General features: G+C 58.6%; 56 protein-coding genes (2 of these 56 only partly in view). 38 read left to right on the top strand and 18 right to left on the bottom strand.

What is annotated here, in order from left to right; all coding sequences use genetic code 11:
- From AC1DNI_RS14905 to AC1DNI_RS14870, 8 genes are all read left to right on the top strand, one after another.
- Nucleotides 1-870: the 3' portion of a 2-dehydro-3-deoxygalactonokinase gene (locus AC1DNI_RS14905; RefSeq protein ID WP_477692397.1), read on the top strand. It extends 42 nt beyond the left edge of the window; only the last 870 of its 912 coding nucleotides appear in the window; the start codon falls outside the window, past its left edge; the stop codon is at nt 868-870.
- Between the two features lie 13 nt (nt 871-883).
- Nucleotides 884-1,522 (top strand): 2-dehydro-3-deoxy-6-phosphogalactonate aldolase, encoded by a 639-nt coding sequence (locus tag AC1DNI_RS14900; protein WP_477692396.1) that lies wholly within the window; start codon nt 884-886, stop codon nt 1,520-1,522.
- 9 nt (nt 1,523-1,531) lie between these two features.
- Nucleotides 1,532-2,401 carry an SMP-30/gluconolactonase/LRE family protein gene (locus AC1DNI_RS14895; RefSeq protein WP_477692395.1) on the top strand — a complete coding sequence of 290 codons (870 nt, stop codon included), beginning with the start codon at nt 1,532-1,534 and terminating at the stop codon, nt 2,399-2,401.
- Between the two features lie 130 nt (nt 2,402-2,531).
- Nucleotides 2,532-3,038, top strand: coding sequence for a YciE/YciF ferroxidase family protein (locus tag AC1DNI_RS14890; RefSeq protein ID WP_027232259.1), 507 nt, complete (start codon nt 2,532-2,534; stop codon nt 3,036-3,038).
- A gap of 232 nt (nt 3,039-3,270) precedes the next feature.
- Complete coding sequence (locus AC1DNI_RS14885) at nt 3,271-4,116, top strand: transporter substrate-binding domain-containing protein (RefSeq protein ID WP_477692394.1); 846 nt, start codon at nt 3,271-3,273, stop codon at nt 4,114-4,116.
- Between the two features lie 85 nt (nt 4,117-4,201).
- Entirely contained in the window at nt 4,202-4,864 is a 663-nt protein-coding gene (locus tag AC1DNI_RS14880) for an amino acid ABC transporter permease (RefSeq protein ID WP_477692393.1), read from the top strand.
- Between the two features lie 4 nt (nt 4,865-4,868).
- A complete protein-coding gene (locus AC1DNI_RS14875) occupies nt 4,869-5,531 on the top strand; it encodes an amino acid ABC transporter permease (protein ID WP_091923429.1) in 663 nt (220 codons plus the stop codon).
- A 10-nt stretch (nt 5,532-5,541) separates the two neighbouring features.
- On the top strand, nt 5,542-6,309 hold the full coding sequence (locus AC1DNI_RS14870) for an amino acid ABC transporter ATP-binding protein (RefSeq protein WP_091951121.1): 768 nt from the start codon (nt 5,542-5,544) through the stop codon (nt 6,307-6,309).
- On the opposite strand, the gene AC1DNI_RS14865 is transcribed toward AC1DNI_RS14870, so the two are convergent.
- The 4 genes from AC1DNI_RS14865 to AC1DNI_RS14850 form a co-directional block, all read right to left on the bottom strand.
- Nucleotides 6,287-6,694, bottom strand: coding sequence for a DoxX family protein (locus AC1DNI_RS14865; RefSeq protein WP_091951119.1), 408 nt, complete (start codon nt 6,692-6,694; stop codon nt 6,287-6,289). The two genes, AC1DNI_RS14870 and AC1DNI_RS14865, sit on opposite strands and share 23 nt — an antisense overlap.
- 137 nt (nt 6,695-6,831) lie before the next feature.
- Nucleotides 6,832-7,008 carry a Flp family type IVb pilin gene (locus tag AC1DNI_RS14860; RefSeq protein WP_477692392.1) on the bottom strand — a complete coding sequence of 59 codons (177 nt, stop codon included), beginning with the start codon at nt 7,006-7,008 and terminating at the stop codon, nt 6,832-6,834.
- A gap of 352 nt (nt 7,009-7,360) precedes the next feature.
- Complete coding sequence (locus AC1DNI_RS14855) at nt 7,361-7,537, bottom strand: Flp family type IVb pilin (RefSeq protein ID WP_081815911.1); 177 nt, start codon at nt 7,535-7,537, stop codon at nt 7,361-7,363.
- A 226-nt stretch (nt 7,538-7,763) separates the two neighbouring features.
- Entirely contained in the window at nt 7,764-8,120 is a 357-nt protein-coding gene (locus tag AC1DNI_RS14850) for a hypothetical protein (protein WP_477692391.1), read from the bottom strand.
- A 225-nt stretch (nt 8,121-8,345) separates the two neighbouring features.
- On the opposite strand from AC1DNI_RS14850, the gene AC1DNI_RS14845 reads away from it, so the two are divergent.
- The 6 genes from AC1DNI_RS14845 to AC1DNI_RS14820 are packed head-to-tail and all read left to right on the top strand — an operon-like array spanning nt 8,346 to nt 14,225.
- Complete coding sequence (locus tag AC1DNI_RS14845) at nt 8,346-9,701, top strand: LLM class flavin-dependent oxidoreductase (RefSeq protein WP_477692390.1); 1,356 nt, start codon at nt 8,346-8,348, stop codon at nt 9,699-9,701.
- A gap of 28 nt (nt 9,702-9,729) precedes the next feature.
- Nucleotides 9,730-10,623 (top strand): ABC transporter ATP-binding protein, encoded by an 894-nt coding sequence (locus AC1DNI_RS14840; protein ID WP_477692389.1) that lies wholly within the window; start codon nt 9,730-9,732, stop codon nt 10,621-10,623.
- A 1-nt stretch (nt 10,624) separates the two neighbouring features.
- The gene (locus AC1DNI_RS14835) at nt 10,625-11,698 is read left to right on the top strand and encodes an ABC transporter substrate-binding protein (RefSeq protein WP_477692388.1); all 1,074 of its coding nucleotides are present in this window, start codon (nt 10,625-10,627) and stop codon (nt 11,696-11,698) included.
- 24 nt (nt 11,699-11,722) lie between these two features.
- The gene (locus AC1DNI_RS14830) at nt 11,723-12,568 is read left to right on the top strand and encodes an ABC transporter permease (protein ID WP_477692387.1); all 846 of its coding nucleotides are present in this window, start codon (nt 11,723-11,725) and stop codon (nt 12,566-12,568) included.
- On the top strand, nt 12,568-13,353 hold the full coding sequence (locus tag AC1DNI_RS14825; protein WP_477692386.1) for an ABC transporter permease: 786 nt from the start codon (nt 12,568-12,570) through the stop codon (nt 13,351-13,353). Before AC1DNI_RS14830 ends, AC1DNI_RS14825 begins: the two co-directional genes overlap by 1 nt.
- 11 nt (nt 13,354-13,364) lie before the next feature.
- On the top strand, nt 13,365-14,225 hold the full coding sequence (locus AC1DNI_RS14820; protein ID WP_477692385.1) for an NADPH-dependent oxidoreductase: 861 nt from the start codon (nt 13,365-13,367) through the stop codon (nt 14,223-14,225).
- A gap of 18 nt (nt 14,226-14,243) precedes the next feature.
- Here AC1DNI_RS14820 and AC1DNI_RS14815 read toward each other — a convergent pair whose 3' ends face one another.
- Complete coding sequence (locus AC1DNI_RS14815; RefSeq protein ID WP_477692384.1) at nt 14,244-15,068, bottom strand: SAM-dependent methyltransferase; 825 nt, start codon at nt 15,066-15,068, stop codon at nt 14,244-14,246.
- Between the two features lie 330 nt (nt 15,069-15,398).
- Here AC1DNI_RS14815 and AC1DNI_RS14810 point away from each other — a divergent pair, with 330 nt between their 5' ends.
- From AC1DNI_RS14810 to AC1DNI_RS14795, 4 genes are all read left to right on the top strand, one after another.
- Nucleotides 15,399-16,460, top strand: a complete 1,062-nt coding sequence (locus AC1DNI_RS14810) for a DUF2218 domain-containing protein (RefSeq protein ID WP_477692383.1) — start codon at nt 15,399-15,401, stop codon at nt 16,458-16,460.
- A gap of 9 nt (nt 16,461-16,469) precedes the next feature.
- Nucleotides 16,470-17,354 carry a helix-turn-helix domain-containing protein gene (locus AC1DNI_RS14805; RefSeq protein ID WP_477692382.1) on the top strand — a complete coding sequence of 295 codons (885 nt, stop codon included), beginning with the start codon at nt 16,470-16,472 and terminating at the stop codon, nt 17,352-17,354.
- 134 nt (nt 17,355-17,488) lie between these two features.
- The gene (locus AC1DNI_RS14800; RefSeq protein WP_477692381.1) at nt 17,489-19,636 is read left to right on the top strand and encodes a TonB-dependent siderophore receptor; all 2,148 of its coding nucleotides are present in this window, start codon (nt 17,489-17,491) and stop codon (nt 19,634-19,636) included.
- 146 nt (nt 19,637-19,782) lie between these two features.
- A complete protein-coding gene (locus AC1DNI_RS14795) occupies nt 19,783-21,228 on the top strand; it encodes a metal-dependent hydrolase family protein (RefSeq protein WP_477692380.1) in 1,446 nt (481 codons plus the stop codon).
- Nucleotides 21,229-21,233: 5 nt separating this feature from the next.
- On the opposite strand, the gene AC1DNI_RS14790 is transcribed toward AC1DNI_RS14795, so the two are convergent.
- The 3 genes from AC1DNI_RS14790 to AC1DNI_RS14780 all read right to left on the bottom strand — a co-directional run bounded on the left by AC1DNI_RS14790 (nt 21,234) and on the right by AC1DNI_RS14780 (nt 24,750).
- A complete protein-coding gene (locus AC1DNI_RS14790) occupies nt 21,234-22,283 on the bottom strand; it encodes an AI-2E family transporter (protein ID WP_477692379.1) in 1,050 nt (349 codons plus the stop codon).
- 148 nt (nt 22,284-22,431) lie between these two features.
- Entirely contained in the window at nt 22,432-22,923 is a 492-nt protein-coding gene (locus tag AC1DNI_RS14785; RefSeq protein ID WP_027232239.1) for a DUF1269 domain-containing protein, read from the bottom strand.
- A 150-nt stretch (nt 22,924-23,073) separates the two neighbouring features.
- Nucleotides 23,074-24,750 (bottom strand): alpha/beta hydrolase, encoded by a 1,677-nt coding sequence (locus AC1DNI_RS14780; protein WP_477692378.1) that lies wholly within the window; start codon nt 24,748-24,750, stop codon nt 23,074-23,076.
- 212 nt (nt 24,751-24,962) lie between these two features.
- Between AC1DNI_RS14780 and AC1DNI_RS14775 the strand changes: the two genes are divergently transcribed.
- On the top strand, nt 24,963-25,274 hold the full coding sequence (locus tag AC1DNI_RS14775) for a hypothetical protein (protein WP_477692377.1): 312 nt from the start codon (nt 24,963-24,965) through the stop codon (nt 25,272-25,274).
- Nucleotides 25,275-25,295: 21 nt separating this feature from the next.
- Here AC1DNI_RS14775 and gltS read toward each other — a convergent pair whose 3' ends face one another.
- Entirely contained in the window at nt 25,296-26,489 is a 1,194-nt protein-coding gene (gltS, locus tag AC1DNI_RS14770; RefSeq protein ID WP_477692376.1) for a sodium/glutamate symporter, read from the bottom strand.
- A 219-nt stretch (nt 26,490-26,708) separates the two neighbouring features.
- On the opposite strand from gltS, the gene AC1DNI_RS14765 reads away from it, so the two are divergent.
- From AC1DNI_RS14765 to AC1DNI_RS14745, 5 genes are all read left to right on the top strand, one after another.
- On the top strand, nt 26,709-28,634 hold the full coding sequence (locus AC1DNI_RS14765) for an adenylate/guanylate cyclase domain-containing protein (RefSeq protein WP_477692375.1): 1,926 nt from the start codon (nt 26,709-26,711) through the stop codon (nt 28,632-28,634).
- 248 nt (nt 28,635-28,882) lie between these two features.
- Entirely contained in the window at nt 28,883-30,166 is a 1,284-nt protein-coding gene (repA, locus tag AC1DNI_RS14760) for a plasmid partitioning protein RepA (protein WP_477692374.1), read from the top strand.
- Between the two features lie 10 nt (nt 30,167-30,176).
- Entirely contained in the window at nt 30,177-31,238 is a 1,062-nt protein-coding gene (repB, locus tag AC1DNI_RS14755; RefSeq protein ID WP_477692373.1) for a plasmid partitioning protein RepB, read from the top strand.
- 205 nt (nt 31,239-31,443) lie between these two features.
- A complete protein-coding gene (gene repC, locus AC1DNI_RS14750; protein ID WP_477692372.1) occupies nt 31,444-32,760 on the top strand; it encodes a plasmid replication protein RepC in 1,317 nt (438 codons plus the stop codon).
- Between the two features lie 258 nt (nt 32,761-33,018).
- A complete protein-coding gene (locus AC1DNI_RS14745; protein WP_477692371.1) occupies nt 33,019-35,526 on the top strand; it encodes an EAL domain-containing protein in 2,508 nt (835 codons plus the stop codon).
- Between the two features lie 35 nt (nt 35,527-35,561).
- On the opposite strand, the gene AC1DNI_RS14740 is transcribed toward AC1DNI_RS14745, so the two are convergent.
- The 4 genes from AC1DNI_RS14740 to AC1DNI_RS14725 are packed head-to-tail and all read right to left on the bottom strand — an operon-like array spanning nt 35,562 to nt 39,366.
- Complete coding sequence (locus AC1DNI_RS14740) at nt 35,562-36,635, bottom strand: D-TA family PLP-dependent enzyme (protein WP_477692370.1); 1,074 nt, start codon at nt 36,633-36,635, stop codon at nt 35,562-35,564.
- The gene (locus AC1DNI_RS14735) at nt 36,625-37,500 is read right to left on the bottom strand and encodes a MurR/RpiR family transcriptional regulator (protein WP_153669929.1); all 876 of its coding nucleotides are present in this window, start codon (nt 37,498-37,500) and stop codon (nt 36,625-36,627) included. Before AC1DNI_RS14735 ends, AC1DNI_RS14740 begins: the two co-directional genes overlap by 11 nt.
- A gap of 5 nt (nt 37,501-37,505) precedes the next feature.
- Nucleotides 37,506-38,573 (bottom strand): ABC transporter ATP-binding protein, encoded by a 1,068-nt coding sequence (locus AC1DNI_RS14730; protein WP_477692369.1) that lies wholly within the window; start codon nt 38,571-38,573, stop codon nt 37,506-37,508.
- A gap of 4 nt (nt 38,574-38,577) precedes the next feature.
- Nucleotides 38,578-39,366 (bottom strand): SDR family oxidoreductase, encoded by a 789-nt coding sequence (locus tag AC1DNI_RS14725; RefSeq protein WP_477692368.1) that lies wholly within the window; start codon nt 39,364-39,366, stop codon nt 38,578-38,580.
- Between the two features lie 243 nt (nt 39,367-39,609).
- Here AC1DNI_RS14725 and AC1DNI_RS14720 point away from each other — a divergent pair, with 243 nt between their 5' ends.
- From AC1DNI_RS14720 to AC1DNI_RS14700, 5 genes are all read left to right on the top strand, one after another.
- On the top strand, nt 39,610-40,839 hold the full coding sequence (locus AC1DNI_RS14720) for an ABC transporter substrate-binding protein (protein ID WP_477692367.1): 1,230 nt from the start codon (nt 39,610-39,612) through the stop codon (nt 40,837-40,839).
- Nucleotides 40,840-40,912: 73 nt separating this feature from the next.
- The gene (locus tag AC1DNI_RS14715) at nt 40,913-41,782 is read left to right on the top strand and encodes a carbohydrate ABC transporter permease (protein WP_477692366.1); all 870 of its coding nucleotides are present in this window, start codon (nt 40,913-40,915) and stop codon (nt 41,780-41,782) included.
- Nucleotides 41,776-42,603 carry a carbohydrate ABC transporter permease gene (locus AC1DNI_RS14710; protein ID WP_228020142.1) on the top strand — a complete coding sequence of 276 codons (828 nt, stop codon included), beginning with the start codon at nt 41,776-41,778 and terminating at the stop codon, nt 42,601-42,603. Before AC1DNI_RS14715 ends, AC1DNI_RS14710 begins: the two co-directional genes overlap by 7 nt.
- A gap of 14 nt (nt 42,604-42,617) precedes the next feature.
- Nucleotides 42,618-42,986 (top strand): RidA family protein, encoded by a 369-nt coding sequence (locus AC1DNI_RS14705; protein ID WP_477692365.1) that lies wholly within the window; start codon nt 42,618-42,620, stop codon nt 42,984-42,986.
- A 20-nt stretch (nt 42,987-43,006) separates the two neighbouring features.
- Nucleotides 43,007-44,476 (top strand): M81 family metallopeptidase, encoded by a 1,470-nt coding sequence (locus tag AC1DNI_RS14700; protein ID WP_477692364.1) that lies wholly within the window; start codon nt 43,007-43,009, stop codon nt 44,474-44,476.
- Here the strand turns inward: AC1DNI_RS14700 and AC1DNI_RS14695 are convergent.
- Nucleotides 44,473-44,724, bottom strand: coding sequence for a type II toxin-antitoxin system Phd/YefM family antitoxin (locus AC1DNI_RS14695; RefSeq protein WP_477692363.1), 252 nt, complete (start codon nt 44,722-44,724; stop codon nt 44,473-44,475). The two genes, AC1DNI_RS14700 and AC1DNI_RS14695, sit on opposite strands and share 4 nt — an antisense overlap.
- A 155-nt stretch (nt 44,725-44,879) precedes the next feature.
- Here AC1DNI_RS14695 and AC1DNI_RS14690 point away from each other — a divergent pair, with 155 nt between their 5' ends.
- From AC1DNI_RS14690 to AC1DNI_RS14650, 9 genes are all read left to right on the top strand, one after another.
- Nucleotides 44,880-45,623, top strand: coding sequence for a FadR/GntR family transcriptional regulator (locus AC1DNI_RS14690; protein WP_036814732.1), 744 nt, complete (start codon nt 44,880-44,882; stop codon nt 45,621-45,623).
- On the top strand, nt 45,620-46,807 hold the full coding sequence (locus AC1DNI_RS14685; protein ID WP_477692362.1) for a PLP-dependent transferase: 1,188 nt from the start codon (nt 45,620-45,622) through the stop codon (nt 46,805-46,807). Before AC1DNI_RS14690 ends, AC1DNI_RS14685 begins: the two co-directional genes overlap by 4 nt.
- A gap of 49 nt (nt 46,808-46,856) precedes the next feature.
- The gene (locus AC1DNI_RS14680; RefSeq protein WP_477692361.1) at nt 46,857-48,128 is read left to right on the top strand and encodes an ABC transporter substrate-binding protein; all 1,272 of its coding nucleotides are present in this window, start codon (nt 46,857-46,859) and stop codon (nt 48,126-48,128) included.
- A gap of 114 nt (nt 48,129-48,242) precedes the next feature.
- Entirely contained in the window at nt 48,243-49,175 is a 933-nt protein-coding gene (locus AC1DNI_RS14675) for a carbohydrate ABC transporter permease (protein WP_477692441.1), read from the top strand.
- Complete coding sequence (locus tag AC1DNI_RS14670; protein ID WP_153669907.1) at nt 49,175-50,023, top strand: carbohydrate ABC transporter permease; 849 nt, start codon at nt 49,175-49,177, stop codon at nt 50,021-50,023. Before AC1DNI_RS14675 ends, AC1DNI_RS14670 begins: the two co-directional genes overlap by 1 nt.
- Nucleotides 50,024-50,038: 15 nt before the next feature.
- A complete protein-coding gene (locus AC1DNI_RS14665) occupies nt 50,039-51,109 on the top strand; it encodes an ABC transporter ATP-binding protein (RefSeq protein WP_477692360.1) in 1,071 nt (356 codons plus the stop codon).
- Nucleotides 51,110-51,287: 178 nt separating this feature from the next.
- Nucleotides 51,288-52,058 carry an amino acid ABC transporter substrate-binding protein gene (locus AC1DNI_RS14660; RefSeq protein ID WP_027232215.1) on the top strand — a complete coding sequence of 257 codons (771 nt, stop codon included), beginning with the start codon at nt 51,288-51,290 and terminating at the stop codon, nt 52,056-52,058.
- A gap of 99 nt (nt 52,059-52,157) precedes the next feature.
- Nucleotides 52,158-52,838 carry an amino acid ABC transporter permease gene (locus AC1DNI_RS14655; RefSeq protein ID WP_477692359.1) on the top strand — a complete coding sequence of 227 codons (681 nt, stop codon included), beginning with the start codon at nt 52,158-52,160 and terminating at the stop codon, nt 52,836-52,838.
- 2 nt (nt 52,839-52,840) lie between these two features.
- Nucleotides 52,841-53,614, top strand: a complete 774-nt coding sequence (locus AC1DNI_RS14650; protein WP_027232213.1) for an amino acid ABC transporter ATP-binding protein — start codon at nt 52,841-52,843, stop codon at nt 53,612-53,614.
- A 129-nt stretch (nt 53,615-53,743) separates the two neighbouring features.
- Here AC1DNI_RS14650 and AC1DNI_RS14645 read toward each other — a convergent pair whose 3' ends face one another.
- The 4 genes from AC1DNI_RS14645 to AC1DNI_RS14630 form a co-directional block, all read right to left on the bottom strand.
- A complete protein-coding gene (locus AC1DNI_RS14645; RefSeq protein WP_477692358.1) occupies nt 53,744-54,910 on the bottom strand; it encodes a diphosphate--fructose-6-phosphate 1-phosphotransferase in 1,167 nt (388 codons plus the stop codon).
- Between the two features lie 65 nt (nt 54,911-54,975).
- Nucleotides 54,976-55,872 carry an NAD-dependent epimerase/dehydratase family protein gene (locus AC1DNI_RS14640; RefSeq protein ID WP_153669897.1) on the bottom strand — a complete coding sequence of 299 codons (897 nt, stop codon included), beginning with the start codon at nt 55,870-55,872 and terminating at the stop codon, nt 54,976-54,978.
- A 51-nt stretch (nt 55,873-55,923) separates the two neighbouring features.
- Nucleotides 55,924-56,925 carry an ABC transporter permease gene (locus AC1DNI_RS14635; protein ID WP_027232210.1) on the bottom strand — a complete coding sequence of 334 codons (1,002 nt, stop codon included), beginning with the start codon at nt 56,923-56,925 and terminating at the stop codon, nt 55,924-55,926.
- Nucleotides 56,926-56,966: 41 nt separating this feature from the next.
- Nucleotides 56,967-57,058 carry the end of an ATP-binding cassette domain-containing protein gene (locus AC1DNI_RS14630; protein ID WP_027232209.1) on the bottom strand. The gene runs 652 nt beyond the window's last position, so the window shows 92 of its 744 coding nt (coding positions 653-744); its start codon lies beyond the right edge, outside the window — the gene reads right to left on this strand; it ends in the stop codon at nt 56,967-56,969.

Here is a 57,058-nt window from a genome sequence, read left to right as displayed (position 1 = left end):
AGCCGTTTTCGCCTCTGGCTTGTGGATGGCACGGGGAACATCATTGCCGAGAAGCGTTCGGATGATGGGCTCGATGCGTCGCGGGAACGCGGATTCGGCACGACACTCGAAGCTCACCTAGCAGAGCTTGGTGCGCCCGAGCAGTTGCCGGTTATCGTCTGCGGCATGGCGGGCTCACGCCAGGGTTGGGTCGAGGCCAACTACGTTGCCGTCCCGGCGGATCTCAATGCGATTCTTTCTGGTGCCGTGAAAATTACAGGGATCGACCGTGATGTGCGGATCATCCCGGGTCTGTCGCAATCCGGGCGCTTTCCCAACGTCATGCGCGGCGAGGAAACCCAACTCCTTGGCGCCATGCTGGCTCGAAACATCACGGACGGTGTCGTCGCCATGCCCGGTACCCACTCGAAATGGGTCGAACTCCAGAGCGGCAGGGCAAAGACGTTTTCAACCTATTTGACGGGCGAACTCTATGCGCTCCTCGCCTCGCAGTCGATTCTGCGGCACTCCGTGCAAGGCGCTGTGAGTTCTGCCTCTGCCGAACATCCGCAATTTACCGCGGCAGTGGAGTTGATGCTGTCTGGAGAAGCGATGCTCGGCGAACTCTTTCCCATCCGCGCGGCGATGTTGCTCGAGAACCTCTCGCCTGAGGGGGCGGCCTCACGACTTTCTGGTCTGCTTATCGGCGCGGAAATTGCCGGCGCAAGATCGAAGCACCAGGGCCGGGTCGCGCTCGTTGCTTCCGGCAGCATGGCTACGCTCTACGGCAAGGCACTTTCGCTCGCGGGCATCGAATTCGGTGCGGTCGACGCCGATGAAGCCGTGCGCAAGGGCCTGTTTGTCGCCGCCTCGGCCATCTGGCCCCGTTGATAAGGACTATGCAATGACAAGCGCATCCACCCCATGGCCCAGGCTGCAACGCGATCTCATCGCCATTTTGCGCGGCGTGAAGCCGGATGAAGTTCTGGGCATCGCTGAGGAACTGGTGAGGGCCGGCATTGAAGCAATCGAAGTCCCACTGAATTCACCTGATCCGTTCCGGTCGATCGAGTTGCTCGCGACGAAATTGCCGTCCTCCGTTCTGGTTGGTGCCGGAACGGTGCTTGACGCCGCGGATGTCGCGCGTCTGGTGGAAGCGGGTGGACGTCTGATGATCAGCCCTAATGTCGATCTGGCCGTATTGAGTGCGGCGGTCGCGGCAGGCATGGTGACCATGCCTGGCGTTTTCACGCCTACCGAAGCCCTGGCGGCCTTGAGCGCTGGCGCATCCGGCTTGAAATTCTTTCCCGCAAGCGTCCTCGGACCTGACGGTATCAAGGCCATCAGCGCGATCTTGCCCAGGGGAACGGTCATCGGCGCCGTTGGCGGTGTCGACGAAAATGGCTTTGCTGCTTACTCGAAGGTCGGGGTGCGAACGTTCGGCCTAGGCTCCAGCCTTTACAAGGTGGGCGCATCGGCCGCCCTTGTCCGCGAACGCGCAAGGGTTACTGTGGCGGTCTATGACCGTGTGTTCGCCGCCTAAGGGCCATCGATGACGAAGATCAGCATATTTCATGACGAACCCTGCGAACTTGGAGAAGGGCCGGGATTTGATCCACTGACCAATACGGTGTGGTGGTTTGACATTCTTGCCGGTCGGCTCTTTGAAAAGCCGCTCGCCGGCGGCGAAGCGCGCATGCATAGCCTCGGCCAGATGGCGAGCGCGCTTGCAGTCGTCGACAAGGAGCGCCAACTTGTCCTGACGGAGACCGGGCTCTTCGTTCGCGATCGCTCGACAGGGCACACGATCATGCACCAGCCGATCGAAGCCGATAATCCGGCGACGCGGTCGAATGATGCGCGCGTCCATCCGGCCGGCGCGTTCTGGGTCAGTACAATGGGCAAGAAGGCCGAGCCGGGCGCGGGCGCCGTTTATTGGTATCGCGAGGGCGAGCTGCGCAAACTGTACGGCAATATTTCGATCGCCAATTCGATCTGTTTCGCACCTGATGGGCGGGCTGCCTATTTCGCGGATTTGGCGCTTAATATCGTCTGGCGGGTGAATACGGATCCTGGGACGGGACTGCCGAACGGCGAGCCCACCGAGTTTCTCAAGAATACCGGGAGCGGGGGCTTTGACGGTTCGGTGGTCGATGCTGACGGGAACCTTTGGAATGCCTCCTGGGGCGGCTCCCGTATCGATGTCTTTACTCCATCGGGAAATCGCCTCCGAACGATTGAACTGCCCATTCCGCAGCCGACCTGTCCCGCATTCATCGGCACGGATAGCGCGAGCCTGGTCGTGACCAGTGCCTATGCCGAGATGGATGAGGCTTCACGCTTGGCGTATCCCGATGCCGGCAAAACCTTCCGCATCGAGATCGCAGGGAAGGGCAGGCTGGACCCGCAAGTGAGAATTTAAAAACCTGAAAATTATCTCGGAACAATAAGCAATACCTCCCGTTTCCTCTGGGCAATCGAAACACACTGACTGCATGCCGACGCCTTTTGGGCGCCGAATGACGATGCATGTCCTAACAAGGGAGAATGACATGGGTTTCTTTTCTAAAGACATCAAAACGATGGACGATCTTTTCGTTCATACACTGCGCGACATTTATTATGCCGAGAACCAGATCGTGAAAGCCCTGCCTGAAATGATCGACAAGGCATCGGACCAAGAACTGAAGATGGGGTTTGAAAAACACCTGCAGGAAACCGAGACCCAGATAGACAGGCTTGAGCAGGTCTTCAAGCTGCATGGAGTCGAGGTCAGCGGCGTGAACTGCCCGGCAATCGACGGCATTTTGGAAGAGGCCGACGAGGTCAGCGGCGAAGTCGATGACGACCAGGTGCTCGATGCCGCGCTCATCGCCGCCGGTCAGGCCGTCGAACACTACGAGATCACGCGCTACGGTACGTTGATCGCGTGGGCAAAGCAGCTTGGACGCGAAGATTGCGCTTCGCTTCTCCAGCAAAATCTCAACGAAGAGATGAATGCCGACAAGGCCTTGACCAAGATTGCCGAGGGTCACGTCAACGCTGCTGCCGCAGCATAAGACGAAATTCGCAATCAACGTAAAGAATCCAAGCTCGCATCCGCCGATGCGAGCTTTTCTTTTGGCCGCGCGAGCGCCCATTTCAAGTACCCCCAAGCGCCCAGAGAGCAGCGGTAAATCCCGCTTGACAAGTTCAAGCGGCTGTAATTCTATATGTCATCCATTATTAGGTATTATATTCTACTATAATGGATAACGACACAAGATTCGCTTTGACGAATAGGGGAACAAAATGTCCAAACGACTTTACATTGCGGCCCTTGCAGCCGCTCTCGTTGCGCTGCCTTCGATTAGCGCATTCGCTCAAGAAACCAAAAGCAAGCTTGACGAAGTGTTGGCGCGCGGCCATCTGGTCATGGGAACCGGGAGCACCAATGCGCCCTGGCATTTCAAGAGTGCCGACGACAAGTTGCAGGGCTTCGATATCGATATGGGCCACATCATCGCCAAGGCCCTGTTCAACGACCCGGACAAGATCGAATTCGTCAACCAGTCTTCCGATGCGCGCATTCCCAACATTACCACGGATAAGGTGGATATCACCTGCCAGTTCATGACGGTGACCGGCGAGCGGGCGCAGCAGATCGCATTTACCATCCCCTATTATCGCGAAGGCGTCGGCCTCATGCTCAAGGCCGACGGCAAATATGCCGACTACGCCGCGCTCAAGGCGGGCGGCTCCGGCGTAACGATTTCGGTTCTGCAGAACGTCTATGCCGAAAGCATGGTCCACGCGGCGCTGCCCGAAGCCAAGGTCGACCAATATGAATCGGTCGATCTCATCTATCAGGCGCTCGAATCCGGACGTGCCGACGCTGCCGCCACCGACCAGTCGTCGCTGGCCTGGTACATGACGCAGAATCCCGGCCGCTACAAGGACGGTGGCTATGGCTGGAACCCGCAGACCTATGCCTGCGGTGTGAAGCGCGGCGATCAGGATTGGTTGAATTTCGTCAATACGGCCCTGCATGAAGCCATGACCGGCGTCGAGTTCGACTTCTACGCCAAGTCCTTCAAGACCTGGTTCGGCAAGGATCTTACCCCGCCGCAGATCGGCTTCCCGGTCGAATATAAGTAACCGGCATCGCGCAACGGTTCCGGGTCTCTCCCGTGCCGTTGCGTGAACGCTGCGCATCGGTCCGGTTCCATCGGGTGGGAACGCAATGGGATATACGCTGAATTTCGCTGCCGTCTGGCGCAGCTTCGACCTGCTCCTCCAAGGCCTGGCCCTCAGCCTCGCACTTGCATTCGGTGCAATCCTCATCGGCGCCATCATCGGCCTGATCACCGCGTTCGGACTGATCTCGAAAAACGGCTTTATCAAGCGGCCGGCCGGTATCTACGTAACGATCATCCGCAACACCCCGATCCTGGTGCTGGTGCTCTTCAGCTATTTTGCCCTGCCGCAGCTCGGTTTGCGGCTCGGCAAGATCGAGAGCTTCGTCTTCACCCTCGCGCTCTATTCCGGCGCCTATCTTGCGGAAGTGTTTCGCGCCGGACTTCTGTCGATACCGCCGGGACTTCGTGAAGCGGGCCTCGCCATCGGCCTTACGGAAATGCAGATTCGAACGTCGATCATTGCGCCACTGATGTTCCGCAACATCCTGCCGTCCTTAAGCAGCACGATAATTTCGCTGTTTAAGGATACCTCGCTTGCCGCCGCGATCGCGATTCCGGAACTGACCTTCGAAGCGCGCAAGATCAATGTCGAAAGCTTCCGTGTCATCGAGACCTGGATCGTCGCCAGCTGCCTCTATGTATTCACCTGCTCGATCCTCGCGGCGCTGATGCGCAGCGTCGAACGCCGCTTGTCCTTGCCGAGGTGAGCCGATGGATATAGCCCATTTCCTCGATGTCCTCTGGCTCGCGCGCTTCCCGATCCTCAAGGGTCTTGGCGTCACCATATCGATATCGCTCCTCGCCATCTGCTTTGGCACCGTGCTCGGCGTATTCGTCGGGCTCGCCCTGACCTACGGTGTGCGCCCGCTGCGCTGGATCGTTCGCGGCTATACGGATTTCATCAGGGGCACGCCGGTCCTCGTCCTTGTCCTTGCGAGCTATTACGTGCTTGGCACGATCGGGCTTGATCTTGGCCCCTTTCAGGCAGGCGTTCTTGCCCTTGCGGTATTCTGCAGCTCGCATGTCGGCGAAATCGTCCGGGGCGCCCTGCAATCGATCCCCAAGGGGCAGACCGAGGCGGCCAAGGCCATTGGTCTCACCTTCCCGCAAACATTCGCCTATGTTCTCGGCCCTCAGGCATTGCGCCAGGTCCTGCCGGCCTGGGTGAACACCGCGGCGGAGATGGTCAAGGCGTCGACGCTCCTTTCGATCATCGGCGTTGCCGAACTACTGCTGCGCACACAGGAATTGATCTCGCGCTCGTTCATGAGCCTTGAGTTCTATTTCTTCGCCGGTTTCCTCTATTTCGTCATCAACTACGCCATCGAGCGCTTCGGCCGTTATGTCGAGCGCAAGACCGCCGTTCCATCGTAAGGCATTTCCGATGTCCAACCTTCTTGAAATCCGCAACCTGCACAAAAGCTACGGCGACGTGGAAGTGCTGAAGGGCGTCGACTGCACCATGGCGCAGGGAGATGTCATCAGCATTATCGGTTCGAGCGGTTCGGGCAAGACCACGATGCTCCGCTGCATCAATATGCTGGAAGAGTTCCAGGGCGGCTCGATCAGCATCGATGGCGAAGAGATCGGATATGTAACAGCTGGTGGCCAGCGCCATCGCAAGAAGGAGAAGGAAATTGCCCGCCAACGCGCCCTGACCGGCATGGCCTTCCAGCAATTCAATCTCTTTCCGCACATGACCGCCGCCCGCAACGTTATGCTGGGGCTGATGAAGGTGAAGAAGCTCGGAAAGGACGAAGCGCGATCCATAGCGGAAAAATGGCTCGATCGTGTCGGCTTGCGTTCACGTGCCGACCATTTTCCCGGTCAACTTTCAGGCGGGCAGCAGCAGCGTGTCGCGATCGCCCGCGCCATCGCCATGAACCCAAGGCTGATGCTCTTCGATGAAGTGACATCCGCGCTTGACCCCGAACTCGTCAACGAGGTGCTGCAGGTGATCAAGGCGCTGGCGCAGGACGGCATGAGCATGCTGCTCGTCACCCACGAAATGCGCTTTGCCTATGAGGTTTCCAACCGCGTCATCTTCATGAACCAGGGTCGTATCGGCGAGGAAGGCAATCCGCGTGAAATGTTCCACAAGCCGCAAACGGAGCGCCTTGCGGAGTTTCTCAAGACATCGAGTTTTGGATAACGCGGCGCTTCATCGCGTCGATCGACCAGGCGCCCGGCCCGAAGGCCATGAGGGCGAGAAATCCGCCGGCAATGGCGATATTCTTGTTGAAGTTGATGACCTGCTCGATATTGCCGAAATCGCTGTGGAAGAGCAGCGCCGTCAGTAGACAGAAGCCGGCAAGCGCGAGCGCGGCATAACGGGTCATAAATCCTGCAGCGATCAGCAATCCACCGCCAAGCTCGGTCAGGATGACAAGTGGCAACAGACCGGGGGTGACACCGTTGGTCTGCATGTAGCTTGCGGTCGCCGAGTAGGCGGAGATCTTGCTCCATCCTTCGACAACGAAGATATAGGCGAGAAACAGTCGCGCCAGCAGCGCGAGCGGAGCCTGCAATCTTTCCATCATTTCCTCCAGATATTGGACTGAATATGGAACACGCAAATCCGCCGCTTTATTCATATGCCGGAAAAGCGAAAGAGCCACCTCGCGGCGGCTCTCCGGTATTACGAGTTCGCCAGTAAAGGCGACACTCAAGTAAATTAGTTGGCAGCGTCGGTCATCGTCGTGCCGAGGGTATTGAAGGTCGAGCTCAGGCTGGAGCCGAGGCTTTTTACACCAGCGATGATGCCGACGGAGATGAGGGCTGCAATCAGGCCGTATTCGATTGCCGTTGCGCCAGATTCATCCTTGAGGAAGCGTGCGAAGAGGTTGCTCATGATCATGTATCCCTGTTTGTTTGTTGACGCGGTTTCGTTGAACCGTCTCGAACTTAGGCGGCGGCCATTTACGGCCGACTTAAGGAACATGGTTGAGAAATAGCTAACCCACGTCGTGATTAACACGCGATTACATCAGATGGTTGTATTTGTGTAAAATGCCGTGAGCGTTGCATGGCCGGTTGTGAAAAGTGTTAGAGGCCGTACTCGGATACGGAGTTGGAATAGCTGGATCCTAGGCGCAATTACTTCGAAACTTGATGAGAAAGTGAGCAAATCCTCATACTCTCAATCGACGGTCTAACTTTCGACCGCAGGTTTGCATGACAGGCTTGCCAACGCCCCTGCCGGCTTACTTGCCGTTCTTCTCTATCGTGGTGCCAAGTGTGTTTAAGGTTGTGCTGAGGCTGGAGCCGAGGCTCCTCACTCCGACGATGATGCCGACGGAGATCAGGGCTGCGATCAGGCCGTATTCGATTGCCGTTGCGCCGGATTCATCCCTGAGGAAGCGTTTGAAAAGCTTGTTCATATGAATATCCCTGTGTGCGAAATAAGGTGGTGTTGAAACGCACTGAACCTCAGTCGCAGCGGTTTACACACCCCTTAAAGAATGTGGTTGAACAATCTTTAGCACACCTTGCAATAAACGAGGTATTACTTTAAATGTTGGTATTTATATTGATGTTTACTATATTTTTATTAAAGTTTTAACAAAATAAACTCTCTGAGGAGCAAGACTAGCCGAGTTTGCCGCGTTACCAAATCCATGTGTAGCGTTCTGAAAGCAGACGGACGGAGTCGATTACGATTGCCACGAAGACGCCCGAGCCGGTTATGACGATGCCGATCAGGAAATAGCGGCTCGCCCGTTCATAGACGGACTTTTTCAGGGATTCGGTTTTCAAGAGGAGCGCGAGGGAACGCAGCTGAAATGCAATGCCGATCGATATGAGAAAGAGGGTTGGCAAATCTGTGATTTTCCAGGGTATCGGATTGCTTGCCCACTGGGTCAGGAACCCAAGGGAAAATGACAGGACGACGCCGACGACAGTGATCGTGCCGTTGCGAAACACCGTTTCAATGAGATGTTCGTCGTGATCGTTGCGGTTCATCCCAAACCCTCCGCTTGATCAGCTTAGCACGATATCGGACCGGCGACGCGGGCAATCAATCACTGCGGGAACGTCGGCGCCACCGTCATCGAAAATCAACCTCCGGGGATAAGTCATCTTAAATCAATAAAACCCCGTAGACTGGACTTTAAAGAATACCATTTCTGTCGTGATTAAAATTTGCGGCCTAGGCTTTTCGTCACGCAATGGACGAAAGGCGAAGTCATGGGCAAACGAACCGGCCAAATTAAACTTGGAGCATTCCTCTATCCGACGGGTCATCACATCGCGGCCTGGCGCCATCCCGAAGCGCAGGCCGATGCGGGTTCGAACTTCGCCCATTACGCCGAACTTGCCCGGATTGCCGAGGCTGCAAAGTTCGACCTGATCTTCATGGCCGATGGCGTCGGCACCCGGGGCACCGACACGGAGGCCTTGAGCCGGACGGCGATCCGCTATGTGGCCCAGTTCGAACCGCTTACCTTGCTCTCGGCGCTTGCCGCACTCACGACGCGGATCGGGTTTGTCGCAACCGCCTCGACGACCTACAACGAGCCCTATCATATCGCCCGCAAATTTGCCTCGCTCGACCACATCAGCGGCGGGCGCGCCGGCTGGAACCTTGTGACCTCCGCCAGTGAGGACGAAGCGCACAATTTCAACCGGGACCACCACGTTGCCCATGCGGAGCGCTATGAACGGGCGGAAGAGTTCGCTGACGTCGTGCGCGGTCTTTGGGACACTTGGGAAGAAGATGCCTTCCTGCGCGACAAGGAGAGCGGCATCTATTACGACCCGTCGAAGCAGCACCTCCTCAATCACCGCGGCAAGCATTTCAAGGTCCGCGGCCCGCTCAACGTTGCACGTGCGCCGCAAGGGCATCCGGTAATCGTTCAGGCTGGGTCATCCGAGCCGGGCAAGGAGCTTGCGGCGCGGACGGCAGAGGTCATTTTTACCGCACATCAGAATGCCGACGATGCACGCGCCTTTTATAGTGATGTGAAGGGGAGGCTCCCCCGCTATGCCCGCTCGCCGGACGAACTCAAAATCATGCCCGGCATCTTTTCGGTCGTCGCGAAAACAGAATCGGAAGCCAGGGAAAAGTTCGAGCAGATTCAGGAGCTTATTCATCCCGCAGTTGGACTCTCGCTTTTGAACGGCATGGCAGGTGACGTCGATCTTTCCAAATATCCGCTTGACGGGCCGCTCCCGGAAGTTACCGAAACCAATGGCAGCAAGAGCCGTCAGAAGCTGATGATCGATCTGGCCCGACGCGAAAACCTCACCATCCGCCAGCTCTATCTGCGGGTCGCCGGTGCGCGGGGCCACTGGCAGGTAATCGGGACGCCCGAGCAGATCGTCGATCAGATGGAGGACTGGTTCGAGACTGGCGCGGCGGACGGCTTCAACGTCATGCCACCACATTTGCCGGCCGGATTGACCGATTTCGTTGAGCACATCGTTCCGGAACTCCGTCGTCGCGGTCTCTTCCGCAGCGAGTATGAAGGTCAGACGCTCCGCAGCCACCTCGGTCTGCGGGAGCCGCAGCATCCGGCGCACGCCGCCGTCGCGGCCGAATAACATTTCCTCGCAAAAGAAAGCGATCACGATGACCAGCACAGCCCATCTGAAGATCAGCAATGTCAGCCGGCAATTCCGTGTCAACGGCGGCGAACTCACGGCGCTCGACCGCGTCAGCCTTGACGTCAAGGCCGGTGAATTCGTCACCATCGTCGGCGCGAGTGGCTGCGGCAAGTCGACATTGCTGCGCCTCGGCGCGGGTCTCGATACCGGGCATGACGGGCTTGTCGAACATGCGGGCAAGCCAGTGACCGGTCCGAGCCTCGATCGCGGTATCGTATTCCAGGAGCCGCGACTGTTTCCCTGGCTGACCGTCGAGCGCAATGTGGCGCTGGGGCTGGAAAACGCGGCTTTTTCCAAGGCCGAGAAGCAGGACCTCGTTGCCAAGCAGATCGCGCTTGTCGGCCTTACCGGTTTCGAAAAAGCCTATCCACACCAGCTCTCGGGCGGCATGGCCCAGCGCGCCGGCATTGCGCGCGGGCTCGTCAACCGTCCTGACGTCCTTTTTCTCGACGAGCCCTTCGGCGCGCTGGATGCGATCACCAAGGCGCATCTCCAAGGCGAGTTGCAGGACATATGGGCGAGGGAGCAAATCACAATGGTGCTGGTCACCCATGATGTCGACGAGGCCGTCTACCTCGGCGATCGCGTCGTCGTCATGTCGCCGCGCCCCGGCCGGATCAGGGAGATCGTACCTGTCGACCTGCCACATCCGCGCGAACGGACCTCGGCGCAACTCGCCAGTATCCGCAACCATGTTCTCGACATTCTCAACAGCACGACGCGGAACAGCGAGCCGAAGACAATCGCCAAGCGACCCGCACAGGTGAAGCGCCCGCCAATCAAGACCACCAGTGCTGCCCGGAACGCGCCGCGTTCGCAGCCATCGGGGCGTCCCATTCTTTCAACGACGGAGATCTGAAATGAGCCTATCGCAACTCACCGGCCGCACGGTTCTGGCCGCATTTGCCGCTTCGCTGCTGGCAGTTCCGGCCATTGCCGAGCCGGTGACCATAAATATCGGTTACGCCGCGATCGGCGTCGATAGCAGGCCCTATGCGGAGGGGACTTCAGCCGCGACGGCGCGTGCCGGCGAGTACCTCGAAAAGGAGTTTGCCAACGATCCTGACGTCAAGATCGAATGGTTCTTCTTCAAGGGTGCGGGACCTGCCGTCAACGAGGCCTTTGCCAACAACCAGCTTGATTTTGCCTATCAGGGCGATCTCCCGTCATTGATCGGCCGGGCCAACGGCTTGAAGACAAAATATCTCCTGGCTAGTGGGGCGCGCAAACCGCTTTACCTTGCCGTTGCCAAGGATTCTGACATCAAGTCAGTTGCGGATCTGAAAGGCAAGAAGGTCGCCTATCAGCGCGGTACCAACGGCCATCTCGCAGCGATCAAGATCCTCGAGGCGAATGGTCTGACGGAAAAGGATATTCAGGTCATCAATCTCGACAGCGCCGGCACGGTCGCAGCGTTGACGAGCCAGGATATCGATGCCGCGTTTGGCGATACGCCACTGATCAACCTCGCTGCGAAGGGCAACGCGAAAGTGATCTACACAACCAAAGGCGATGATCCGCGATTCGGCCGCAATGCCGGCATCGTCGGCCGCGAGGACTTCATCGATAAGCATCCCGAAATCACCCAGCGCGTCGTCGATGCCTTCGTCAAGGCGGCGCAGTGGTCGTCGGACGAGCCGAACCGGGCTGCGCTTTTCGAGCTCTGGCACAAGTCTGGAACGCCCGTGCCGATCCTCGAGGACTACTTCAGCAACGACACGCTCGCCTACCGCAACTCGCCGCTGATCGACGACCTGCTTGTTTCCCAGTATCAAGAGCAAGCCATCAAAGCCAAGGAATTTGGCTTGATCCGGCGTGATGTAAGCACCGATGGCTGGTTCGAGCCGAAATATCTGAATGCGGCGCTGGCGAAGCTCAATCTTCAGAATTTTTGGCAGTCCTACGGCGCCAATGGCAAGCCTCTCGGCTCCTGATCTGGCCTCAATCAAAGAGACGACATGACGCTCCTGTCCGATAATACCGCCCTTGCGCCGAGATCGTTGCAAGGGCGGGCCACAACATGGCGATTGCGGCGCGGCGGTTTGAGGCTTCGCCGCGTCGCGGTTGCGCTGATCCTGCCGCTGGCGCTGGTCGCAGCATGGTGGCTGGCTTCAAGCCAGGGATGGCTCCCCGAGCAGATCCTGCCGTCGCCCGCCTATGTCTATGCCACCGCGGTCGAGATGATCGCGTCAGGTGAAATCCTCTACCATACCGGGGTGAGCTTGCGACGGGTGGTGGTGGGGTTTCTGTTTGGTGCGGCAGCGGGCCTTACACTTGGCGTCGCAATGGGATTGTCGCGGCGCGTGGACGACTACGTGCGCCCGCTCTTCCTCGCCTTCGCCCAAATTCCGACCCTTGGATGGATCCCCTTGCTGATGCTGATCTTCGGCATCGGCGAAACACTGAAGATCATAGTCATTGCCAAGGGCGCTCTTGTTCCGATGACCCTGAACACCGCGGCTGGCATTCGCTCCGTGCCAGCCAATTTTGTCGAAGTGGGCCACGCGCTCCGCTTCAACCGCTGGCAGACGCTGCGGCTGATCGTTCTTCCGGGCGCAGCACCTTCGATCTTCACCGGCATTCGCTATGGTCTTACCCATTCCTGGACGGCACTTGTCGGCGTCGAGCTGCTCGCGTCCTCCGAGGGGCTTGGGTACCTCCTCGTCTGGGGCCGGCAGATGTTCTGGCTCGATGTCGTCATCGTCGCCATGATCGCAATCGGGATCGTCGGGTTCCTCATGGATAAGGGATTCGACGCTGCGGAAAACCGCGTGCAGCGCTGGAAGCAGAAGGAAGAAAGCTGATGGCGGCTAGCTATGTGAGTTCCGAACGGGTGTTGAAAATTCGCCGTGGTTTGACCCTCCCGATCCTTCTCCTTATCTTGTGGGAAGGTTCGAGCCGCAGCGGCATCGTCGATTCGCGCTTTCTTCCATCGCTCGAAGATGTCTTCCTGACTGCAAAGCGCGAACTTATCGACAACAATCTCTTCGGCGAACTTGGGTTCAGCCTGTTTCGGAATATTGCGGGCTTTCTCGTTGGTTCTGCTTTCGGCGTGCTCTTTGCAACGCTTCTTGCCCTGTCGCGCGTGGCCGATGCCCTGATTACCCCCACCTTCAACGGCCTGAAGCAGATTTCACTGCTGGCATGGATCCCGCTCATTTCTATCTGGTTCGGCTTCGGCGAACAGGCCAAGATTGTCTTCGTCGCGCTCGCCGCCTTCATTCCCGTCGTGCTCAACACCTATGAAGGCATGCGCAATGTGCCGGCGGATCTGATCGAGGTGGGCGATGCCCTGCGGTTTACGCCAACCCAACGCATCACACGCATATTCCTCCCGTCGGCCCTGCCATCGATTGCTACAGGCGTGCACCTCGGGTTGATCTATTCATGGCTGGCAACGGTCGGCGCCGAGTATTTTCTTGCTGTTGGCCCGGGCATCGGCGGCTTGATCATTGCCGGCCGGGAACGCTTCGACATGGCCCTTGTTATGGTCGGCGTGATCATTCTCGGCATTGTCGGGTTTATTCTCAACCGGCTCGCCGCTAAGGTCGAAAACTATCTCTTGCGCTGGCGCGTAAGCACCCATTGAAAGCAATATTGATGCCCATCACTGCAGCCGAAACCCTGAACGATACGCCGCGCGACCACCTGGAAAGGCTGTTGGAACAACGATACGGCGAAAATCATCCTTTGGTAGGCCATGGAATTTCGACAGAGACGATTGATGTTCTGCTCGATCATCGCAGCGTGCGGTCCTACCTGCCAAAGCCTGTTCCGGCCGAGGTCGTGGAACTTGCGATTGCCGCCGCGCAATCGGCTCCCACATCATCGAACTTGCAGGCATGGAGTGTCGTTGCGGTCGAAGACCGAGAGCGCAAAGCGCGGATCAACGCCATTGCTGGCAACCAGAGGCAGATCGACCAGGCGCCTTTGCTTCTCATTTGGCTTGCGGACCTTTCCCGGCTGCGCCGTATCGCCGATGCGGAAGGATCGACATCTGACGGCCTGGACTATGTCGAGGGCTTTCTCCTTGCCATCATCGATGCTGCACTTGCCGCACAGAATGCCTTGGTCGCCTTTGAGTCCCTCGGCCTTGGCACCTGCTATATCGGCGCGCTGCGCAACGATCCGGCTACGGTTGCCCGGGAACTCGATCTGCCCGCATTGGTTTTTCCAGTGTTCGGCCTGACGGTCGGATTTCCCGATCCTGCGATCAAGACAGATGCCAAGCCGCGCCTGCCGCAACCCACTGTGCTCCACCGCGAGCGATACAGCGCGAACCCCAGCAAGGACGACCTCGGTCTCTACAATGAGACTTTGCGCGCCTTCCAAAAAATCCAGTCGATGACACCGATCGATTGGTCGGAACAGGTCTCCCGCCGTATCGCCACGAAGGAGGCGCTGAAGAACCGCGACAAGCTTCGCGACGTACTGGAAGGGTTTGGGTTCCAGCTGAAGTAGGCGAGGATCAAAGCGCGACTATGCCCGTGCAACAATCTCGATTGGTTCGATAATTCCGTTTTCGAGGGCTTCAAAAGCGTTTGCCAGTCGTTGCTTGGCCGTTGGTCCCATGATGATCTGTCCACTGAGCACGGGCGGACCCTCCGCGGCGGCCTTGGCCTGCAACTCTCGGACGATTTTTATGGCGAGATCGCGCCGGCTATTCTTTGCCTGTATCTCGAAACCTGCCGCGCTCAACGTCTTGCCATAGAAGCCCGGCGTCTCGACAAAGCTCGTTTCCTTGTTCATGGCCCAAGGCATAGGATAGGTCAGCGGCGCATCGCCCACACGCATGATGTCATAGACGACAAAGCGCCCGCCCGGCTTCAAGACACGCCACACCTCAGCGAAAAGCGTGTGCTTGTCTTCAATGTTCATGCCGACGTGGATCACGTAGGCAGCGTCGAAACTGCCTTCATCGAAAGGAAGGGCGAGCGCACTGGCCTGATGAAAATCGATGCGGTCATCAAGCCCACAGCGGTCCGTCAGTGCCCGGGCGACTTCGACGAATTCGTCAGTAAGATCAACACCGGTGATGCGGCACTCATAGGTTTCGGCGAGATAGCGGGCCGGCCCGCCTATGCCGCAACCGACGTCAAGGAGGTGCATTTGCGGCTCGATACGCAAGCTTCTGCCGAGTTCTATGGTCGCGGGAAGCCAGCCGAAGTGAAACTCGTCAATGGGCGCAAGATCAGACGCCGTCAGGGTATCGATGTCTTTACCGGCAGCTATGAGCGCCGCCAATATCGCCTTTTCCAGCGAGCCGTGTGTGTAGTGCCGGGCGACTTGTTCTTCAATGCTCATCGGCGTTCCTATCGGGGGGCGCGGAACAAGGTGAATGCCGGATTATACCTCGTCGCAGCCGGAAGCGATATGACGTCGCCTGGCGTCGGCCGTGAAATCAGCGGATCGCGGCAAATTATTTACCTGTTTGTGCGTCCATGGGGCGTCGAAGACTTCCAGTCGCACGACCGGCCCGGTAACCGCAGAGTCCACAGCCATGCGGGCCGGACCACTTTCTGTTCAACGCTGCCCTGTCAATAATATGACTTGAATTATCATATTATTATCGCGTATTGAGCGATAGATGCTTTCCTGCCGTGTCAGCGCGGGATTGCCTTTGCCGAGGTCAATATGCCAGACACAATTTTGCGCGCATCTGCGCGGATCGCCCTCACCAATCCAGCACTGCATCTCAACAAGCTGCTTGATCACTTTTCAGAGCATGGGGATGTCACACGGCGTCGTGAAGGCGGCACCATCGGTCTGACGTATGGCAAGGCTGACCTTGCGGCCGACGGGGACAGCCTGTCCTTGACAGCCGAAGGCGAGGACGAGACCGGACTTGCCTATATGAAATATGCGCTTGCCAACCACTTGCTGGAATTTGCGCGGGCGGAAAGGCCACGTATTGTCTGGGAGGGTGATGGGGCCGTCGGAAGCGTGCCGCCATTCTTCCGCGAAATGCGCGTGGTCGAAAGCTGCAATGTCTCGCCAAGGATGCGCAGGGTGACGCTGCGGGGCAACAACCTTGCGCGGTTCCAATATGGCGGGCTGCATGTGCACCTGCTGTTTGCGCCGAACGGCGTGGCGCAACCACGATGGCCGGTGATGGGCGAAGACGGCCGCCCGGAATGGCCGGAAGGAGGCGACAAACTCGTCTCGCGCGTCTACACCATTCGCAAGATTGATGCCGCCAGGGGCGAGGTCGATATCGATATCGTCATCCACGATGGAACGCCCGGTTCGCAATGGGCCCTCAATGCCATGCCCGGTGACCTTGTCGGCATGACAGGGCCGGGCGGCGGCGATGTCGGGGTAGCGGACTGGTATCTTCTTGCCGGCGATGAGACGGCCCTCCCTGCGATCGGTCGCATACTCGAGCGTCTGCCTGCAACTGCAAAGGTCGTGGTGCGGATTGAAGTCGAGGACGAGGCAGATGAGCAAAACCTTACTGCGGCCTGCGATCTCGATCTTGTCTGGCTGCATCGTTCCGGCGCGGCCGCCGGAACAACAGATCTGCTTCCCGAAGCAGTGGCTAAGGTGGTGTTTCCAACGGATGTGCGGGTCTTTGTCTGGGCCGGCTGCGAATTTTCGGCGTTCAAATCCATTCGCAATCACGTGCGCAAGGAACGCAAGTTGACGCGGGAGGAGCATCTCGTCGTCTCTTACTGGCGACGTGGGCACGAAGGGTAGCGCGAAACGATGACGTTTCATCCAAGGATGACGAGCAAAGTCGAAGGCGTCACGGTTCTTGGCGAGCTGAAGTGGCGGGCCTGGACCGGTGTCGTTGCCGATGTCTGGTCAGTCAAATGCGAGCCTGGCGCCGAGGGCGAGTATATATCCGAGGATCCGCGTTTGTTCGTAACCCTCGACAAGGCAGGCTCCGGGACCTTCAGTGTCGGTCTTGGTCCGGCCTCGCATGGGACGCCTGGCGACATCGCCGTCTATCCAATGAGCTACATACCTGCGGGCCTTCCGGTTTGGGGTCGCGGCGAAGGCGTGGAATATCTGCGCCACCTCGATCTGCATTTCGATCTCGCCGTCCTGTCGCATCGGTTTCCGGAGGCGAGAAAATGCGGAACGCTCGGCGCTCCCCGCCTCATGTTCTTCGATGACCGCATCGCGAGCCTCGCCAGACTGATTGCCGAGGAATGCCTGAACGAACAGCCGTTGCACGACCTTTATGGTGATGGGCTGACAACAGCCCTCGTGGTCCAGCTTTTCGGCATCGCGCAGGAGCAGAAACGTCAACGCAGCCAGCTCTCGCCGCGCCAGTTGCGGTCCGTGACCGGCTATATCGAAGATAATTGCCTTCGCAATATTCGCCTCGAGGAACTTGCTGGCCTTGCCGGCCTGTCGCAATCCTATTTCAGCCATGCCTTCAAGGCCTCCACCGGTGTCGCGCCACACCAGTGGCAGATGAAGGCACGGATGCGCCGGGTACAGGCGCTGTTAAGACAGCCCGGTGCATCATTGCCGGCCATTGCCTCAGCCACCGGCTTTTCCGATCAGGCGCACCTCACCCGCATATTCAAGAAGATCGTTGGAATCACCCCCGCCGCCTGGCTGCGCGATCTTTGCAAATAGCTTCCCATCGGCAAGTTCGGACCAAAACCGTTCAAAAGGCGACAGAAACTTTCAATCCAATTCTTAAAAGTTGATATATATACTCAACTTATGATTGTTGCGGTCGGTTGGCCGTCTATGTCGAAGAGGGTAGAATGCGTGGGGTTTGTCGGTCAGCAACCTTTGCCTTGAGCGGCGGGGTTGCGTTGCTCGTTTGTTTCGGATCGCTTGAGGCGAGGGCGCAGAGCACGACCTCCAACATCGAGCTTAATCCGATCGTCATCGACCAGAGCGACGGATCGGCCACCGGACCAGTACAGGGATTCGTTCCAAAACGCACGACAACCGGCTCCAAGACGAATACGCCGATCGAAGCAATTCCCCAGGCAGTCTCGGTCGTCGGCCGCGAGCAGATGGATGATCAAGGCGCGACGAAGATCGACGAGGCGCTGCGCTTTACGAGCGGCGTCTTCACCCAGCCTTTCGGTTCCGACAGCGATACCAACTGGTTCTATATCCGTGGCTTCGACGCTACCCAGAAGGGTACATTTCTCGATGGCCTTCAGAACTTCGGCTACGGCTTTGGCGGCTTCTTCATCGATTCATGGGGCATCGAGCGCGTCGAAGTCCTCAAGGGACCAGCCTCGGTCCTTTATGGTGGCAGCAATCCGGGCGGTATCGTCAACTTTATCAGCAAGCGGCCGACTGGCGAACGCCTCCGCTATGTTGAAACCGGGATTGACAGCTTCGGCACGGGTTATCTTGGCTTCGATATTGGCGACAAGGCTTCCGACGTCGTCGATTACCGCATCAATGGCAAGATTCAGGGCGGCGACGGCTATACCGATCTCTCACAGGAGTTTCTTGGCGTGATATCGCCTAGTCTCACGTGGAAACCGGACGAGTCGACCAAATTTACTGTGCTCGCCAACTACACCCACCTCGATGAGACCCATGGCGGCGGCAGCTTCCTGCCATACTACGGAACGGTGGTCGACGCGCCGTTCGGCAAGATCAAGCGCGATGCCAATTTCACCGAGCCGGGGGTCGACGACTACAATCGCGAACAGGCCGCTATCGGCTACGAATTGGAACACACGTTCGACAATAATTGGACGGTGCGCCAGAACCTTCGCTATGGTTACGGCGACGTCCGCGAGCACTCGCTCTATCCGTTCGGATATGTGCCGTTCTCGGAACAGCCGGTCGGCGACAATTACGATTTGTCACGGATCAACTTCCTTCACGACACGACGGTCAACACCTTCATCGTCGACAATAAACTCGAGGGGACGGTGAACACCGGTCCCATCGAACACACGTTGCTCTTCGGCGCCGAATATAAATACTTCAACATCGACCAGATGCAGGCGACGGGTGGTGCGACGCCAATCAGCGCCGTCGATCCGGTTTATGGCGCCCCGCAGGGTCCGATGTTTACGCCCTATATCGACCAGGTTTTGAAGCGCAATCAGATCGGCATTTACGCACAGGATCAACTGCGTTTTGGCGATGGCTGGCTCGTTACCCTCAACGGCCGCTACGACTACGTGAAGACCGAAGCGACTGGCACGCCATCCTATGACGGCAATGACGGCAGCACGAGCGGGCGCGCCGGCATTGCCTATGAGTTCAAAAACGGTCTTACACCCTATGCCAGCGTCTCGACCTTCTTCAGCCCAGAGATCGGCGTCGATGCCAATCTCGATTTCCTGAAGCCAGAGACCGGCCATCAATATGAGGTCGGCGTCAAATACCGCCCGACCATGTTCGATGGTCTGATCACGGCGGCGCTGTTTGATCTGACCAAGGAGAATGTCCTGACCGGTCCTTTCCTGGCGCAATACCAGGTCGGCGAGGTCAATTCGCGCGGCTTTGAAATCGAGGCGCAGGCAAATATCACCGAGGCATGGAGGCTTACCGCGGCATTTACCGCGCTCGACATGGAAGTGAAGGACGATGCGGATGCAGCCTTGATCGGCAAGCGCCCCTACCTCATCCCCGAGATACAGGGCTCGCTCTTTGCGCAATACACATTCCAGACCGGGGTTCTCGAAGGTGTCGCGGTCGGCGGTGGCGTGCGCTATGTCGGCTCCAGCTATGCCGACGCCATGAATACATTGAAGGTTCCGGACGCGACCCTCGTCGACCTCAAAGTTGGTTACAAGAAGGACAATTGGGGCGTCGATCTCAACGTTACCAACCTCTTCGACAAGGATTATGTGTCGGGCTGCCAGGGGCTGCTTGTCTGTTCCTATGGCGAAGGCCGCAAGGCCCTGCTCAAGGCGCATCTGACCTGGTAGCGGATAAGGCCGGCTATGAGCAGTGCTGCAAGCTGCAGTACTGCCCATCATTTATTCGGCCGCACGTGCCGATTTCTTCCATGCATTGGATCGGGCTAGCTGGTATAAGATGACCTCAACCTGAAGTAGTGCAAAGGGGCATCGCAATGCGTCTTGGTGAGAAGTACCAGCACCTCGTCAACGGCGCCGGTTGCGCCTGCCTGTCGCCGGAATTGCAGCAGGTATGCCGCCGCCTGGAAGATCTGACACGCCGCGGATTCTTGACTGGTGCCGCCGCTACAATTGCCGCCGCCGCGACGCCGCGCGGGGCATTCGCCCAAGCCGCCGCACAGCCCGCAAAAGTCCTCTTCCGGCAGTTGAAGCTGTTCGACGGCAAGTCCGACACCGCGCGAACCGGTGTTCAGGTCCTGGTTGAGGGCAACAGGATATCCGCAATCGACACTGGCAATAGCCCGCCGCCCTCAGATGCGACTGTCATCGACTGCGGCGACCGGTTGCTGATGCCGGGCCTGATCGATGCCCACTGGCACACGCTGTTTGCGGCCGTCCCCGTCGGCATCGCAACGACCGGCGATCCAGGTGCTATTTTCACGGCATCGACAGCCGAAGCGGAGCGCACCCTGATGCGCGGCTTCACCACAGTGCGCGATGTCGGCGGACCTGTCTTTACCTTCAAGCAGGCGATCGACAGCGGCGTTATACCCGGGCCCCGCATCTTCCCGTCGGGAGCGATGATTACGACCTCCGGCGGTCATGGCGATCTGCGCATGCTTTCGGAAATTCCACGCAATCCGGCCCAGCTTAGCCTGATCGAACAAACCGGCGGCGCCATGATCGCCGATAGTGCCGACGAAGTGCGCATGCGCGCCCGCGAGCAGATGCTGCAGGGTGCGTCCCAGATCAAGCTTGTAGGGGGCGGGGGTGTTTCATCGCCGCGCAGTCCGCTCGACATGTCGACATTCAGTGAGGATGATCTGCGCGCCGGCGTTTCGGTGGCGCGCGACTGGAACACCTATGTGACGGTCCATGCCTATGCGCCGAATACGGTACAGCGGGCTATCAATGCCGGGGCGGCCTGCATCGAGCACGCCCATCTCATGGATGAGGAGACGGCGCGCCTGATGGCGGACAAGGGCGTCTGGCTCAGCATCCAGCCGTTCCTCTCGGTGGAAGATTCAGTGCCGCTGACCGGGCCGAGTTTCGACCGGCTGCAGCAGGTCTTCGCCGGTACGCTCACTGCCTATGAACTTGCGAAAAAGCACAGCATCAAGACTGCGTGGGGATCCGACATGTTGTTCTCGCCGCAAATGACGGCAAGGCAGGGCACCATGCTCACGCATCTCAGCCCCTGGTACACAAACGCCGAGATCTTGCGCATGGCGACATCGACCAATGCCGAGCTTCTTGCACTCTCCAACCTGCGCAATCCCTATCCTGGCAAGCTTGGCGTGGTGGAAGTGGGCGCGTTCGCCGATATGCTGGTGGTCGATGGCAATCCCCTCGACAACATCAATCTTATGAACGAGCCGGAGAAGCATCTCGCCGTCATCATGAAGGATGGCAGGATTCATAAAAACACCCTGAGCGGATAGCTGCGTCAGGTCGAAGCTTTGTCCGCATCGTCGTCAGAAGGCTTTGCCGACAACAATACCGCAATCCATCTCGCCCCGGGTGACTGTTCACAATAGATGATGAACGCGATCAGGATCGGTACGCCAATGAAAGCACCCGGCACGCCCCACATGAAGCTCCAGAAGAACACCGAGAAAATCACGGCAAAGGGCGAGATCGCCAGGGACGTGCCGATCAATAACGGCTCGAGATAGCTGCCTATCAGGAACTGGATGAGGTTCAACCCGACGAATACCGCCACAGCCATCTGCCACGAATCGAATTGACCTATGGCAAAGAGGGTCGGCAGGAAGGTTGCCACGAACGGCCCGAGGAATGGGATATAGTTCAGCGTAAAGGCGATAGCGCCCCAAGCTGCAGCAAGTTCGAGACCTGCGATCAACGCGAAAGCCCAGACGATCAAGCCAGTCAGGACACTGGCAAAGGTGCGCACAAGCATGAAACGGCGCAGCTTCTTGGAGATCTCGCGGTTGGCGTGAAGCATCTTCATGCCCTGCGGCTGAACGGCAGGAGAGCGCAGCCGCTTGCCGAAAGCCTCGATCTCCAAAAGGCCGAGCATCACGAACACAAAGACAAGCAAGGCAAATCCGGCAAAACTGTTCAGCCGGCCGGCAAGCCCCTGCGTAAAGCCGACGAGCCACGTCACATCGAAACGATCAGCAAGAGGCCCCGCGATGGCAATGCCGTGTCCCTCCAGCCAGTCGGTCCAGTGCACGTAGACATCCTGGAACCTGCGGGCATTGACGAACAGCCATTGGCCGAGCTTGCTGAAACCCCAGGTGACGGACGAGCCGACGGCGATGATGATGAAGATCGTTGCCGATACCGTCACAAGCAGCGCAAGCAGTTGCGGAATCCAGCGCTGCAACTTGATCTGCAGCGGGCCGACGAGCGCAATGACGAACAGGGAAAAGACCAGCGGGACAAATATGGATTGGCCAAAGCGCAGGAGCGCGAGTACCAGGATTCCGGTAGCAAGGTAGCCGATCATCGGTTTGGCGTTCTGGACTGTCATGTCTTCGTCAACCCAACCCTTGCCCGGCCTACCTGTTGATTGCTGCTGTTAAAAGTCAGCATTACTACCTTTCAGCGGCCCCTGCGCGCCACCGACTGCGGCCGGAGAAGCGAGGGGAATACTGATGGTCGTCTCCCGCTTCAAACGGTCAGGACGATGCCTTCTGCAAAGCGTCGCGCAGGACCTGTTCCTTGCTCTCGTCGAGTGAGGTCTTGAGAACGACGCCGCCAAAGTGCGAAATGTCCTTGAGGACCTTGTCAGCCGTCATCGACTGGACCAGTACGAACAAGGCGGCATTACCGGGCTGGATGCTTGCCGCGAGATCCTTCATGAAGTTGTCGTTGATGCCGACATCCGTCAACGCTCCGCCGAGCGCACCTGATGCCGCGCCCACGGCTGCGCCGATCAGCGGATTGAGGAAGAGGACGCCAATGAGCAGACCCCAGAAGCTGCCTGACACAGCACCGGCCGCGGTCGTGCTGACCATCTGGTTCAGCTTGACCTTGCCGGCGTCGGTCTTGGTCGCGATTACCGCATCGCCGAGCGTAATAAGATATTCCTTCTGCAGCTCGAGAAGGCGATTGCGCACTTCCTCGGCTTTTTCTTCGGTGGGATAGACGATCACAATCAGATCAGACATGTTGCCTCCAAATTTCACAAAGGTATGAACGCCGTAGCGCACTGGAAAAACTATATCTTGCTCGGCGCGCGCAAGAGATTAGCAATAAATCCCAAGGCCATGCATCGCGTTTCTTTTTCCATCGACACGTCACCGCATTTGCCCGATTGATCAATCACTTGCTGGCGGATTATCAGCGCTGCGCGACCGTTTGATGAAAAATGTCTTCAGCCGAGCAAGATCTTCAGGCGTCACACCCTGCGGATCGGTCACGGCCATCCAGCCGTCGATATAGTGTTCAGGGGCATAGACGTGGCCATATCCCATGGGAGAGGTCGTCGCGATAGCCATGTCGAACAGCAGTTGCAGCATGGTCACGCCCGGAATCCAGCGCAGGCTCGGTGAGACATCCGGACCACGCGGGTTTTGCATCCAGTCGGGTTCGCGGTAGAGCGCGTGGAAATCGAAGAAGGTCACCGGGTCGCTGGCATATTGCAGATAGACGATGCGAAGCGGGCCCCAGACGGCGTCAGGAATGTTCAGTGCATTGTCCTGGTTGGTAAACCGGATAACGGATCCGTCGCGGAACCGCGGCAGCCATGCCGGCGAGCCGGGAATCCGATCCGTCGTGACTGAGTTCCAGATGCGGCTCTGAAAGGGCGGTCCACTCCACAGGGCGCCCTGAAACGGGTCGCCAATAATATCGTAGAGATGGGCCGAAAGTTCGGAGTTCATGGCGCCGAGGCTGAGGCCATAAAGATAGAGTTTCGGCCTGTGGTCACGCGGCAGCGTCGTCCAGTAGCGATAGACTTCGCGAAACAGCGCCTGCCCAGCCTCGGCTCCGTAGCCCGGTTCAACGAGTAGCGACAACCAGCTGCTGAGGTAGGAGTACTGCATGGCGACGCTGGCTATATCGCCGTGGTGAAGATATTCGACTGTATCGATGCCCTCGGGATCGACCCAACCCGTTCCCGTCGGAACGATGACGAGCAAGGCCGATCGTTCGAAGCCGCCGTCCCGCTTTAGTTCCTCAAGGGCAAGATGCGCCCGCTCATAGACGGTTTCCGCAGCGTTCAGCCCGACATAGACCCTAACGGGGTCAAGTGCTTTTGCGTTGAAAAAACTGCCGATCTCGGCACCCGTGGGTCCCGTCGCGATGAAGGCGCGCCCTTGCCGTCCGAGATTCTGCCAGTCGAGAAGCGAGCCGGGGCCCCCGGGTTTGTTCGGATCCGCCGGAGGCGCCGAACCGTCATCGATGCGGGCGTCGAGCTCACGAAAGGACGTATCGACCATGCGCAGGACGCCCTTGAACAAGATGCCCTGTGCCACGGACCAGAAGAGGATAACCGCGAGCACGCCGCCAACCAGGTTTGAAATGCGTCGCGGTACCAGCCGGTTCAGCCAGCGGGAAAACAGGCGGAATGTTTGCCGGAAGAGGCGCGCCAGCATGATCACAATGAGGAATATAACGAGTGCGATGATGGCAAGTTCGATCGGCTCGACGCTCTTGACCGGCCCGAGCCCCATGAGCCCGCGCACCGTGTTTTGCCATCCCGCGGCCTTCCACAGGAAAACGCCTGCGGTGCCGATGCAGACAATGATCGCGATCCAGTTGGCGGCGCGCTGAATGCGGGCACGGGGCACCGGGATTTCCAGATAACGCCAGAGCCAGACGCAGGCGACGCCGACACCGTATCCGAGCGCAGCGCAAAACCCCGAGAGCGCTCCCTGGACGAGATAAGAGCGCGGCATGAGGCTGGGCGTGAGCGACGCCGCAAAGAAAAGGATGCCAACCAGAAGACCGATCGCGGAAAACGACTTCGCCAATACTGCCAGGTAAGCTTTCAAACCGGTTTTCCCCCGACCGACTTCGCCGACTCGTTATCTCGTTGAATAGTGGTAGCAATTCCGTTTGCTGTCACGCTGATATTAACCACCCGATCGCTCATCGTGCCAATTCCCAAGCAATTGTTTTGCTTTTCGAAGCTTCTGGTTCCAAAGTTGTTCGGCCGGCATCAGTGCCGCTGATTGCTCGAATACCGATTATCCGGGAGTTCATCTTGCGCCAATCTTTTGTCTCGCTTGCCGTGGCCTTCGGCATCCTGCTTTCGCCCGTCGCACTGCCAAGCGAGGCGAGTGCCACCACCGTCTCCGTCACCATTGGTACGAGCGTCAGCAATGGTCGTGGAATTTCCTGCAGCGAAGGGGAACGGCGGCTCCGCAGCCGCGGCTTTCGCGATGTCCGGCGCATCGATTGCCGTGGCCGCTTTTTTGTCTATCGCGCCTGGCGCGGCAGCAACCGCTTCGAGGTTGCGCTGAGGCAACGTGATGGCCGTATCGTCGACATGCGCCGCATCAGCAGCAGGCGTTGATCGGTTCATCGCACCACCCAGTCAATTGACGAAGAGGCCGATCGCGAAGGCGTTCGCTATATCGATGAAAAATGCCGACACGAGCGGCAGGATGATGAAGGCCATCGGCGCAGCGCCGTGGAGCTTGGTGATGGCGGTCATGTTGGCGATGGCGGTGGGCGTCGCCCCAAGGCTTATGCCGCTGAAGCCGCCGGCAATCACCGCGGCATCATAATTGCCGCCCATGAGAGGGAAGACCGCAAAGAGTATATAGGCGATCGCCGCGATCGTCTGGAGTGCCAGCACCAGAAGCAGCGAAGGACCGAGCCCGCCCAGCGTCCAGAGTTGCATGCTCATGAGCGACATTGCGAGGAAGATGCTGAGTGAGAGGTCGGAGACGAGCGCCAGCGCGCGCGTTCGTGTCGGCCAGAACAGGCTCGGCATGATCCGCGGCACGATATTGGTCAAGACGATTGCTGACAGAAGGCAGGCAACGAAGAGTGGGAGACGAAAGCCAAGATCCCCCAGGAGTTCGTCAACTGCGTAACCAATGAGGACGGCGACGTTAAGGACGAGGATCGTACGCAGCAGCGTGATGTGATTGAGATCGTCTCCCGGGGCCGTGTTCGGCAACCCGATCGACGGGGCAGCGTCCGGGCCTTTCAGCCCATACCGCGCGATCAGAAGACCGGCGACAGGACCACCGATGAGGCTCGCAATGACAAGACCGAGTGTCGCTGCCGCCACACCGATTTCCATCGCATTGGTGAGCCCGAAACGCTCAACGAGAATGGGCGCCCAAGCGATGGTCGTGCCGTGTCCGCCAATCAGCGAAGCTGAACCGATGAGAACGGTAATGCCTTCGGGCAAGCCCAGCGCGGCTGCGCTTCCAGCCGCAATGAGATTTTGGATGACGAGATAGACAAGCGTCAAACCGAGCAGGACAAGGAGGGGCTTGCCGCCTGCAATCAAGTCTGCAAGGCGTGCGTTGAGACCGATACCGGTAAAAAAGTAGAGGAGCAGAAGGTCTCTTGCCGCCAGATCAAACGAAATCGCAAGACCCAGAACGCGGTAGGCAAGAAGCGTCACCAGTGCCGCGAGCAGACCACCGGTCACGGCTTCGGGGATGTTCCATCGCCGCAATGCCGCGATGCGGCCATTGAGGCCGGCGCCGATAAAGAAAACGACAATTGCTATTGTCAGACTGACAAAACCTGGGAACTCGATATTTTGCATGGGGGATCGGACCTCATCCGGGGTTGGGCCTGTGGCGCACCTGCACGGTACCATGTTGCCAGTCTCCGAAATCCTCGGCAAATGCATGTTGCACCGATAAGTTGCAGAAACGGGGCTGTTGCTTCTATCATAGGTCATTCGCGAACATCGTGGTCGTGCCAGAATATGAAATCGTCTTCTCGATCGTTTTGGACACGGCCCCTTCGAGTCCATCTCGGAGTGATCATCGTACTGCTGCTTATCGGCGTGTCAGCGCCGTTGCTGTGGCTCGGGTTCGACCGGGCACGGCAGGCTGCTCTTGCTGCGATCGACGAGCAGATGGCCTCGCTTTCCGAACGTATCGTTGACCATTATCGGGTGCTGTTCTCCGATAAACTGGCTTTTGTAGGCCTTGTTGGCGTCCTCGACTCATTTCGTGCGCCGCCCCCCGACCAGCTTGCAGAAAAGATCGAATTATTAGCTGAAGCTGCGCTTCTTGCACCGGACCTCGACAGTTTGCAGGTTGGCTATCCCGACGGATCGTTCATTCGAGCCTTCAACTTCCACAAGGACGAGCAGTCGCGGGCGAACTTGAAGCCCCCGGAAAACGCAACGATTGCCATTCAGATCATCGCTCCCGGCAATGGCGGCCACCCCATGTCGACCTGGCGTTTCCTAGACGAGAAGCGCCGCGTTCTTGAGATCCGCGACCCGGTGATCGCGGACTATGATCCACGCCAGCGCCCTTGGTACAAGGCAGCAATCGCGGCTGACGGCAACGTCGTGAGCCCAATATATGCGATGCCGCTAACCGGCAATCAGGTGAAGACCTTTGCCGTTAGCCACGCATCGGATCCGAGCGTCGTCGTCGCCGCCAATATCCGGCTTGGCAGCATCGCCGATTTCCTGGCTGACGAACGCATCTCGCCCCGCTCGACCGCTTATGTTTTCGATACGGACGGCAAGCTCATTGTTCATTCCGACACCCGGATAATGAATCGCCTTCTGGCGAGCGCCGAGGGCGGCGCCGTTCCGGATGTTTCTGCGCTTGCAACGCTCGACCCGCTGCTCCCAACGTTGATGCAGACGATTGGAAGCGGGAAAAGAAAGGGTGCGACCACATTCAGCGCGGGTAACGAGACCTATGTGATGCTCTTCGTTCCCGTAGATTTCACCTCTGTCTTGAAAGGCAGCATGATCGTGGTGGCGGCGCCACAGTCCGATTTCACCACTGAAACCAACGTGCTCTTGCGTCGGGGATTGCTGACGGCGCTGGCCGTTCTGGCCATCGGCCTTGCGATGGCCATCCTCGTCTCGCGGATGATCAGTGCTTCGCTGACCAAACTCACTGGCCAGGCCCTGCGGTTGAAGGATCTGGATTTTGCTCCCGTCAAACCGATCCGCTCTCGAATCTCCGAAATCGGGTCCCTCGCATCGGCGCTCGCCTCCGCGCGCGCGGCCATTGCCACCTTCGGCCTCTACGTCCCGAAGGAACTTGTCCGGCGTGTCGTTGAGTCGGATCTGCTTGGCGATCGGAGCGCCACGCGCCAGGTGGTGACGGTGCTCTTCACCGACATACGCGACTTCACCACCCTCTCCGAAAGTAACGAACCGGAAATGGTGGTGGCGCTCCTGTCCGATTATTTCGACCTCATAAGCCGGGGCGTGCGCGAGAGCCACGGGACCATCATCCAGTTTCTCGGCGATTCGGTCTACGCCATGTGGAACGCGCCCGTCGCCGATGAGGATCACGCGGCTAACGCCTGCCGCTGCGCCTTGCGATTGAAAGCCGACCTCGAGGTGTTCAATTCTCGCCAACGCGAAGCCGGCTCCCCGGAGTTCGTCACGCGTTTCGGTATTCATACTGGCGCTGCGGTTGTCGGTAACGTCGGTGCGGAGGACCGGCTGCAATACACGGGCATGGGCGATACAGTAAACGTCGCATCGCGGCTCGAGGGCCTCAACAAGGAGTTCGGCACGCTGATCCTGGTGAGCAGCCATACTGTAGAAGCCTGCGTCGACCGATTTGTCTTCCGGTCACTCGGCGCACGCGCGGTCAAAGGGCGCAAGGGTGCGCTCGACGTGTTCGAACTCGTTGGGTTGCGCACGGAAAATTGTCCGGCAGGATTGGATCAGGGGTCCGAGACACCGTCCGCGCCAAAGTAGCTTCACGCTGCAGAAATGGTTAATTTGCGTTAACTATAAAGTTCTTGACGCGACTCGGTTCTTTCCCCAGTTTGGTTACGGTTTTTAGGGGTATACAGTTAGTTTAACGTTAGAGGAATGTGGCGGTGTTAGTGCCGCAAAGCAGCGTTAAATTGTTGTCCGGCGTTACCCCTTTGGTTTTTCTATCGAATCGGCGCATGGTTTTCCTGCATCGAGGCGATTTGGTTTAGACGATGCAGGATAAATACGTGAACATGATGAACGCGGTACAGACAGGACCACAGGACAGCGCGCAACCGGCGGGCGCTGCATCTTTGTCTGCTACCCTCTCCGCCGACCGGGCGATTGCCGCCGATGCCGAAATGCTGTCGGCGCAGCTGCAGGCCATGCGCAATCGTTTGTTTCCGCCGACGGCGCAAAAGACCTTACGCAAATTCACCAGTGGCGAGGCTGCAAGGCTCATCGGCGTGTCGGACGGCTATCTGCGCCAGCTCTCGCTTGCCGGAGAGGGCCCACAGCCCGAAACCGGCAGCGGCGGGCGCAGGCTTTATTCCCTCGCCGAGATCAACGCATTACGGCGTCACCTCGCCGAGGCCGGAGGCGCCAAAGCGAAAACCTACCTGCCGCATCGCGATCCGAAGGCGGGCGAGCATATGCAGGTGATTGCCGTCACCAACTTCAAGGGTGGGTCCGGCAAGACAACGACCAGCGCTCACCTCGCCCAGTACCTGGCAATGTCCGGTTTGCGCGTGCTTGCGGTCGATCTCGATCCGCAAGCGTCGATGTCCGCATTGTTTGGCTATCAGCCCGAACTTGACCTGACTGGAAATGACACGCTCTACGGCGCGATCCGCTACGATGGCGACCGCCGCCATTTGCGGGACATTATCTGCAAGACCTATTTTGACGGCCTCGATCTCGTACCGGGCAATCTTGAACTCCAGGAATTCGAGCACACGACCCCGCAAATGCTGGCCGACCGCCAGCACGGAACGCACCAGAGTGTCGAGCAGCAACTGTTTTTCGCCCGGGTTCAGGCGGCATTGGACACGGTCTCCGATGACTACGATGTCGTCGTTATCGACTGCCCGCCGCAGTTGGGGTTCCTGACGCTCTCCGCGCTTTGTGCCGCGACCTCGGTTCTGGTTACGGTGCATCCGCAAATGCTGGATGTTGCGTCAATGAGCCAGTTCCTCTTCATGACGGCAGATCTTCTCGCAGTTGTCCGCGAAGCGGGCGGTGAATTGAACTTCGATTTCATGCGTTATCTGATCACCCGCTTTGAGCCGAACGATGCACCACAGCAGCAGATTGCAGGCTTCCTGCGCTCGCTTTTCGGCGACCGGGTGCTGACGTCGTCCGTGGTGAAGTCGACCGCGTTCTCCGATGCGGGCCTGACCAAGCAAACGCTGTACGAAGTGTCTCGCGACAGCTTTACCCGCGCCACCTACGACCGAGCGATTGAGTCGCTCACATCCGTCAATGCCGAGATTGAGGGCCTGATCGCCAAGGCCTGGAACAGGCCAGGGTGAGGGGGCGGTGATGGACAAGAACCGCAGGGACCAGTTGAAAGCCTTGTTCGGGACGGTTGAAACGGTGCCGCAACCCGAAGCAAAGCCGGCAGAAGCTCCGGCGTCGCAGCCGCCCGGCAACGTCGAACCGCTGAAGCCGCGCGCGGCTTCAGGCGCCGTGAAAGCCATGGGACTTTCGCTCGGAGGGATTTCGCGCGAGCTGGAGGATGCCCGCCGCATCAGGGATAGTTTTGAAGGCAGCGAACGCATAGTCGAACTCGATCCTGCCCTGGTTGAAAGTTCCTTCATCGAGGATCGCCTCAGCAGCGATTCGCCACTCGATGAAAGCTTCGAAGAACTCGTCGAAAGCATCCGCTCGAACGGCCAGCAGGTACCAATTCTTGTGCGGCCGCATCCGGACAAGCACGGAGTGTACCAGACGGCCTATGGACATCGGCGCCTGCGCGCTGCAGCGCGGATTGCCAAACCAGTGCAGGCGATCATTCGCGATCTTACCGATGTGCAACTCGTCCTCGCGCAGGGCAAGGAAAACACCGAACGGCGCGACCTGTCTTTCATCGAACGCGCATTTTTTGCCAGCAACCTGGTGGAACGAGGCTTCGAGCGGGGTCTTGTGCAAGACGCGCTGTCGATCGACAAGGCTGAAATGACCCGCTTCCTCCAGGTTGCTGCGGCTGTTCCGGCCCCGATCGTTCGTGCAATCGGGCCCGCACCGAAAATCGGCCGCCCGCGTTGGATAAGGTTTTCCGAACTGCTGCGGCCGGAAGAAGCGCGCAAGGCGGCACTTGCCGAAATTGCCACGCCGGTCTTCAAGGGTGCGGATAGCAACGGACGGTTCAACCGGCTCTTCGAACTGCTGTTGAAGCAGGAAAAGCCTGTCGTACTTCCCGTTGCGACGGCTCAGGCGATACCACAATCCGGCAGGAACACTGCCGCGGTCGCTCGTCTTCAGACAGACAACGGCAAGAAGACATTATCCTTTGCCGAGCACGCGCCCGAGGGCTTTGCCGAGTTTGTGGTCAGCGAGCTCGATGCGCTTTTGAACAGGTTCAAACAACAGAAGCGGGGCTGATACCCGCCACAGATCTTTGCGTAAGCGTAAAATCCGAGAGAAACCGAGAGAAGGAACAACGGCAAGAAAAAAGGCCCCCAGAACGTCACCGCCCCGGAAGCCCTCTTCAATGTAGCAATTCGAGAGAATCACTTCCGCCCAGACTTGTCAAGAGTCGGACGCGTTCCGGCAACACCTTTCCCTTGCCTCAATTTGAGGTAAAGACATGACTGACCGTTTCGCGACCACGCCGTTTGGCGGGCGTTCGCTGTCGTATGCCATGCTCGCCGCGCAGGAAAAGACTGCGCGAGCCCGCGAAAGAATGGCAGATGCGAAAGCTGATCATCCAGAAAAATGGCCGTTGCTGCGCTCGCTCACGGAAGCGCGCGCAGCCTTTTTCCTGTCCGACCGAGCCATTGCGGTTTTGGAAGCGCTGCTCAGCTTTCATCCCGAGACGTTGCTCGACGGCAGCGCGCCCTTGATCGTATTTCCATCCAATGCCGAGCTGTCGATGCGCACGCGCGGCATGGCGCCGGCAACAATCCGCAGACATCTGGCGTCTCTGGTTGAGGCCGGCCTGATCATTCGACGAGATAGTCCGAATGGCAAGCGCTATGCGCGGCGGGGAGACACGGGCGAGATAGAACACGCATTCGGCTTTGACATCTCGCCGCTGGCCTTACGCCATGCCGAAATTGAAGCCCACGCGGGTGACGCACGCAACCTTGCGCGGGCCATCCACCGCATACGCAGTGAGATTACAATTCACCTGCGCGACATATCGAAAACGATAGAGGCTGGATTGAGCGAGGGCAGGCCTGGAGCCTGGACGCAATATGCTGAGGAGCTTGCTGCCCTGTCAGGACGGGTAGGGCGCAATTTGCCGCTGGAGACCCTCGAGCGGCGGTGTGACGCGCTGACTGCGTTACGTGTGCGTGTGGAGAAAAGCTACCTGGCTTCACTCTCAGATGAAGAAATGAGCGCCAGTGACTCCTCTTTTGAGCGCCATATTCAGAATTCAAATATAGACCACCAATTTGATAGAAGCCCAGAAAAAGGGCTGAAGCAATCCGCGGCACCGCGGGCGGAGACAGTGAGCAGTGGCAAAACGGCGGCATTAATGAAAATGCGCAAGCAGCTTAATGCCGCGCGGGGCAACCGGAACCACCCGCAGCCGGATGGTCGCAAATCAATGAGTGAGCCCGGCACAGCGCAGGTGCCGCTCACCGCCGTGTTGAGTGCCTGTCCGCAGATAGGCGACTACGCCCGCGCTGGAATTGCCGACTGGCGCGATCTGGTGCAAGCGGCCGGCGTCGTCCGGTCGATGCTTGGTGTTTCGCCTGATGCCTGGGACCGGGCGAAAGCGACTATGGGTGAGGTGAATGCCGCCATTACCGTCGCCGCAATCCTCGAACGCGTTGGCGACATCCGGTCCCCCGGCGGATATTTGCGAGCGCTGACCGAGCGCGCGGAAGACGGCTTGTACTCCGTCGTTCCCATAATCAAGGCGCTGGGGGGAAGTTCGCCGGCGAGGCTGGAATGATGCGGAGGCGTTGGTTGCGGCGGGCGCGTTCCCGGCTGGACAATTCAATCTTGCAATTAGGCGTTGCAAGGAATAGGCATATGCTTCTCGGGCAAACCACCATGCAAGTGAAATCCTGGTGCGGCCCGGGAATGAATACTAAGATAGCTATTTATCTGCATGATATTTCGATAGCGAGCGGGCGGTCAGCATTTTCTGTAGAGGTTTGGCCCGCAATTTTATTTTATCGATTTTTTCGTGCGTTTTAGGATCGGTTCCATGAATATTGCGGACGCGGATGCGCAAGATCCTCATAATCCACGACAGGCAAGGGGCCCTGGCATCCCGCTCATTGCGCTCGTTGGTCTTCCCCTCGTGCTCCTTCTGTTCCTGGTCTTTCTCGGGATAGGCTGGGTCGTTCAAACCGAGCGGACCAACCAGAGTCGCATCTATTCAGAGCGCACAGCGGAAATACTGGCTGGAGATATTGCCGGACAGTTAGGCCAGCTCATTTCGCCGACGAGCGACTATGTCGAGGCCCTGCGCGCCGAGATCAAATCCGCATCGTGCCGGACCGCCGCTTGTGTCTTCGCGATCGTCAAGAACCATGCGGCCGCTCCAGATACGATCCCACCCGAAGCAGCCTATGTGGCCTTTGGCGCAGAAAGCGGACAATTCTTCGGGATCTTCAAGATCAATGCGCATGACGACAAGCTGCTTGGGCGTGCGCAGACCGACGCGAATGATCCGACCCGGCTGGACCTCATCAGTCCAACGAATACCGTGACTGTGAAGCCTTATATTCTTCACGACCGCGGCTGGTACCAGGGCGGCGGCATCAGGCAGGAACCAATCTGGAGCGCCCCGTTCAAATATGTGGCGCCGGGAAATGCGCCTGAGATGCTGGGCGCTTGGGCAATGTCGCGGATCGTCAGGGTGGATGACCCCGACGGTAAGCTGCTCGGTGTCATTACGGCGGATGTGGATCTTCGGCCCATCGGTGCATTCCTTCAACAAATGACCGGCAAGGCCTTTGCCAATCTTTCGATTCATACACGATCCGGGGAATTCATCGTTTTCAGGGACGGCCAGCTTCAGGTCATATCCGATGACTCCAGCGCTGCGAAGATCGAGGACGGGCTGATCTCGAAGGAAGTGGCACTGCCGATGAGCGATCTGAAGGGTTGGAGTCTGACGCTCACGCTGGGGCCGGAACTATCGAAGCCGGCGCTTTGGGGACCGAGTACACCGCTCCTCCTGATGGTCGGACTGCTCGCCAGCCTGGCCGTTGCTGCCTATACAGCTTCGTACGTTGCCAATCCTGTGAAGCGGTTGTCGCGTGCGGTCGTCGAGGTCAGCAATCTCAAGCTGGACACGCCGGTGAATGTCGAAACCAATGTAACGGAGATCGCTGCGCTCGCGGGAGCGGTAGAGCGTATGCGCGCGGCGCTTCGTCGCAACCAGAATCGCCTTGAATTCCTCGCCTATCACGATCCTGCAACGGGCCTGCTCAACCGCGCCGGATTGAGCAATGAATATTCGGGAATGATTGCGCGCTCCGGTCAAATCGAACTGGTTCTCATCAAGATCCCGAACTACACTCATATTGGCGGCGTTTTTGGCGGCACCGCTCTTGCGAACATCATTGCTCGAAACGTTGCTCGCATAAGGAACGAATACCCTGACAGCATCGTCGGCAACGTAAGCGAACACGAGACCGCCTTCCTTGCTTGCACCGCCTCGGGGCTTGATCATCTCCAGCTCGACAATCTTCTCAAATCATTGCGTGAGCCTTATGAACAGGCGGGCATACGTTGCGCGGTCGAGATCGTTGCTTCAGTCAGCATCAAGCAGAGCGAGCAAACCGACTTCGACCTATTGCTGCGCCGTGCCAACGGTGCACTCCACTACGCGGAGAAAACGCAAAGCGAAGGCGCCATCTGGTATAACCCGGCATTGCTGCATGATCTCGAAGAGGAACTCGATGCAACCGGCAACGTGGCACTTGCCATCATGGGCGGCGAGTTCTCGGTTGAATTCCAGGCGATCGCCGAACTCAAAACGAGGTTGATCGATTCCGTTCAGGTTTTTGGTGTTTGGAATCATCCGCAACTTGGTGCGATCAGGCAGAAGGAGTTTTTCTCGATTTTCGAGAAGAACGGCTCCATTCGCGATGTCGGGCTTTATATCATCGGCGAGGCATTCAAATTTCTGCGGACATTCAAGACGCTTCATCCGCAAGCGCCGATGGTCGTTTGTATTAATCTCTCGCAGGTTCAGCTTTTTGATCCGCTCTTTGTCGAACGCGTAACGGAGTTGCAGCGAGAGTGGGATGTCGACGGTGCGGACGTCATGTTTGTCATCGTCCGCAATGCTTCGAGCCTTGAGGACGCACAGATCGTGCGCACCCTCGACAAGCTTCAAACACTCCGTTTCCGCCTTGCGGTCGATTATTTTGGCTTGGACAATGCCAGCCTGGCGGCGATGACAGCTGTAAAGTCCGAATGTCTGATAGCCGGTCCATCATTGCATCGAAATATTGACCGGCCCGGACGGGAACGGACGCTTCTACGGGCGATCTGCAGACTTGCCGCCGATCTTGGCATGTATACCGCCGCCGTTGGTGTCAACAATGCAGCCGATATTGAGCCGCTTATTGAATGCGGCTGCACCTACGGCATGGGGCCGCTATTCGGACGCGCGGTTTCTGCTGAGGCGTTCCTAGATAATTTCGTGAAGAAAGCCGTGGAACTCCGCCAGCATATGGGACACGGCAGCCATTCGTAGCGTTTGACTCCGATTAATGATCAGTCTGAAACATCTTAGTCGACACGACCCCGCGCAGCTACGGGTGTGACTTCGACAACCTCGTTGCCTGAAATCAAAACCACTTCGTCAAAAAGGTTCGATACGACACATGCGTGGTTGGGGACGATCCGAACCCGGTCACCAATCTGTGGCTTGCGGGCGCAACCACTCACATCGACAATGCCGTGCTCTTCACTCAAGGCGGTGATGACGGCATCGGGAAATTCGACGATGCGACCGAACCCCTCCATGCCGAAAGTGTCGCTGGACAGCGATTTTGAGCCTGCATCGATAATCGCGCGCGTCTCAGTCGGACAACTGACTACGGTAGCAAGTACCGTCAGGGCACAGTCGTCCCAGGTTCCCACGCCTTTCGCAACCTGGAAGCGGTCCATGTAGATGTAGGTGCCAGGGCGATGCTCGGTTGCGCTCGTCACTTCATGCGCTCGCCACATATCCGGCGATCCGCCATTGGAAATGATGCGCGGATCGAGCCCGGCATCGGCTGCTTGACGCTTCGCTGCGGCGAGAAAAGCTTCGTTTTCTTCGACGGCACCGGTTTTCGGGTAGGTCATGAAGCCACTGAAGCGCAAACCGGTGCAACCATCGACGAGCCTGGCGAGTGTCAATGCTTCGTCCGGCGTCTGGACGCCGCATCGGCCCATACCGGTGTCGCATTCAATGAGGACGTTCAGCGGTTTGCCCGTATCGCCGAACGCCTCGGCGAGGCCCCGGATCGTCGTCTCGCTGTCGGCCGTCACGGCAAGGGTAACGCGCTCGTTCAATGCCACCAGGCGGTCGAGTTTTGCCTCGCCGAGTATGTTGTAGGGGAGAAAAATGTCCGTCAGCCCGGCGTCGGCCATGACCTCGGCCTCCCCAAGTTTCTGGCAGGTGATGCCAACGGCGCCGAGTTCAACCTGGCGCTTTGCAAAGCGTGGCAGCTTGTGCGTCTTAATATGCGGGCGAACGGCAAGGCCATGGCTATTGGCATAGGCCTGGAAGCGTTGCAGATTGGCGTCGGCCCGATCCAGATCAATAAGGACTGCGGGTGTATCAATTTCGGCGAGGTTCACGGGACTAATCTCCAAGCGGTAGGTTGGGCGCACCGGTCTTGTGCAGGCCCTGCAGGTTCTTGATGCGCCGCATGCGTTCGACGGCGGGTGCGCCGATGCGCTCGGCAATGGTCATCGCCAGCATATCGGTCATCGCGAGCAAGGCATAGCGGGCAGGGGAGGGGCGATATACGTTCGTACCCTCATCGATGCTAAGCGGCAGGATCACCTGTGCAGCGGCAGCAAGTGAAGAGCCGGGGGCCGTTATCGCAATGGTCTTTGCCCCGTAACGTCCGGCGATGGTTACGGCTTCGATCAACGGCCTGACTTCACCTGACAGCGAATAGGCGACGATTGCCGTTTCCTTGTTGCTGGTTGCGGCAGTCATCTGCTGCATTTCGCCGTCGATGGAAGATGATGCCCTGAGCCCCAGCCGGAACAGGCGGTTTTCAAGTTCCGTCGCTGCCATCGACGAAGCACCGCCCGAGCCGTATGCGCGTATCATTCCTGCATCGGCGACGATGGCGGCTGCGCGTTCGAGGTCGGTGCGGTCAATTCGCTGGATCACATGGCCGATCGCATCAAGCGCACCGCTGGATATGATCGTCGGAATATCGTTGTCCTTATGAGCGGGTTCCGCCACGATAAAGCGTCCGGCTACGGCCAGCGATTGCGCCAGCTTGACCTTAAATTCACGCGTACCCTCAAAACCCAGCATGCGGCAGAAGCGGGTTATTGTCGGCTCGCTGACGCCCGCCTTCTCGGCGAGAAGCTCGATCGATGCATGCGTTGCAAAATCCGCATCGGCCAGAATCGCAGCCGCAACCCGCTGATCCGAACGCTGCCCGGTATCGGCAATGTCCCTCAGACGGGCGACGATGTCGAAATGCGGGGCGGCCATTTCAATCAGATCCGGTTGCCGGTTCTGCGATCGAACACGTGTACTTTATCCGGGTCGATCGACAACTTCATGAGGCTGCCAGGCTCGGGCGCAATTCTGTCGCGGAAAACGCAACGAACGCCAACGCCGTCGATCGTACCGAAGATGTGCGTTTCCGAACCTGTCGGCTCCACAACCGCGACCTGATAAGTGAATCCCTCACTGTCGGCCGCAAGCCGGAAATGCTCCGGACGAATCCCGATCTCGACCTCTTGCCCGGAAACCGCAGTTGTGGAGCCGACAGGTATGGTCGACCCATCCGCCATGCGCAGGCGCGGCGCGCCGTCGCCGCGTTCGATGGTCCCCGGAATGAAATTCATCGCCGGTGAGCCGAGAAAGCCAGCAACAAACTTGTTCACGGGCTTGTCATAGAGTTCGAGCGGCGAACCTGACTGCTCGATGCGGCCGCCATTCATGACGACGATCCGGTCGGCCATGGTCATCGCCTCGATCTGGTCGTGTGTCACGTAGACCATGGTCGTCTTCAACTGCTGGTGCAGGGCCTTCAGTTCGGTGCGCATCTGGACGCGCAATTTGGCATCGAGATTGGAAAGCGGCTCGTCAAAGAGGAACAGATCAGGTTCGCGCACAATGGTGCGACCCATGGCAACACGCTGGCGCTGTCCCCCCGAAAGCTGGCGCGGCAGGCGGTCGAGATAATCGTGAAGATTGAGGACCTCAGCCGCCTTGTTGACCTTGGTGTCGATCGCATTGGCAGCTTCCCGCCGGATCTTTGGGCCAAATCCAATGTTCCTGCGGGTCGTCATATGCGGGAAAAGCGCATAGCTTTGAAACACCATGGAGATATTGCGCTGCTGCGGCGGCAGTTTGTTCGATAGGCGGTCGCCGATCCACAACTCGCCCTCGGAAATGTCGTCGAGCCCGGCGATCATGCGCAACAGGGTGGATTTGCCGCAGCCGGAGGGGCCGATGAGCACGAGGAACTCGCCGTCTCGGACGTCGAGGTCAATGCCATGCAGGACATTCATCGCACCGTAAGACTTCACGAGTTTCTTGATCTGCAGTCCGGCCATGCTGCTACTCCCCTGCAAGAACGTCGTTGATAAAACGCAGATTGCCGGCAGTCAGGCCGGCATCGACCGCCAAGGCCGTGCCGGTAATACCCGAGGCAGCCGGCGAGGCGAGGAACACGGCTGCCCTCGCTACCTCTTCAGGCGTCACCATCCGCCCGAGCGGATAATGCGGCAACACCTTGGCCAAAAGGCCCGGCTCCTTCTGCAGGCGATGATCCCAGGCGGGCGTACGGACAGAGCCGGGGCAGATGGCATTCGCGCGGATTCCGTAGCGGCCGCGTTCGACGGCGAGCGCCTTTACATAGGAGATCAAACCGGCCTTTGCGGCGGAATAGGCCGGATTGCCGAAATGGCTGAGACCATTGACCGAGGAAATGAAGACAATGCTGCCGCTGGCTCGTTTGCTCATCGCATCGACGATCGGAGCCGTCACGTGGTATGCGCCGTTCAAATTGATCGCTACCTCGCGATCCCAGATCGCGCCATCGAGTTGATCAAGCGTCTCGCCGCGAGTGAAACCCGCATTGTTGATGAGGATATCGGGCGTACCCTTCGCCTTGATAAATTCCCGAATGGCATTCGTCGTTGTTCCAGCTTCGCTCAGATCGAAGGTCAGGCGATGCGCAAGGTCGAGGTCGGCCATCGTATTTGAATGCTGATCCGCTCCTGACACGACGGCGCCTGCGGCGCGGAACGCTGCCACAAGGGCGCGGCCGATGCCGCCCCCCGCTCCGGTAATGAGGACGGTCCTGTTCCTGAGCCCGAGAAAGTCGTCGACACTTGCTGAAGTCATGCACTGACCTATGAATCTGGACTGATTTGCGATCTGCTCGCTCCGCCCTCAGCTAAGAACCGAGCGTGAAAAAAAGCAACATAAAAATCTTGCCTATGCGCAAAAATCCCACTTGCATGAAATTAAATTACATTTGAAGATGACGCCGCCGAAGAGCAAGCTGACGGAACTGTTGGAGCAAAAGTCCGAACAGCGTTGCAACGAGAAAGCGCTGCCGCGTGTAGCTTTAAAAAGGGGTTACCAATGACGATCAGACAAAAAATCTGCCTTCTTGCTGGAGCGAGCCTGATTGCTTTCAGCACCAGTGCAATTGCCGAGACGACGGTGCGCGTTACCATCGCCGAATACAGCAAGGGCACAGGCCCTTACTTCGAAGAGGCTGCAAAGGCATTCGAAGCAGCAAATCCGGACACGAAAATCCAGATCGAAGTCGTTCCGTGGGACAACCTGCAGCAGAAGTTGACCACGGACATTTCCGCGGGCGCAAATGCGGACCTTTCCATCATCGGCACGCGCTGGCTTCTCGACTACGTCAAGGAAGGCATCGTCGCACCGCTCGACGACCACATTACTCCCGACTTCAAGGCCCGCTTCATTGACACGTTCCTGTCGCCATCGGTCATGAACGGCAAGGTCTATGGCCTGCCGATCGCCGCCTCGGCACGCGCGATGTATTACAATAAGGATATCTTCGCCAAGGCGGGCATTGATACACCGCCGGCCACATGGGCCGATTTCAAGACGGACGCGGAAAAGATCAAAAAGCTCGGCGGCGAGACCTATGGTTTTGGCCTGCAAGGCAAGGAAATCGAGACCGATGTCTATTTCTACTACGGCATGTGGTCGAACGGCGGCGAGATCGTCAAGGACGGCAAGTCGGGCCTCGACTCCCAGGCGGCGATCGATACGGCGAAGCTCTACAAGAGCTTTATCGACGAAGGCCTGACGCAGCCTGGCGTTACCTCTTACTCGCGTGAAGACGTGCAGAACCTCTTCAAGCAAGGCAAGGTTGCAACCGTTATCACTGCACCGTTCCTTTCCAACCAGATCAAGACGGAAGCACCGAACCTGAAATATGGCGTCGCGCCTATCCCGGCCGGGCCAAGCGGTGACAAGGGCACCTATGGCGTGACCGACTCCATCGTGCTCTTTGAAAATTCCAAAAACAAGGAAGCTGCCTGGAAATTCCTCGACTTCATTTTCACCAAGGAGCAGCGCACCAAGTTCGACAAGGTAGAGGGCTTCCTGCCGGTCAATGCCGAAGAAGCAAAAGACCCTTACTTTGCCGACAATGCGGATCTGAAAGTCTTCACCTCGCTTCTACCGAACGCCCGGTTCGCGCCGGTTATTCCAGGCTGGGAAGACATTGCGCAGACGACCTCCAATGCGATCCAGAAGATCTATCTCGGCCAGGGCGATCCCGAAGCTACGCTCAAAGAGGCTGCTGCTAAGGTCAACGAGACGCTGAAGTAAGTTTGCTCGGGGAGGCGGATCAAGCCGCCTCCCGATTTCCCTTCACGCTCAACGCTCGAGGAATTCAAAGCCGATGCAACGGGCTACAGCACCCTATGTCCTGATCTTGCCGAGCTTCATCCTGGCCGCCGCCATCATCCTTTGGCCGCTCAAGGAAATCATTTCGCTGTCACTGCACGATGTAAACCGCTTCGGCATGATCCGCGATTTCATCGGCCTGCAGCATTTCCGCGTTCTGTTCGCCGATCCCGATTTTATCGCAGCGACCTGGCGCACGCTTTTCTGGACAGCATCCGTGGTCATTGGAACCCTGCTCATATCGGTGCCCATTGCGCTCATTCTCAACGAGGATTTTTACGGCCGCGGTATCGCGCGCATATTGATCATGTTGCCTTGGGCGATCTCTCTGACGATGACTGCTATCGTCTGGCGCTGGGCGCTCAACGGTGAAAGCGGCATGCTCAATTCGGCCTTGCGCGGCCTTGGCCTCATCGACACCAATATCCAGTGGCTGGCGGAAGCTTCGACGGCATTCCCGATGCAGATATTTATCGGCATCCTCGTTTCTATACCTTTCACGGTAACCATATTCCTTGGCGGCCTGTCCTCCGTGCCCGACGATCTCTATGAGGCTGCGGCAACAGAGGGTGCGGGAAGCTGGGATCAGTTTCGCCTGATCACGCTGCCGCTCTTGCGCCCCTTCATCAATATCGCTTTCGTCCTCAACACGATCTATGTGTTCAATTCGTTCCCGATCATCTGGGCGACAACGCAGGGCGGTCCGGCCAATTCGACCGATATCCTTGTTACCTACCTTTACAAGACCGGCTTTCGTGTCGGCAAACTCGGCGAGGCCGCGGCCGTTTCCCTGATCATGTTCGCGATCCTTCTGGTCTTTACGATCATCTATGTCCGGCTGGCGATGCGGGAGGCGAAATCATGAGCGCGAAACTCAAACGCTCCATTCTCTTCTGGATTTTGCTGTCGCCGATCGTCGTCGTGATACTCTTCCCTTACGCCGTGATGACGATCAGTTCGCTGAAATCCGCCACCGAAGTACTGACGCCCAACTGGTGGCCGACCGAACTGCACTGGCAGAATTTTCCTGAGATGTGGCGGACCTCCGGCATAGCGCCGGCCCTCGCCAATTCGCTCTACGTTTCGGCGCTGTCAACGGCTTTGACGATCCTTGTCTCAATCCCGGCGGCCTATGCCCTGAGCCGCTACCAGTTTGCCGGGCGCGACGCCTTCCGCCAGTTCCTGCTGGTCTCGCAAATGCTTTCGCCCATCGTGCTGGTCATCGGCCTGTTTCGCCTCGTGGCCGGCGCCGGCATGATCGACAGCCTCAATGTGCTCGTCGTCATCTATACGGCGTTCAACATCGCGTTCTGCGTGTGGATGTTGCAGAGCTATTTTTCGACCATACCGCGCGATCTTGAGGAGGCCGCGTGGATGGAGGGTGCCAGCCGCTGGCGCACGCTGATCAGCGTGTTCCTGCCGCTCGCGGTGCCGGCGATGGTGGTCACGGCGATCTTCACCTTCATCAATGCGTGGAACGAGTTCGTCATCGCATTGACCATGCTGCGGACCGAGGGCAGCTACACTTTGCCGATCCGCGTTTTCTCGCTCGTAGCCGGCCGCTATACTGTCGACTGGCACTATGTCATGGCAGCCGCTTTCGTCGCTTCCGTTCCGGTTGCGGTCCTCTTTGCCTGGCTGCAACGCTATCTGGTGCGGGGCCTCTCGATCGGCGCCGTCAAATAACAGAAAGGATTTTCATGATGACGAAGCATCACTTCGGCACGTCCCACGTTCCGCTTTCACCTGCAGTGCGGGCAGGCGACTTTATTTACATTTCGGGCCAGGTACCGGTCGGAAGCGATGGCACTGTCATCATCGGCGGTATTGAAGCACAGACGAAGCAGGTCATGGACAACGTCCAGTCGGCGCTTGCCCTTGCCGGCGCGGAGCTTTCGGATGTGGTCAAGACCTTCGTCATTCTTGAAGACGCCCGCGAGTTCGCCGCTTTCAACAAGACCTATGCCACCTTTTTTCCTAATAACCCGCCGGCCCGGACGACCATTGAGGCGCGCTTGATGATCGACATCAAGATCGAAATCGAGGCGATCGCCTACAAACCGCTCTGACACTGAAATACAGGCCTACCATGCGCATCTTTACCGCGTCGTTCGCGACCGAAACCAACACGTTCTCACCGGTACCGACAGACCGCGCCAGCTTCGAAATGGCGTTTTACGCGGCACCGGGAGAACATCCTGAAACACCGACGCTTTGCTCGGCGCCCATGGTCGTGCTGCGCAAGCGGGCGCGCGAGGAAGGCTTCGAGCTCATCGAGGGCACGGCGACCTGGGCCGAGCCGGGCGGACTCTTGCAGCGCAAGGCCTATGAGGAGTTGCGCGACGAAATCCTCGGCCAACTCCGCGCAGCGCTGCCTGTCGATGGTGTTATCCTCGGATTGCACGGAGCCATGGTTGCCCAGGGCTATGACGACTGCGAAGGCGACCTTCTCGAACATATCCGCGCCATCGTCGGTGCTGACGTGCTGATCGCCTCGGAGTTGGATCCCCACAGCCATCTTACGGCCAAGCGTGTCCATAATGCCGATATTCTCGCGGCCTTTCTCGAGTTTCCGCACACCGATTTCTACGAACGCGGCGAGCACGTGGTCGATCTTGCCTTGCGCGCGCTGAAGGGCGAGATCAAGCCGGTAATTTCGACATTCGATTGCCGGATGATCGGCGTCTATCCGACGAGCCGGGAGCCCATGCGTTCATATGTCGACCGCATGAAAGCATTGCACGGCCGTAACGGCATTCTTTCGGTGTCGCTTATCCATGGCTTCATGGCGGGCGATGTGCCGGAGCTTGGCACGCAGGTGATGGTTGTCACCGACAATGATCCGGCCAAAGGTGCGGCACTGGCCGAAAAGCTTGGCATGGAACTTTTTGCCCTGCGCGGAACAACGGCAATGCCGATGCTCGACACCGAAGCCGGTCTTGACGCAGCGTTCGCAGTCGCTGCCAGGAAATCAGGCAAGCCCGTTGTTGTCGCCGACGTCTGGGACAATCCGGGCGGCGGTGTCGCCGGTGACGGCACGCTGATCCTGCGCCGGATCATCGAGCGCGGCATCGACAATGTCGCGGTCGCAACCATCTGGGATCCCATCGCCGTCACTTTCTGCCTTGCGGCGGGGGAAGGCGCGCAGATTCAGTTGCGCTTCGGGGGCAAGGCCGGGCCCGATGGCGGCGCGCCGATCGATGCCCGTGTGACGGTCGTGAAGGCCGTCGCGGAGGGATGGCAAAGCTTTGGCAAGAGCCGCGTTACGCTAGGACCCGCCGCCGTTGTCCGCCTCGAAGGCACCGACATCGAGGTTATCCTCAACACCAACCGGACGCAGACGTTCGAGCCGGATATTTTTTCCAATCTCGGCATCGACCCGATGCGCAAGGATATGCTGCTGGTCAAATCGACCAACCACTTTCATGCGGGTTTCGAGCCGGTGGCCGCTGAGATTATCTATATCGACGCCGGCGCGCCTTATCCTTCGAATCCGCGGAAAACCAATTACCGCAAGCTGGCGCGCGAGATCTGGCCGAGGGTGGAAAATCCGTTCTAGGTAAAACGATCAAGTTTGGCGGTTTCAGGCGGCGCGTGGCGATCGGATAGGTCATCCGCGTCGCCCGTAAATCCTGCAAGAAGCTGACCAAGGCTTGGTATCCTCGAAAGACGCTCATATTCCTGGAATGATATTACAAGGGCCACTTTGCGCCCTTGACGCAGGAACACGGTTGGCTCTCCCGCGACGGCTTTGTCGACGATGGTCGACAGCGTTTCCTTGGCCTCATCCAGATCTGACTCGCGCATATCCTCCACCTTTCCGGAACCCACTCACGGGCAATTTCCGGAGCCGCAATCGACACTATTATCGCCATTTCGCAAAAGCGCGAAACAGGGTTTGACTCCCATTGGCTTTCATGCTGAATTGGCACAATGGTCCAACCAATTTAGGCGTTGTCCGCGTGATCAGTCCGATCCTTGCTCCAGTGCACACATCATCGCGCGACGACGCGGTTTTGCACGCGTTGGTCGATTTCGTGACGGGTGAGAGGCTGAAGCCGGGCGATCGCTTGCCCACAGAACGCGTCCTGGCCGAGCATTTGAAGGTCAGCCGGACGACCGTGCGGGAGGCGCTGACGCGCTGGCAGGAACTCGGCCTCGTGGAGCGCCGCCAGGGGAGCGGCACCTACCTCAAGGCAGCCGTTACCCGCAACATGCTTCACCTGCCGCTGACCCTGCCTTCGGGCAACGACTTCAATAGCCTCATGCACACGCTTGAAATTCGACGCGGCCTGGAGGCGGAGGCCGCCACGCTGTGCGCCGAGCGCGCGAGCGACGCGGATATTGCACTGATCGAGCAGAAGCTTATCCGCATGGAGAGGGTTTTCCACGAACGCAACGGCATGTCGGCGGAAGAGGACTGGGAGTTTCACCTTGCCGTGTTCCGTACGTCCGGCAATCCCCTGTTTGAGCAGATAATCGCTGCGATGTACGAGATGTTCCACCGCTTCTGGGAGCACCCGCTCGGGGTGCGCGATTTCGGACATGCGAGCTTCCCCTATCACCGCACGCTTTTCAACGCGATAGCGGCGCGCAATCCCATCGCTGCCCGCGGCGAGGCGCTGAAACTCATTGCGACCGTCGAGGACGACCTCAAGCGCGGCAACGCGAACCTTAAAAAGCAGACCAAGAAGAGCAAAGAATGAGCGACAATCCATATTTTCACGATCAGGAGATAATGGCGCAGGCGGCAACGCTTCTTGCCCATGACGAGCCATTCCCGGGTGGCTCGGTAGTGCCGCCGATCTACCAGACGTCGCTGTTCACCTTCGACAATTACGCTGCGATGGCCGACGCCTTTGCCGGGCGTAAGCGCCAGCCCATGTACTCGCGCGGTGACAATCCGACGGTGATGGAATTCGAAAGCAAGATTGCCGCGCTGGAAGGCGCGGAGGCAGCGCGGGCCTTTTCGAGCGGCATGGGCGCTATCAGCGCCATGGTGCTCGCCTTCGTCGGGGCAGGGGATCGGATCGTTGCCGTGCGCAACTGCTATGGCGACGCCTATCGCCTGTTCGAGCGCCTGTTGCCGCATCTCGCAATCAAGGTGGATTATGTCGACGGCTCGGATCCCGATGCGGTCGCTGCCGCGTTGCCCGGGGCCAAATTGCTCTATCTCGAAAGCCCGAGCTCGATGATGTTCGAGTTGCAGGACATCGCCCACTATGCGCGGCTCGCCAAGCAACACGGCGTCGTGACGACCATCGATAATTCCTGGGCGACACCGCTCTTCCAGAAGCCCATCACCCATGGCATCGACCTTGTGATGCATTCGGCATCGAAATATCTCGGCGGCCATAGCGATACGGTTGCTGGCGTCGTTGCCGGATCGCGCGAGATGATCGACCGCATCAACGGCCGCACCTATTCCTATCTCGGCGCGAAACTCTCGCCCTTCGAGGCCTGGCTCCTGCTGCGCGGCCTGCGCACCCTGACCCTGCGCCTGCCGCACCACATGAAGAGCGGTCTTACCATCGCTGAGCGGTTAAGGGCGCATGAAAGCGTCGACCGCATCATGCATCCGGCCTATTCCAACCATCCGGGCAAGGCGACCCTCTCCGGCTACTCGGGACTGTTTTCTTTCGAGGTGACTGAAGACATCGATGTTCCGACCTTCGTCGATGCGCTGAAACTCTTCCGCATCGGCGTCAGCTGGGGCGGTCACGAAAGTCTCGTCGTACCGGCGCTGGCCTCGCTGCAGCAGACGCCGGACGCCAATTCGATCGGGCGCTTCGGCGTAAGCCCGCGAACCATCCGCCTGCATGTGGGGCTCGAAAGTGTCGAGGAACTATGGGCGGATCTTACCAACGCATTGGCAAAAGCCAAACGCTGAACTTCTGAACTGTCTAAAAAATGGGAGCTAGACAATAATGCAAAAACGAATGGGAACATTTCTGGCGGGCGCCATCGCAGCGCTGTCAATGACGGTATCGGCGGCCTTCGCCGATGCGACGATCAAGATGGTGGAAGTGATTTCGAGCCCGCCGCGCACCGAACTTCTGAAGAAGCAGATCGCAGGATTTGAGCAGGCCAATCCGGGCGTGAAAGTGGAGCTCGTATCGCTGCCCTGGGGCCAGGCGTTCGAGAAGTTCCTGACCATGGTCCAGGCTGGCGACACCCCCGATATCGTCGAGATGCCGGAGCGCTGGATGGGCCTTTACGCCAATAATGGCCAGCTTGAGGATCTCGGGCCCTACATGGCCAACTGGAAGGACGCGGCAACGCTGGGCGACCGCGCCAAGCAGTTCGGCTCCGTCGTCGATAACAAACAGTACATGATTCCATACGGCTATTACGTCCGCGCCATGTTCTGGAACAAGAAGCTGTTCGAACAGGCTGGCCTCAAGGAAGCGCCGAAGACACTCGACGAATTCATGGAAGCCGACAAGAAGATCTCAGCGATCCAGGGCAAGTATGGCTACTGCCTGCGTGGCGGACCCGGCGGTTTCAATGGCGTGCAGATGTTCATGAACATCGCCAATGGCAAGGGTGGGTATTTCAACGACGACGGTACCGCGACACTCAACGAGCCTGGCGCTGTCAAGGGCCTCGAAATGCTGGCCGATATCTACAAGAGCGGCTACGCGCCGAAGGATAGCGTCAGCTGGGGCTTCAACGAGGTTGTGACCGGTTTCTATTCCGGAACCTGCGCCATGCTCGACCAGGATCCGGACGCTCTGATCGGTATCGCCGAAAAGATGAAGCCTGAGGATTTCGGCGTTGCGCCGCTGCCTACCGGGCCGAATGGGAAGTCCTATCCGACCCTTGGCTATGCCGGCTGGGCGATGTTTGCAAATTCGAAGGTCAAGGACGAGGCCTGGAAGCTCATGGGCACATTGCTGTCGCCCGAGGACAATATCGAGTTCGCCAAGAATGTCGGGGTTCTGCCGATCCACAACGGCGCGGACAAGGACCCCTATTTCGGTTCGGAAGCCTTCAAAGGCTGGTTCCAGGAATTGAGCGATCCGAAGACCTTCGAATTCGTTACGCCGCCGACGCATCTCGAAAACCTCGGCAATTTCTATGACTCGGTTTCGGTCAAGAATTTCCAGGAAGTCCTGCTCGGCCAGAAGACGGCGAAAGAGGTCGCCGACGAGTGGGCTGCGTTCCTGACCGAACAGCAGCAGGCCTGGATGGCCAAGAACAAGAAATAACGTCACCTGCAACGATGCTCCGGCGCGGACCGTGCCGGAGCATTTCTTTTGATTCGCCAAGCCGGAAACAAGGCGGCGAATTCGAACGACATCGAGATGAGGGGTTCGATAGGTATGGTCATGCAATCGACAGCGGCAGGCTTGCCGCAGAAGGGCGGGAGGGGCGGCGAGAAGCGAAGCTTTGCCGATGCCTTCGAACCATGGGCCTATATGAGTCCGGCACTCGTATTTCTGCTCCTCGTTCTTGTGGTACCGCTGATCTTCGGCATCAGCTATTCCTTCCGCAAGTTTTCCGCCTTCAAGTCTGAGTTTGTCGGACTCGCGCAATACCAGGCGATGCTACACGACAAGGTGCTGGGCGAGGCGCTGATCAACACCCTCTGGTGGACGGTCGCGAGCCTTTTCTTCCAGTTCTTCCTTGGGCTTGGCCTCGCACTGCTCCTCGATCGCAATTTCGCCGGCAAGAAGCTGGTCCAGGCCATCGTCTTCCTGCCATGGGCGGTGCCCTCGTTTCTTTCGGGTCTTACCTGGGCCTGGCTTTTCAATCCGATCGTCGGGCCTCTGCCACACTGGCTCTATGCGCTCGGTCTCAAGTCAGAGCCGACCAATATCCTCTCCGATCCCGCGACAGCCATGTGGGGGCCGATCATCGCCAATGTCTGGTTCGGCATCCCGTTCTTTGCGATTACCCTGCTGGCGGCGCTGAAGTCTATCCCGTCGGAACTGCATGAAGCCGCCGCGATCGACGGCGCCAATCCATGGCAACGTTTCACCAAAGTGACCTTGCCGTTCCTTGCGCCTACCATCGCCATCACGGTCATGCTGCGGACAATCTGGATCGCCACATTCGCCGACCTCATCTACGTAATGACCGAGGGTGGACCGGCGGGTTCCACCAATACTGTCGCGACCTACATCTATGTCAGCGCATTCAAGACGCTCGACAAGGGCTACGCATCGGCGGTTGCCGTACTCCTCCTCGCGCTCCTCATCCTCTACGCGGTCGTTCTGATCCGTATCCGCAAAGCACTCGTGAGGTATTCCTGATGATCGCCGGACGCTCGCGCAATGCCCGGATCTTCGGGGCCATAGGTCTCTATGGCGCAGTCGGGGCCTATGTCATTTTCGCCCTGTTCCCGCTGTTCTGGACGCTGAAGATTTCGGTGACGCCGCAATCGCTGCTATATTCGGAAGGCATCACGATGTGGCCATCGACCTCGACGTGGGAAAACTACGTCACCGTGCTGCGTGCCACCGATTTCCCGCGCTACTTCCTCAACAGCGTCATCGTTTCGGTAATAACCGCTGCGCTGGTGACGGTCATAGCCTCGGCTGCGGGTTATGCCATGTCGCGCTTCTCATTCCATGGCAAGACAACCGTCGCCGTGACGCTGCTCCTGACCCAGACATTTCCGCTGGTGATGGTCATTCCGCCGATCTACCGTATCATGGGTCAGCTTGGGCTTACCAATAGTCTCACCGGGCTCATCATCATCTACACCGCCTTCAACATCGCCTTTGCTACATTCCTGATGCAGTCGTTCTTCGACGGTATTCCCAAGGACCTAGAGGAAGCCGCGATGATCGACGGCTGCAGCCGCTCACAAGCGCTGCGCAAGGTCATCATTCCGCTTACACTGCCCGGTATGGGCGCAACCCTCGGCTTCGTCTTCACCGCCGCATGGAGCGAACTTCTGTTCGCGCTGATGCTGATCAGCAGTGACAGCCAGAAGACCTTTGCCGTCGGGCTCCTCACCTTCATCGGCAAATTCGCCGTGGACTGGGGGCAGATGATGGCGGCTTCGGTGCTCGCGCTCATTCCGGCCTGCCTGTTCTTCGCCTTCCTGCAACGCTACCTCGTGACCGGCCTGACCGCCGGCGCAGTGAAGGGCTAACCAAGGATAAATCCCATGGCTTCTGTCACCATATCGAATGTTCAGAAAAACTACGGCGCCATGAACGTGCTGTCCTCCGTTGATCTCTCGATCGCCGACGGCGAGTTTGTCGTCCTCGTCGGCCCATCGGGCTGCGGCAAGTCCACGCTGTTGCGCATGATTGCGGGGCTGGAAGAAATTTCTGCCGGCGAAATCAAGATCGGCGATCGTGTCGTCAACGATGTCGCGCCCAAGGATCGCGACATCGCCATGGTGTTCCAGTCCTATGCGCTCTATCCGCATATGGACGTAGCGGCGAACATGGGCTTCAGCCTCTTGCTGCGCAAGACGGCCAAGGACCTCGTCATGAGCCGCGTCGGCAGCGCCGCCAAGCGTCTCGGCCTCGACGTGTTCCTCGAGCGGCTTCCGCGTCAGCTCTCCGGCGGTCAGCGCCAGCGCGTCGCCATGGGGCGGGCGATCGTGCGTGATCCCAAGGTCTTCCTCTTCGACGAGCCTTTGTCCAACCTCGACGCAAAGTTGCGCGTACATATGCGCACCGAGATCAAGGCGCTGCACCAGCAGTTGAAGACGACGTCCGTCTATGTCACCCACGATCAGGTTGAAGCCATGACCATGGCCGACCGTATTGTTGTGATGCACGATGGCGTGATCCAGCAGGTCGGAACGCCTCTCGAACTTTACGACCATCCGGCGAACCTCTTTGTTGCCGGCTTCATCGGTTCGCCCGGGATGAACTTCCTGCCGGCCGTTGTCACAAACCAGAACGGAACGAGTGCCGCGGAGCTTGCCGATGGCCAATTCGTACCGCTCCGGCGGGAACTCAACCTTACCGACGGGGACAGGATTGTCGTTGGCGTACGGCCGGAAAACATCGAGATCGGCGGGGCGGATAATTTGAAGGCCAGGATCGAGGTCATCGAGCCATTGGGCCTCTCGACGCAATTCTATACGAAGATGGCGGATCAGCAGGTATGCATCTTCGCCATGGGGCGCACCGATCGCGCTCCGGGCGATATGATCGGCCTCGGCGTCAAGCCGGAAAATGTTCACGTCTTCCACGCCAAGTCGGGCATGAGATTGGCCTAAGGCGATCGTCGCCTTTTGCGAAAAAAGGGTCTGGAATAATATTTCGTTGTTTCGGCGATTTCTGGTATTGCTTTCGCCGTTTAACAGATTTTGCTGGCTGGGAATGCCTATGCAGCAGCCAAGCAAAGTGACATTTTCCGATCATTCGCCGAAAGGCTAAAACAATGGATGGAAACAAATGAACTGGCTGAAATCGCTCCTCGTCATCGGCGCTCTCGCAATCGTGCCCGCACAGGCCCATGCAGAATCGAATCTGGAAAAGATCAAGGCGGCGGGTGTCCTGAAGATCGGCACCGAAGGCACCTACGCGCCGTTCACCTATCATGACGCGGCCGGCAAGCTCGTCGGCTTCGACGTGGAGATCGGCGAGGCGATCGCCAAGAACCTCGGCGTCAAGCCACAGTTCCTCGAAGGCAAGTGGGATGGCCTCATCGCCGGTCTTGACGCGAACCGCTATGACACAGTCATCAACCAGGTCGGCATCACCGAGGCTCGCAAGCAGAAGTATGATTTCTCCGAGCCCTATATCGCCTCCAAGGCTGTTCTCATCGTCAAGGGCGACAATGCCGATATCAAGACCTTCGCTGATCTGAAGGGCAAGAAATCGGCGCAGTCCCTGTCGAGCAATTTCGGCAAGATCGCGCAGGAAGCGGGCGCCGAGCTCGTTGGTACCGATGGTTTCGACCAGTCGATCCAGCTCGTCCTCAACGGCCGCGCCGATGCAACAATCAATGACAGCCTGTCGTTCCTCGACTTCAAGAAACACAAGCCGGACGCCAATGTGAAGATCGCCGCCCAGCAGGAAAATGCCGACTTCTCCGGCATCATCATTCGCAAGAACGAGCCGGATCTCCTGGCTGCGATCAACAAGGCGCTCGAGACAATCAAGGCGGACGGTACCTACAAGAAGATTGCCGACAAGTATTTCGGCGAGGATGTCTCCAAGTAACACCCGTTTACGACCGGCGCGATTTGCGCTCTAAGAGGGCAGGGCATTTGTCCCTGCCTTTTTCCTATTAAAATACGGGCTCACCAGGGAGAACCGGATTTGACCCATTGGCTGACACTGATGCTTGAATCGCTGCCCTCGCTGCTCTGGGCAGGATTGGTTTTCACCATTCCCCTGACGTTGCTCTCCTTTGTCCTGGGGCTGGCTGTCGGCCTGGTCGCAGCGCTCGTCCGCTTGTTTGCCCCGGCACCCTTTGCAGCGGTCATCAAGTTCTATGTGTGGATCATTCGCGGCACCCCGCTTCTCGTCCAGTTGTTTCTGATCTTCTACGGTCTGCCAAGCGTCGGTATCGTACTTGATGCGTTCACCGCCGCGTTGATCGGCTTCACGCTCAATATCGGTGCGTACACGTCGGAGATCTTGCGTGCGGTCATTTCCTCCGTGCCCAAGGGGCAATGGGAAGCTGCCTATTCGATCGGTATGAGCTGGGGGCAGGCGATGCGTCGCACGATCCTCCCCCAGGCCGCGCGGGTCGCCGTTCCGCCCCTGTCCAATACCTTCATCTCGCTGGTCAAGGATACTTCGCTTGCCGCCGCAATCACCGTGCCGGAATTGTTCCAGGCAGCGCAGCGCATCGTTGCAACCACCTATGAACCACTGATCCTCTATGTCGAGGCGGCGTTGATCTACCTCGTGATGAGTTCGGTCCTGTCATCGCTGCAGGCGCGGCTGGAGACGCGCCTCAATCGCTATGGCGGCTTCCTGGAGGCGCGCTCATGAACATGGTCGATCTCAAAAATATCGTGAAGCGTTTCGGCGATCTGACAGTGCTGAATGAGGTCTCGCTCAGCGTTGCTGAAGGCGCGGTCATGGCGCTCGTCGGCCCTTCGGGCGGGGGCAAGAGCACGCTGCTGCGCTGCATCAACCTCCTGGAAATTCCGACCTCCGGTTCCGTCGATATAGCCGGCGACAGGTTGGAGTTTCGACCCGACCTTCGCGTCAACAGCAAGGACGTTCACAGGCTTCGCCGTCACACCGGCATGGTGTTCCAGAACTTCCAGCTTTTCCCGCACCGGACCGTCATCGAGAACGTCACCGAGGGGCTGACCACCGTGCTGAAATGGCCGAAGGAGCGCGCGCGCGAACGGGCCATGATGCTTCTCGAAAAGGTTGGCCTCGCCCACAAGGCCGAGGTGTGGCCCTCGACGCTTTCGGGCGGCCAGCAGCAGCGTGTGGCCATCGCGCGGGCACTCGCGCCCTCACCAAAGGTCCTCCTGTGCGACGAGCCGACATCGGCGCTCGACCCAGAACTATCCGGCGAGGTAGTCGACGTCCTCGCGCAACTTGCCCGTGAAGGAACGACGATGGTGATGGCGACGCATGATCTGCGGCTCGCATCGAAAATCGCCAATGAGGTCATTGTTCTCGACGGTGGAGTGATCGTCGAACAAGGGTCTTCGCGCGATATCTTCACGCGCCCGCAACGCGAGCGGACAAAGCGATTCATCGCGACATTGACGCATGAGGAGAGAAACACCCAGGGCGAGGGGATCTGATTTTCCCTACCCGACGCGGCTTCAGATCAATCCAGTGAATCCGCGTCGGCGGGAAGGTTGTGACCTTCCCACTTATCCTGAGGGATGGACGCGGACCGCGTCGAGCAATAGCAGTTGTTCCAGGTAGCTCTAGACAAACGGTTTCGCGAGTTTGAGCCGCCGTGGCAGCAACCGGTCGAAATAGGCCTTGCCGCCGGCAGCAAGACGCGTTCCCTCCGCAGACAGGAAGCCGGGGGGCAGGTGACGCGTCTTTCCCGCGACATTGGCGAGCGGCACCAGGCGGATACGGGTCATGCCGCCTTCCTCCTGCAAGGCAACCGACCCTCCGCCCTGTGCTGCAGCTTCGACCGCAAATGTGCCCGCATCAAAAGCTTCTTGCGCATCGGTCGCGTTGATCATCCCGGCATTGCCGCGCGGCAAATAGCCAAACGTGTCAACCCGGGCGCGCACGCCGGGCAATCCGTCGCGCAAGGCCTGTTCCACCGCCATGCCGAGATCGCCACCGGAGAGGCGAACATTGCCATGTGCGTCAAATTCAAGGCGCTCGCGCGGCACGAGATTTTCTACCACCGAACGGCCGTCCTCGGCGGTAACGCCTTCGGACATGGCAACGATGCAGCGGCCATGACGATCGATGACGGAGCGTACCTCCTCGACGAAACGCTTTGGCGAGAAGGCGAGTTCGGGAACATAGAGGAGATGCGGTCCGCTCTCGTCGTCAAATTGCCACGCGGCTGCTGCTGCGGTCAGAAAGCCGGCGTGCCGGCCCATGACGATGCCGACATAGATGCCCGGCAAGGCGCGGAAATCGAGATCGACGCTGGCGAAAGCCGTGGCGACGAACTCGGCGGCAGAGATAAATCCCGGGGTGTGGTCGTTTTCTTCAAGGTCATTGTCGATCGTCTTCGGCGCGTGAACGAAGGCGATATCGCCGCCTGCCGCGTCATTCAGGATCTGTTGCGTCCCAGCCGTATCGTTGCCGCCGATATAGATGAAGGCTGTGGCGCCTGCCTGTCTCAGACCCTTCAGGACCTTTTCGCAATAGGCAGCGTCCGGCTTGTCGCGCGTGCTGCCCAATGCGGCGCTGGGCGTTGCGCCGAGCAAACGGAGCTGCTCCTCGGGAAGGTCGGAGAGGTCGACGAAATTGCCGTCGCGAATGCCACGCACGCCATGGAGCGCACCGAGAATGCGGGCGCCCTTATGGCGTTTGCGTGCCTCGATCACCGCTCCAGCCAACGTCTGGTTGATGACGGCGGTAGGGCCGCCGCCTTGCGCAATTACGAATGTCTCGCTCATGTCCGCCCTCCGCTCTTGTCATCTTTGCCTTGACGAAGCAATTGGACTTTGAGGGGAGGGGGAAGTCAACTCTGTTTGACGTATTTCCGCCAATCGTGCTCTTCGCGGAACCCGAGGACTTCGCGTGTCTTGCGGTTGGACAATGGCGCTTCGAACTCGCCAAGTTCGCGGGTGATTGTCACGTTGGGGCAGTATTTGGCGAGGAATTCCTGCGTCGGCAGCGTCGCCGTGATCGTGTCGTTGACCGCGTTGAACACCTGGAAGCCGAGACCGTTCTTCTGGATCGCCAGATCGACGATCTGCCCGAGATCGCGGGCGTCGATGTAGCTCCACGCATTGCGTTTGCGCGACATCGGATTCGCGATGAAATCCGGGAAGCGATCATATTCATGCGGCTCGATCACATTGCCGATGCGCAGCGCGTAGATGTCCGCGCCGGTGCGCATGGCAAAGGCCCGTGCAGTCTTCTCGTTGACGAGCTTCGACAGTCCGTAGCTGTCCATCGGATCGATGTCGTAATCTTCTTCGAGCGGGAACGCATGGAAATCCTTGTCGCCCTCGGCAAAGCAAACGCCATAGGTCGTTTCGCTCGAGGCGATGATGACCTTGCGGATACCGAGTTTGACCGCCGCCTCGATGACATTGTAAGTGCCGATCGTATTGACCCGGAACGTTTCGTTGTCGGGCTTGATCAAAACGCGTGGCACCGCTGCAAAATGCACGACGGCATCGATCGGCGCCGGACCTTTGCCTGTTTCGAACCCATCGAAGCCGAAGTGGCTCGAAAGGGCGTTGAACATTTCGCCGCTGTCGGTGATATCGGCAAACAGGGTGTTGACGCCTGGATAGTCCAGGGCAACGAGGTCGATATTGAGAACCTCATAGCCGTGCTCGACGAGGTAGGGAATGACGTGACGCCCCGCCTTGCCAGCGCCGCCGGTGAACACGATACGCTTTTTCATTCTGGTTTCTCCATGTGCCGGGGCACTGCCGTCTGGGAGTCGGCAATGCCCTCAATTGTCGCTTTGGCGCAGGTTGCGCAGCCTGTCGAAGAGGACGGCGAAGAGGATTGCGCCGCCGATGAAACAGCCTTGCCAGAAGGCATTGATACCGAGAAGACCAAGGCTGTTGCGGATCACCTCGATCAGCGCTGCGCCGACTAGCGCACCGAGCGCGGTGCCGACGCCGCCGGCGAGGGCCGCGCCACCGATGACGGCCGCGGCGATGACCTGAAGTTCAAGACCCGTGCCGATATTGGTGGTAATCGCGCCCAGCCAGCCGGTCTGGATGATGCCGGCGATGCCGGCCGATAGTGAGGAGATCATATAGACGGCAACCTTGATGAGCCGGACCGGTACGCCGGTGAGGGTCGCCGCATGCTCATTACCGCCTATCGCATAGACGTGGCGTCCGAACCTCGTCCAGCGCAGTACAAAGCCGGTCAGGAGCGCCAGCACGATCATGTAGAGGACAGGATTGGCGATGCCAAGGAACCACGCGCCACCGCCGAGCGCTAGCAATTTGTCATGGTCCGGCCCGAACTGGAACACCACCGTGTTGCCGGAGGCGACCATGGCGAGACTGCGCGCGATCGACAAGGTGCCGAGTGTGACGACAAAGGGGGGCATGCCGATATAGGCAATCAGGATGCCATGACACGCACCGATGGCGAGGGCGGTGGCGATGGACGCGGCAATGCCGATTTCGATGCTGTAGCCGGCATGCATGACCACGCCGAGGATCATGCTGCATAAACAAAGGACCGATCCGACCGAGAGATCGATTCCTCCCGTGATGATGACCAGTGTCATGCCGAGCGCGATGATCGCGACAAAGGTGACGTTGCGCGTGATGTTGTAAAGGTTTTTGGTCGTCGCGAAGGAATCCGTGGCGAACGAGAGGAAGATACAGGCGAGGATAACGGCTATCAGTACCCAGAACGTCTGGCTTCCCAGGACGGACGAGAGCCAGTTGTGCTGCCTTTGGTTGATTGTCTGATCAAGTGTGATGGCCATGGTCGACCTCGGTTCCTCCAAATGGTTCGATGCCCGACGGATCAGGCAAGCTGTTCGATCGCGCCGGTGATCAATCCCGTTACTTCTTCAGGCGACGTCGCCCCGATCGACTTGTCAGCAACCTTCCTGCCGC

The sequence above is a fragment of the Phyllobacterium sp. 01N428 genome (genome assembly GCF_056399405.1).
Note: the sequence above shows the minus strand (reverse complement) of the source record. Positions and strands in the feature narration are given on the sequence as shown.

Bases quoted from the DNA above. Each gene is read 5' to 3' on its own strand.
- AC1DNI_RS14900 (WP_477692396.1), top strand. From the start codon at position 884: ATGACAAGCGCATCCACCCCATGGCCCAGGCTGCAACGCGATCTCATC.
- AC1DNI_RS14895 (WP_477692395.1), top strand. From the start codon at position 1,532: ATGACGAAGATCAGCATATTTCATGACGAACCCTGCGAACTTGGAGAA.
- AC1DNI_RS14890 (WP_027232259.1), top strand. From the start codon at position 2,532: ATGGGTTTCTTTTCTAAAGACATCAAAACGATGGACGATCTTTTCGTT.
- AC1DNI_RS14885 (WP_477692394.1), top strand. From the start codon at position 3,271: ATGTCCAAACGACTTTACATTGCGGCCCTTGCAGCCGCTCTCGTTGCG.
- AC1DNI_RS14880 (WP_477692393.1), top strand. From the start codon at position 4,202: ATGGGATATACGCTGAATTTCGCTGCCGTCTGGCGCAGCTTCGACCTG.
- AC1DNI_RS14875 (WP_091923429.1), top strand. From the start codon at position 4,869: ATGGATATAGCCCATTTCCTCGATGTCCTCTGGCTCGCGCGCTTCCCG.
- AC1DNI_RS14870 (WP_091951121.1), top strand. From the start codon at position 5,542: ATGTCCAACCTTCTTGAAATCCGCAACCTGCACAAAAGCTACGGCGAC.
- AC1DNI_RS14865 (WP_091951119.1), bottom strand. From the start codon at position 6,694: ATGGAAAGATTGCAGGCTCCGCTCGCGCTGCTGGCGCGACTGTTTCTC.
- AC1DNI_RS14860 (WP_477692392.1), bottom strand. From the start codon at position 7,008: ATGAGCAACCTCTTCGCACGCTTCCTCAAGGATGAATCTGGCGCAACG.
- AC1DNI_RS14855 (WP_081815911.1), bottom strand. From the start codon at position 7,537: ATGAACAAGCTTTTCAAACGCTTCCTCAGGGATGAATCCGGCGCAACG.
- AC1DNI_RS14850 (WP_477692391.1), bottom strand. From the start codon at position 8,120: ATGAACCGCAACGATCACGACGAACATCTCATTGAAACGGTGTTTCGC.
- AC1DNI_RS14845 (WP_477692390.1), top strand. From the start codon at position 8,346: ATGGGCAAACGAACCGGCCAAATTAAACTTGGAGCATTCCTCTATCCG.
- AC1DNI_RS14840 (WP_477692389.1), top strand. From the start codon at position 9,730: ATGACCAGCACAGCCCATCTGAAGATCAGCAATGTCAGCCGGCAATTC.
- AC1DNI_RS14835 (WP_477692388.1), top strand. From the start codon at position 10,625: ATGAGCCTATCGCAACTCACCGGCCGCACGGTTCTGGCCGCATTTGCC.
- AC1DNI_RS14830 (WP_477692387.1), top strand. From the start codon at position 11,723: ATGACGCTCCTGTCCGATAATACCGCCCTTGCGCCGAGATCGTTGCAA.
- AC1DNI_RS14825 (WP_477692386.1), top strand. From the start codon at position 12,568: ATGGCGGCTAGCTATGTGAGTTCCGAACGGGTGTTGAAAATTCGCCGT.
- AC1DNI_RS14820 (WP_477692385.1), top strand. From the start codon at position 13,365: ATGCCCATCACTGCAGCCGAAACCCTGAACGATACGCCGCGCGACCAC.
- AC1DNI_RS14815 (WP_477692384.1), bottom strand. From the start codon at position 15,068: ATGAGCATTGAAGAACAAGTCGCCCGGCACTACACACACGGCTCGCTG.
- AC1DNI_RS14810 (WP_477692383.1), top strand. From the start codon at position 15,399: ATGCCAGACACAATTTTGCGCGCATCTGCGCGGATCGCCCTCACCAAT.
- AC1DNI_RS14805 (WP_477692382.1), top strand. From the start codon at position 16,470: ATGACGTTTCATCCAAGGATGACGAGCAAAGTCGAAGGCGTCACGGTT.
- AC1DNI_RS14800 (WP_477692381.1), top strand. From the start codon at position 17,489: ATGCGTGGGGTTTGTCGGTCAGCAACCTTTGCCTTGAGCGGCGGGGTT.
- AC1DNI_RS14795 (WP_477692380.1), top strand. From the start codon at position 19,783: ATGCGTCTTGGTGAGAAGTACCAGCACCTCGTCAACGGCGCCGGTTGC.
- AC1DNI_RS14790 (WP_477692379.1), bottom strand. From the start codon at position 22,283: ATGACAGTCCAGAACGCCAAACCGATGATCGGCTACCTTGCTACCGGA.
- AC1DNI_RS14785 (WP_027232239.1), bottom strand. From the start codon at position 22,923: ATGTCTGATCTGATTGTGATCGTCTATCCCACCGAAGAAAAAGCCGAG.
- gltS (WP_477692376.1), bottom strand. From the start codon at position 26,489: ATGCAAAATATCGAGTTCCCAGGTTTTGTCAGTCTGACAATAGCAATT.
- repB (WP_477692373.1), top strand. From the start codon at position 30,177: ATGGACAAGAACCGCAGGGACCAGTTGAAAGCCTTGTTCGGGACGGTT.
- repC (WP_477692372.1), top strand. From the start codon at position 31,444: ATGACTGACCGTTTCGCGACCACGCCGTTTGGCGGGCGTTCGCTGTCG.
- AC1DNI_RS14745 (WP_477692371.1), top strand. From the start codon at position 33,019: ATGAATATTGCGGACGCGGATGCGCAAGATCCTCATAATCCACGACAG.
- AC1DNI_RS14735 (WP_153669929.1), bottom strand. From the start codon at position 37,500: ATGGCCGCCCCGCATTTCGACATCGTCGCCCGTCTGAGGGACATTGCC.
- AC1DNI_RS14730 (WP_477692369.1), bottom strand. From the start codon at position 38,573: ATGGCCGGACTGCAGATCAAGAAACTCGTGAAGTCTTACGGTGCGATG.
- AC1DNI_RS14725 (WP_477692368.1), bottom strand. From the start codon at position 39,366: ATGACTTCAGCAAGTGTCGACGACTTTCTCGGGCTCAGGAACAGGACC.
- AC1DNI_RS14720 (WP_477692367.1), top strand. From the start codon at position 39,610: ATGACGATCAGACAAAAAATCTGCCTTCTTGCTGGAGCGAGCCTGATT.
- AC1DNI_RS14715 (WP_477692366.1), top strand. From the start codon at position 40,913: ATGCAACGGGCTACAGCACCCTATGTCCTGATCTTGCCGAGCTTCATC.
- AC1DNI_RS14705 (WP_477692365.1), top strand. From the start codon at position 42,618: ATGATGACGAAGCATCACTTCGGCACGTCCCACGTTCCGCTTTCACCT.
- AC1DNI_RS14700 (WP_477692364.1), top strand. From the start codon at position 43,007: ATGCGCATCTTTACCGCGTCGTTCGCGACCGAAACCAACACGTTCTCA.
- AC1DNI_RS14695 (WP_477692363.1), bottom strand. From the start codon at position 44,724: ATGCGCGAGTCAGATCTGGATGAGGCCAAGGAAACGCTGTCGACCATC.
- AC1DNI_RS14685 (WP_477692362.1), top strand. From the start codon at position 45,620: ATGAGCGACAATCCATATTTTCACGATCAGGAGATAATGGCGCAGGCG.
- AC1DNI_RS14680 (WP_477692361.1), top strand. From the start codon at position 46,857: ATGGGAACATTTCTGGCGGGCGCCATCGCAGCGCTGTCAATGACGGTA.
- AC1DNI_RS14675 (WP_477692441.1), top strand. From the start codon at position 48,243: ATGGTCATGCAATCGACAGCGGCAGGCTTGCCGCAGAAGGGCGGGAGG.
- AC1DNI_RS14670 (WP_153669907.1), top strand. From the start codon at position 49,175: ATGATCGCCGGACGCTCGCGCAATGCCCGGATCTTCGGGGCCATAGGT.
- AC1DNI_RS14665 (WP_477692360.1), top strand. From the start codon at position 50,039: ATGGCTTCTGTCACCATATCGAATGTTCAGAAAAACTACGGCGCCATG.
- AC1DNI_RS14660 (WP_027232215.1), top strand. From the start codon at position 51,288: ATGAACTGGCTGAAATCGCTCCTCGTCATCGGCGCTCTCGCAATCGTG.
- AC1DNI_RS14650 (WP_027232213.1), top strand. From the start codon at position 52,841: ATGGTCGATCTCAAAAATATCGTGAAGCGTTTCGGCGATCTGACAGTG.
- AC1DNI_RS14645 (WP_477692358.1), bottom strand. From the start codon at position 54,910: ATGAGCGAGACATTCGTAATTGCGCAAGGCGGCGGCCCTACCGCCGTC.
- AC1DNI_RS14640 (WP_153669897.1), bottom strand. From the start codon at position 55,872: ATGAAAAAGCGTATCGTGTTCACCGGCGGCGCTGGCAAGGCGGGGCGT.
- AC1DNI_RS14635 (WP_027232210.1), bottom strand. From the start codon at position 56,925: ATGGCCATCACACTTGATCAGACAATCAACCAAAGGCAGCACAACTGG.